Below are 49,145 nucleotides of genomic sequence, written 5' to 3'. Positions count from 1 at the left end.
CCGGCGGGTTCGCGGGGGTCGGGGGGGTCGGGGGTCCAGGGGCCGTGGGCCGCCCAGCCGGTGCCGGCGGCGGGGGGTTCGGGCGCGTCCCTCGGAGGGGGCGGCGCGCCTGGGCCGCTCGGGGGCCACCAGGGTGGGGGTGTGGTCTCCGCTGGGGCCCCGGCCTCGGTGGGTGTGCCGCCGGCGGGGTGGGGGTCGGGTGCGGGGCGTGGGGGCTGGGCGCGCAGTTCCCCGCGCCCCTGGCCAGGCTGACCCTCGGGCCCTTCGGACAGTGCACCCTCCTCGGGGGGCGCTCCGGACCGTCCCAGGTCCCGTGCCGGGCGTGGGGGCTGGGCGCGCCGTTCCCCGCGCCCCTGGCCAGGCTGGCCGTCAGGCCCGTCGGGCGGGGGGTGGGATTGGGGTTCTCTGCGGGATTGGTGGGGTGGGGTGCCCAGGGTGTCTGCCGCTGAGGCGTAGCGGTCGTCCAGGGAGTCCGGTGCGGGCGCGGGGCCCGTGTCCCCGGTGGACTCGTCGTACAGCTGCCCCCACCAGTCGTCCTGCTGATTGGTCGGCGTCTCCCCCTGCTGGCTCATGCCCGTAATTGTCCACCGCGTGGGCCGGATGAAAACGGTGGATCGGTAAAAACCGGCAGGAAGGCGGGACGGGAGGGACCGCCGGACGGTCCCACCCCCCACGGGAGAACCGCCCGACGGCGTCGGTGTGACCGGCCCGGTCCACGCGTCCGGGCCCGTCCCTCCCCAAGTGTGACGTGCCTGCCTGAGGCCCAGCTGTGACGCACGTCCCGGCGCCACCTTGGCAGAGAGCCGGACCGTACGGCGATGATGTGCCGAGGCGGTTTTACGCCGTGGCCGTTTTCCGCCACGGCCGGTCTTCGGGGAGGGGCGTCGCCGCATGCGGGGAGCGACAGGTCTGGCCGCACTCGGGCTGGACGACACGCACGAGTCGGCGTACCGGGCACTGGTGTCCGTGGGCGCCGTCGACGTGCCCGATCTCGCGCGGCGGCTCACGCTCGGCGAGCACGACACCGAGCGCGCGCTGCGCGGCCTGGAGCGGCACGGGCTCGCCGCCCAGTCGTCGGCCCGGCCCGGCCGCTGGGTCGCCGCGCCGCCCGGTGTCGCCCTCGGCGCGCTCCTGACCCAGCGGCGCCACGAGCTGGACCAGGCGGAGCTGACGGCCGTGCTCCTCGCCGAGGAGTACCGCGCGCAGGCCACCGAACCCGCCGCGCACGATCTCGTCGAGGTGGTGACCGGCGCCGCCGCCGTCGCCCAGCGGTTTCTGCAGCTCCAGCTCGGGGCGAGCAACGAGGTGTGTGCCCTGGTCACCGGCAACCCCGTCGTCGTCTCCGGCACGGACAACGACGCGGAGGAGCAGGCCGCGGGCCGCGGTGTCCGTTACCGCGTGGTCGTCGAACGCTCGGTCCTGCACCTGCCGGGCGGCATAGCCGAACTGTCCGCGGCGCTCGGCCGCGACGAGCGGGTCCGGGTCGTGGACACGGTGCCGACGAAGCTGGTGATCGCCGACCGCTCCCTCGCCATGGTGCCGCTGACCTCGCGGACCCTGGAGCCCGCCGCGCTCGTCGTGCACGCGAGCGGTCTGCTCGAATCGCTGTCGGGGCTGTTCGAGTCGGTGTGGCGGAGCGCCCTGCCGCTGCGCCTCGGCGCGCCCGGAACGGTCGTCGAGGAGGAACCGGACGGGCCGGACGGCACCGACCTGGAGATCCTCTCCCTGCTCCTGGCCGGGCTGACCGACGCGAGCGTGGCCAAACAGCTCGACCTGGGACTGCGGACCGTACAGCGCAGGGTGAAGCGGCTGATGGAGCTGACGGGCGTGACGACCCGGCTCCAGCTCGGCTGGCACACGTACGAGAAGGGCTGGGTGGCCCGGGGCCCGCAGGACTGACCTGCGGTCTCCCCCGTCCTCGGGCACGCTGGGCAGATGCAAGCGTGGGAACTCCTCCTGGTCGGCGTGGTGCTGCTGCTCGGCCTGAGCGGAGTCCTCGTGCCCGGCACGCCGGGGTCGTGGCTCGTGTGGGCCGCGGTCCTGTGGTGGGCGTTCGAGGACCCACGGGCCCTCACCTGGGGTGTGCTGGTAGGCGCGACCGCCACCCTCCTCGTCGCCCGGGTGATCCGCTGGCGGCTGCCGCCCCGCAGACTGCGGGCGAGCGGCGTCACCTCCCGCATGGCGGTGTACGCGGGCGTCGGCGCGCTGCTCGGCTTCTTCCTCGTGCCGGTGCTCGGCGCGATCCCCGGCTTCCTCGGCGGCGCCTACCTCACCGAGCGGCTGCGGCTCGGCGGGCACCGGGAGGCGGTGATCTCGGTACGCACGGTGCTGCGCCGGGGCGGGACGAGCGTCCTGGTGGAGCTGTTCGCCTGCCTGCTGGTCGCGGGAGCGTGGCTGGGAGCCGTGATCTGGGGCTGACCGGTGCGGCGGGACGGAGATCCGTGTTTGGCTGCCGGCATGACCGCATTCAGTGAAGCCGAACGGGCGTACCTCAAGTCCCAGCGGCTCGGCCGCCTCGCCACCGTCGACCAGCACGGCCAGCCGCAGGCGAACCCCGTCGGCTTCTACCCGCAGGACGACGGGACGATCCTCATCGGCGGCTACGCCATGGGAACCACCAAGAAGTGGCGCAACCTCCAGAAGAACCCGAAGGTCGCCCTCGTGATCGACGACATCGTCAGCGTCCAGCCCTGGCAGGTGCGCGGCGTGGACATCCGAGGGGACGCCGAACTCCTCACCGGTCCGCACGAGTTGGGCCCGCACTTCAGTGAGGAGCTGATCCGCGTCCATCCCCGGCGGATCCACAGCTGGGGCCTGGAGGAGTAGGCCGGCGAGGCGGCTCCCTCACCGGCCTGCGCGAGTTCGGCCTTCGAGGGGTCGGCCTTCGAGGGCTCGGCCCTCAAGGGTGAGGAGCTGGACCTTGCGTTCCAGTCCGCCCGCGTATCCGGTGAGGGACCCGTCGGCGCCGATCACGCGATGGCACGGGCGGACGATCAGCAGCGGATTGGCGCCGATCGCTCCGCCCACGGCCCGCACGGCGATGCGCGAGGCGCCGATCCGCGCGGCGATCTCGCCGTACGTGGTGGTGGTGCCGTACGGGACGGCGTCGAGGGCGTCCCACACCTTCTCCCGGAACTCGGTGCCGCTCGGCCGCAGTTCCAAGTGGAACTCCTTGAGTTCATGGGCGAAGTAGGCGGCGAGCTGCCGCTCCGCCTCCTCGAAGAGGTCCGGTGCCCGCCGCCAGTCGGGGCCGACCGTGCGGCCGCCCTTCTGGCCGGGCACGGACAGGGAGGTCAGCACCCCGGACTCGTCGGCGGTGAGCAGGAGTTCACCTACGGGGCTGTCGAAGGAGGTGTAGTACGTGGTCATGTGTTCTCGCCTTCCGGCTGGGTCGTTTCGAGGTGTCGCACGGCGTAGGAACGCCACGGACGCCAGGTGTCGGGGACGGGCGCGCCGGGCGGGCCCACATCGGGGTCGCCGAGCGCTCGGGTGCGGATGACGGCCACGACGTGTGCGTCCAGGCCGGGGAGCGCGAGCAGTGCGGCCCGCGCCGCCTCCCGGTCGGCTCCCGGGTCGAGCCGCAGAGCGCCGTCCGCGAGGGCGCCGGCGAGGGCGACGGTGGCGGCGTCGACGGGGGCGCCCGGTGTGCCGCCGGAGTCCGCGAGAGCGGCCGGCTCGGGGAAGACGTGCGTGAGCGTCCCGGAGGGCGGGTCCAGCCGTTTCCCGTACGCCCGCACGAGCCGCCCGGCCTCGTGCCGTCCGACGAGCGCGCGGACGGCCAGCTCTTCCGGGTCGGCGGCCCCGGGCGACCGCAGACCGGGCCTGGCCGCCACCAGCGGAGCCAGCCGCGGGTCCGCGCCCAGCCGTTCGTCCACCGCATACGGGTCGGCGTCGAGGTCGAGGAGGCGGCGCAGCCGCTGTACGGCGGTGGTGAGGTCCCGCAGGTCGGTGAGGTGGAGCAGCGCGTCGAGCCAGCCGCCGCGATGGGCGGACGCGTCCGCCGGCCGCTCCCCGACGCCGACGATCCCCGTTCCGTACGGCAGCCGCAGGGTCCGGCGGTAGGTGCGGGAGCCGCGGTCGCCCGTCATCTCCTCGATGCCCGGGACCGCCTCGGCGCTCAGCAGGTCGAAGACGGCGGCGGCCTGGTACGGGCCGCGGTGGGCCAGCCGCAGCGGGATTCCCGCGGCGGGCGAGGCGGTGGGGCGGGGACCACCGCGGTGCGCGGCGGCGCGCAGTCCGGTCGGGGTGGACGCGTACACGGTCCGGATCGTGTCGTTGAACTGCCGGACGCTCGCGAATCCGGCCGCGAACGCGATCTCGGTGACCGGCAGTCGTGTGGTCTGCAGCAGCACCCGTGCGGTGTGGGCCCGCTGGGCCCGTGCGAGGGCCACCGGGCCCGCGCCCAGTTCGGCGGTGAGCTGCCGCTGCACCTGGCGGGCGCTGTAGCCGAGCCGGACGGCGAGCCCGGCGACGCCCTCGCGGTCGACGACGCCGTCGCCGATCATCCGCATCGCGCGGCCCACGACGTCGGCGCGTACGTTCCACTCGGCGGACCCCGGCGCGGCGTCGGGGCGGCATCTGCGGCAGGCGCGGAACCCCGATCCCTGCGCGGCCGCCGCGGTGGCGTAGTACCGCACGTTCTCCCGTCTGGGGGTCACCGCGGGGCAGCTCGGCCGGCAGTAGATCCCCGTGGTCCGCACAGCGAAGAAGAACGCCCCGTCGAACCGGGCGTCCCGGCTGCGTACGGCTCCGTATCCGGTCTCTTCGTCGATCACCCCTTCAGTCTGCGCCGCCGCCCGCCCGCGGGCTGGCGGATTTCGGACGGGGCGTTGCCAGCCCCTCTTCGCTGCCGCGTGGGCGCCGCCTCCCGCCGGGGGTGGGCGGGACCGGCCGGTCCCGCCCACCCCCGGCGGAGCCTCACTGCCAGGCCCGCTTCCCGCGCTTGGCCTCCATCGCGGCCCGTCCCTCGGCGCCCCGGCGCTTCCACTCCCGCCGCAGTTCGTTGCGGACGCGTACGTCGGTCTTGGCCACGATCCGCTGGTTCTCGCGCAGGAGCTTGCGGTAGCTCTCCAGCCGCCGTTCGGGGAGCACGCCGGAGTCCAGCGCGGCCAGCACCGCGCACCCCGGTTCGGCGACGTGCGCGCAGTCCTGGAACCGGCAGCCCTGGGCGAGTTCCTCGATCTCGGCGAACACCTGCCCGACGCCGCTGCCGGCGTCGAAGAGGCCGACGCCGCGCAGGCCGGGGGTGTCGATCAGCACGCCGCCGCCCGGAAGGACGAGCAGGTTCCGGGTCGTCGTCGTGTGCCGGCCCTTGCCGTCGACGTCGCGGGCCGCCTGGACGGCCAGCACGTCGTCCCCGAGCAGCGCGTTCGCGAGCGTCGACTTGCCCGCTCCCGACTGCCCGAGCAGCACGGACGTGCCGCCGGACACGACGGCCCCGAGCACGTCGAGACCGTCCCCGTCGGTGGAGCTGACCGGCAGCACCTGTACGCCGGGCGCCGCGGTCTCCACGTCCTGCACGAGATACGCCAGACCCACCGGGTCCGGTACGAGGTCGGCCTTGGTCAGCACGACCAGCGGCTGGGCCCCGGACTCCCAGGCCAGGGCCAGGAACCGTTCGATCCGCCCGAGGTCGAGCTCCACCGCCAGGGACACCGCGATGATCGCGAAGTCCACGTTGGCGGCGAGGATCTGCCCTTCCGACCTCTTGGACGAGGTCGACCGCACGAAGGCGGTACGGCGCGGCAGGTAGGACCGGACATAGCGGGGGTCCCCGCCTGCGTCGACGACGGCCCAGTCGCCGGTGCAGATGACCCGGAGCGGGTCGTGCGGGGTGACGAACTCGGTGTCGACCCGCACGAGCCCGTCGGAGGTGACGACATCGCACTGTCCGCGGTCGACGCGCACGACCCGTCCGGGCACGAGCCCGCGCTCCAGGTGGGGGGCGAATTCAGCGGCCCACGCGTCGTCCCAGCCGTAGGGCGCGAGCGGATGAGCCGGAGTGGGGAAAGCGGAGGAGGAAGACAAGGGGTGACCCTTCGAAGGGTGGCCCCGGCCACGCGCACTCGGGCGCGGAGAAGAAGGTTGTCAGCCGGCGACCACAGAGGTGGATTCGATGAACTTCCGGATGCGGGCAGCGCCCATCGCCGTCACAGCCATCGTTCACACCTCCTTGATCACGTCGGTACGTCGCCGGTACCGCTTCGGCACGGCATCGGCGGCGGAGTGCTCCCGCCGCTCGATCACCGCTCGACCGACTCGACCCTAGCCGGACCCTCCGGCCGGGCCAACCGGTTTTTCACGCCCCGACCGGCCCGACCCGGCGCAGGTCAGGTCAGGTCGGTCTCTTGCGCCTCAGCCCGAGTGCGTGCAGGTCCGGCCGTTCAGGGTGAAGTCGACCGGGGTGGAGTTCTCCTCGCGCCACGAGGCGAGGAAGCCCACGTCGAGCGAGCCGCCCGCTTCGACGGTCCTGTTGTAGTCGGCCGCGGTCGCCGTCACGTGCGAGCCGTCCTGGTCGAAGCTGCCGTCCCACATCTGGGTCACCTTCTGCCCGTCGAGGAAGGTCCAGCCGACGCGCCAGGTGTCGAGGGCGTAGTCGGACCTGACGGTGACGGTGGCCTGGAAGCCGTCCGGCCACTCGTTGCTCACCTCGTACCGGGCGTGGCAGACGGCGGGCTCGCTGGGGTTGGGGTCGGCGCCGCTCTGCTCGGCGGAGGACGAGGAGTTGCCCTGGGCCTCCTTCTCCGAGCCGGGATCCGTGCTCTCACCGGACTTCGGTGTCTCCGGGGACGAGGTGGACGAGATCGACTCGCCCACCGAACCGGACCCGGATCCCGACGGCAGGCCGTCGAACGAGGGCACCTGCTCCCCCACGGGCTGCCGCCCCGCCGACTCCGCCGCGACGCCGGAGTCGCCGTCCGAGCCGAACGGCACCAGCGTGACGACGAGTGCGAGGAGCGAGACCCCGGCGGCCACGGCCAGCAGCCCGGCGCGCCCGATCCGGGCCCTGTCGCCGCTCTCCTTCGACCAGAGGGCCGGTCCGTCCGCGTCGTCGGCGGCGCTGCGGCTGAGCCCGGACTCGACGGCTCTGCGCCGCCGTTCCAGGTAGGCGAGCCCGCCCCAGCCGATCACCCCGCCCGCGAGCGCGGCGGGCAGTCCGCCGCCGGAGTGCTTCAGACAGGCGGCGGCCTCCGCGCACTGGACACAGCGCGCCAGGTGCTGCGACAGGTCGTCGGGCACGTCGGCGGCGGGTGACCGCGTGACCGCGTCGAGCAGCCGCGCATAGCTGCGGCACTCCTCGGAGAGCGGGGTGTCGAGGTGATTGCGATGACAGCGGTCACGGAACACTCCGCGCACCTGCTGGAGTTCGTCGACGACACCGGCCGGATCGAGGCCGAGCCGGCGGGCCACCGCGGCCGTCGGGATGGCCTCGACCTCGGCCAGCCAGAGCAGCGCGGCGTCGGGTTCCTGCATGTCCCGCAGCCCGCGCAGGGCCAGCGGCCGGCTGAGGGGCGGCCCCGAGAAGCGTTCGGCCTTCTCGGAGTTGAGCCACAGCCGGAGGTCGGGGTCGAGGCGATCGCCCTGGCCCTGGGCTTCCCAGGCGGCGGTCGTCTGACGTACGGCGGTCAGGAGGAGCGGTATTCGGGGCAGCAGGGGCGAACGCGCCCGGCGCCCGAAACCGCGGCCGCGAGTCTCGGCGGCCTCCGCGGCACGCGCTTCGCGGATGCCACGGGAGAAGGCCTCGGCGGCCAGCGGTCGTGCGTCGGCGGAGCCGCCGGTGCAGAGATCGGCATAGGAAAGAACCGCGTCCCAGCACTCCGAGAACAGTGTTGCCTCGGCGGCGTCCTGAGGGGTCGGCAGGTCTGGCATGGGTGGGGGCTTCACCTGCATCCACAAGGGGGGTCAACTCACCCGTTTAATACGGTAGTTGAGGGGGACGTCTCGCGAAGGGCCGAGTTTTTCACGGTTCCTGCACAACTGACAAGCGGCACCGCCGAATCCGGTTACCGTCGGCCGAGCGCCCCACCGGCCCCAGTGGCCTCAGACGTACGTCCCCCCAGCATCCCCCCAGCGCTCCCTCAGCCCACCGGCACCTCGTCCGGGATCGGCTCGTCCGCCGGGAGGCTGTCCATGAACGAACTGACCGAGAACACCGCGTTCCCCGGTCCGGGCGGGCCGTACCCGGGCGGCGAGGACAGCCCGAAGTCCTCCATCGTCGACCGATAGGCCTCGAGCAGCCGGATGTGGTACTCCAGCGGCGCGCCGTGCGGGTTGGCCTTGCCCAGCGGGGTCGTCGGCTCCGGGCACCAGGTGGTGAAGCGGGGCGTGATGCCCTGCGACATGAAGAACCGCAGCCCCTCCGTCGTGGACGCGATCGCCTCGTCGACCGTCGTGAACCCGAAGGGCTCGGCCATCTCCACCCCCGCGACGAAGTTCGGGATGACATTGCGCGCGCCGAAGACCTCCGCGGAGTCGAGGATGCGCTTGTGCCACTCGGCGCGGCCTACGTAGCGCTCCTTGCCGGGGCAGTACAGCTCGAAGAGCCTGCGGTCCCACACCTCGTAGTTGGGGTGGTAGATCTGCACGCCGTAGTCCTTGAAGCGCTGCACGTCGTCGCGGGGCAGCGCCTGTGCCACGACCTTCCCGATCCACCGTCCCGGGAAGTGCTCCTCGATGGCCTTGGCGTACATGCCGTAGAAGTCGGCCTCGTCGCGGCCCTGGAGCTTGGTGGTGATCGCGCCGCCGGTCAGCGTGTAGGCGGTGGACACCTTCGCGGTGTCGTACTTGTTGATGATCTCCAGCGCTTCGAGGACCTCGTCGACGTCCTTCACACCGGTGTACGGGCGGCCCGCCGCCTTCTGCTGGCGCCAGTTGTGGTTGATGTCGCAGTACTGGCACTCCTCCTTGGCGCCGAAGTACTGGCAGACGCGGAAGACCGTGAGGTAGACGAGATAGCCCCACTGGATGGTCGGGGCCACCTCCATGACGGACTTCCCGTTGGAGAGCTTGTGCCGGTAGTACTCCGGCATCGGCGGCACCCCGACGTCCGAGATCCGCTTCCCGTCGAGGTACAGCCCCAGCAGGCCGTCCTCACCGGCGGCGACCCGGTACGGCGAGGACGGATTGACGCGTACGGACACGACGGTGCGCCGCAGGTCGTACGGGCCGCCGGTGAGGATGATCTCCTCGGGCGGCCTGCGCAGCGCGGCCTCGCCGAGCTCGGGCAGGGTGCCGTGGTCGAAGGAGAAGATGAAGTAGGACTTCGGCTTGACGTCACCCTTCTCGTTGTCGCTGAGTGCCGTGTCGTCGAAGGCCACCCCTCCACGGAGGAGGTCCTCCTTGAAGACGGCCTCTCGCGGTACGTGCGGGAACCTTTCCATCAGGTCCTCGACCAGCGCGGTTCGGCTGCCCATCCCGTCCTCCTCGCTCCCGGCGGCTGTGCTCGACTCCTCACGGTATGCCACCCCTGTGGCCGGTCCGTGGCGGGTCCCCTCCCGAGGGAGCCGGCGGGTCCCCGGCGGCACTCCGCCGCCGGACCTGGCGAGGTAGGTTCCAGCAGTGGCCGTGTTCCCGGTCACGGACACCTGGTGGCAGCGGGAAGGACGACGGATGGCTGAGGCCCTGACGAACTGGGCGGGGAACATCACGTACTCCGCCGAGGAGCTGCAGCGACCGCGCTCGCTCGACGCGCTCCGCTCGCTCGTCGCGCGCAGCGGCCGGGTGCGGGTGCTCGGCAGCGGGCACTCGTTCAACCTGATCGCCGAGCCGGGCAGCGGGGGCGTGCTGCTCTCACTGACCGGCCTGCCGCCGTCCGTCGAGGTGGACACGGAGGCCCGTACGGTCCGGGTGGCGGGCGGGGTGCGGTACGCGGAGCTGGCGCGGGCGGTGCACGAGCACGGGTTCGCGCTGCCCAACATGGCCTCCTTGCCGCACATCTCGGTGGCGGGTTCGGTGGCGACCGGCACGCACGGTTCGGGGAACACGAACGGCTCGCTGGCGTCGCCCGTACGGGAGGTCGAACTGGTCCTCGCCGACGGGTCGGACCTGGCCGTCGGCCGCGACGACGCCCGCTTCGACGGGGCCGTGACCTCGCTGGGCGCGCTCGGTGTCGTCACCGCGCTCACCCTGGACCTGGTGCCGGACTTCGAGGTCGCCCAGCACGTGTTCCGCGAGTTCCCGCTCGCCGGGCTGGACTTCGAGACGGTGTCGGCCTCGGCGTACAGCGTGAGCCTGTTCACCGACTGGCGGCGGTCCGGGTTCGTGCAGGCGTGGGTGAAGCGGCGTACCGACGTGCCGTGGGACGGCTTTCCGTGGGCCGAGCCGTCCGCCGAGGCGATGCACCCGGTGCCGGGGATGCCCGCCGTCAACTGCACCCAGCAGTTCGGGGTGCCGGGGCCCTGGCACGAGCGACTGCCGCACTTCCGGCCCGAGTTCACCCCGAGCAGCGGCTCCGAGCTCCAGTCGGAGTACCTGCTCCCGCGCTCGCACGCCGTCGACGCGCTGCACGCCCTCGACGCGATCCGCGAGACGGTCGCGCCGGTGCTGCAGATCTGCGAGGTGCGCACGGTCGCCGCCGACAGCCAGTGGCTGAGCCCGGCGTACGGGCGGGACACGGTGGCGTTCCACTTCACCTGGGTCGAGGACACGGCGGCGGTGCTGCCCGTGGTGCGGCGGATGGAGGAGGCGCTCGCGCCGTTCGCCGCGCGGCCGCACTGGGGGAAGGTGTTCGCGGTCGCGGCGCCGGCGCTGCGCGAGCTCTATCCGCGGATGGGTGACTTCAGGGCTCTGGCGGAGTCGCTCGACCCGACGGGGACGTTCCGCAACGCGTTCGTGAGCGACGTGCTCGGCTGAGGCAAGGGGCCGCCCCACATACGTTTCCGGCCAGTCGCCTCGCGATTAAGTCAGTCGATTGACTTAAGCGGGAAGGGCGGTGTCTAGTGCTCGTGTGAACAGCACCCAGCCCCGCACCGGCCGAGGCGCCGACACCCGTGAGGCCATCCTGACGGCGGCCGAGCACCTCTACGCCGAGCACGGGCTGTCGAGCGTCTCCAACCGGCAGATCGGCGAGGCGGCTGGCCAGGGCAACACCACCGCCGTCAGCTACCACTTCGGCAGCAAGGCCACGCTCGTGCGGGCCATCATGAACAGACACAGCACGCGCGTCGACGCGATCCGCACGCGCTACGTGGAGGCGGCCGGCGACAGCACCGACCTGCGGGACTGGGTGGGCTGCCTGCTGCGGCCCGGGGCCGACCACCTCGCCTCCCTCGGCGTCCCCTCCTGGCATGCCCGGTTCGCGGTGCAGGTGATGACCGACCCGCTGATGCGGACCGTGGTGGAGGACGAGTCCCTCACCCGCGACAGCCTGCGCCGCACTCTCCAGGGCCTCGGCCGGTGCCTGTACGACGTCGTGCCTCCCGAGGTCCGTCCCACCCGGGCCGAGATGGCCCGCCACCTGATCACCCACACCTTCGCGGAGCGGGAACGCGCCCTGGCCGAGGCCGCCGCCACCGCCGCGAGCACCGGTACGGCCCTGGCCGCGGCCGAGCCCGCCGCGGCCTGGGCGCGCACGGCCGACACGCTGGAGGACGCGCTGGTGGGACTGCTCGCCGCGGCCACCGCCCACCGCTGAGCCGACCACCGAGAACCGACCCACCCGAACCGACCGAACCGACCGAACCGAATCAGTCCCGACCGACAAGGGAGAACATGAAGATCACCGTGGACGAGGACAAGTGCTGCGGCGCGGGACAGTGCGTACTGATCGCGCCGGAGGTGTTCGACCAGCGTGACGAGGACGGCATCGTCGTGCTGCTCGACGCCACCCCCGCCGCCGACCGGCACGAGGTGGTCCGCGAGTCCGCCGCCATCTGCCCCGGCGCGGCCATCCACCTCCATGAGGACGTGTGAGCGCGCCGTCCAGCGTGCTCGTCGTCGGAGCGGGTGCCGCGGGTCTCGGCGTCGTGGAGAACCTGCGCCGCAAGGGCTACCGCGAGCGGATCACGCTGCTCGGCGAGGAGACCGGCGCACCCTACGACCGGCCGCCCCTGTCCAAGCAGGTGCTGGCCGGCACCTGGCAGGCCGAGCGCACCCACCTGCGCACCCGTGACGTACTGGACGCCCTGGACGCCGAGTTCGTCCTCGACGAGCGCGCGCTGGCCCTCGACACCGCCACGCGGACCGTGCGCACCGCGAGCGGAACGCGGCTGCGGGCGGAGGCCGTCGTGCTGACCACCGGACTGCACGCGCGCAGACTGCCCGCCCTGTCGGGTACGGCGGGCGTGCATGTGCTGCGGACCCTCGGCGACGCCGCCCGGCTGCGCGAGGAACTGCTGGAGGCCGAACGGGTCGTGGTCGTCGGCGACGGGGTGCTCGGTGCCGAGATCGCCGCCACCGCCCGCCTCATGGGTGCCGACGTCACCCTCACCGGGCCCCAGGCGGCGCCCATGCAGGCGCAGTTGGGCCATGACATCGCCCAGCGGCTCGCCGCCCTGCACACCGGGCACGGGGTGCGGCTGCGCCCTGACACCCTGGTGGACGGGCTGGAGACGGCCGACGGACACGTCACCGGCGTCCGCACGGCCGGCGGCGACACCCTCCCCGCCGACCTCGTCGTCTCGGCGGTCGGCTCCACCCCCGCCACCGCCTGGCTGGCCGACAGCGGGCTGCTCCTGGCGGACGGTGTGGTGTGCGACTCCCGCTGCCGCGCCGCCGACGGTGTCTACGCCGCCGGGGACATGGCCCGCTTCCACCACGAGGGCCTGGGCCGGTCGCTGCGGCTGGAGAACCGCACGAACGCCACCGAGCAGGCCATGCTCGTCGCGACGAACCTCCTGGGCGAGGACCGCCCCTACCGTCCCGTCCCCTACTTCTGGACCGACCAGCTCGGCGTCAAGATCCAGGTGTACGGGCTGCCCGCGCCCACCGCCACCGTGCACATCGTCGAAGGCGACCCGGAACAGGGCCGGTTCGTCGCGCGGTACCTCGACGACGAGGGCCGCCCGGTCGCCGTCCTGGGCTGGAACATGCCCAAGCAGACCGGCCGGCACCGTCAGCACCTCCTCGGCCGGTACGCCCCCGAGACCCCCTAGGTCCTGCCGGGCCGGCCCAGCGCCGTCCCGCGCCGACCGAGGCACCGCCAACCGTCCGGCACGCCTCCCACCCCTTCGTACGACCCCTTCGTACGACGGAGGCGGCCCCCCACCGGAGGACACCATGACCAGCACCCCCACCACCCCCGAGGCGAGCACCCTCGACCTCCCCGACTTCCCCGCGCCGCGCTCCGCGCAGTGCCCCTTCGCCCCCTCGCCCGAGATGCGGGCGCTGTCCGGGTACGGGCCGCTCACCCGGGTCCGCTCCTGGGGCGAGAGCACCCCCTGGGCCGTGACCGGGCATGCCGAGCAGAAGACGCTGCTCGCCGACGCGCGGCTGAGCGCCCAGTTCACCCACCCCGGCTTCCCAAGCCCCGTGGACCCGGCGCACGCCCACGCCGGCAGCACCGACATGAGTTTCGTCGCCATGGACGACCCCGAGCACGCCCGGCTGCGCCGCATGGTCAGCGGCGTCTTCACCATCAAACGCGTCGAGGCGATGCGGCCCCGGGTGCAGAAGATGGCCGACGACTTCATCGACGCGATGCTGGCGGGCCCCGACCCCGCCGACCTCGTCCAGGCCCTCGCCCTGCCGATTCCCTCGCTCGTCATATCCGACATGCTCGGAGTCCCCTACGAGGACCACGAGTTCTTCCAGACCAACAGCAAGACCATCGTCTCCACCGTCGCCACCCCCCAGGAACGCCAGGCGGCCCACACCAACCTCGCCACGTACCTCGACGACCTGGTCGGCCGCAAACTGACCGAGCCGGGCGACGACCTCCTCTCCAGCCTCGGCGCGCAGATCAAGAACGGCGAGCTGACCCGCCGCGAGGCCACCGCGATGGGCGTGCTGCTGCTCCTGGGCGGACACGAGACGACCGCGAACATGATCAGCCTGGGCACGCTGCTGCTCCTGCAGCACCCCGAGCAGCTCGCCCTGATCCGCGACACGGACGACCCCGCCGTCGTCCGCGACGCCGTCGAGGAACTCCTGCGCTTCCTCTCCATCGTCCACCTCGGCCGCCGCCGGACCGCCCTGGAGGACATCGAGATCGCCGGTCACACCATCCGCGCCGGTGACGGCGTCATCCTCCTCAGCGAACTCGCCAACCGCGACCCGTCGGTCTTCACCGAGCCCGACCGCCTCGACATCACCCGCGACGCCCGCCACCACCAGGCGTTCGGCTCCGGCACCCACCACTGTGTCGGCCAGCCGCTGGCCCGGATGGAGCTCCAGGTCATCTACCCCACCCTGTTCCGCCGCATCCCCACCCTCCGCACGGTCGACGCCGTCGACGCCGTCCCCTTCAAGTACGACGCCGTCATCTACGGCCTCCACGCGCTGCCCGTCACCTGGTGACGACGGACGCACCCCACGAACTCAGGTCCCCGCGGGCGGTCGCTCGCGGGGACCTGTGGCCGTCACCACCGTCGCCCTCACCTTCGTCAGCGGCCGTGACACCTTCCTGCGGCCCCCGGTCATAGGCCAGGATCAGGAGTCGTGGACCGTGCGGGTCGGGTAGACCGGCATCAGGAGCTGACCTAGGAGAACGATGTCTGTCCGCACCACCCCGCCCGTGCCCGTCCACCCCGTCGAGTACATCGAGGACGTGTCGCCCGGGAGCGGCGCGCTGCCGCCCCGCGCCTGGTACGCGTCCTCCGACGCCGCATCCCTCTCGCTGAACGGCAGATGGCGCTTCCGGCTGTCGGCGACGGCGGACGCCGAGGACGACTCCTTCGCCGAGGAGGGGTACGACTCCGGGGACTGGGCAAAGGTGACGGTCCCCGGGCACTGGGTCCTCCAGGGCGACGGGGACTTCGGTGCGCCCGTCTACACCAACCACCGGTATCCCTTCCCGGTGGACCCGCCCCGGGTGCCCACCGAGAACCCGACCGGTGACCATCTGCGGGTCTTCGACCTGCCGGACGACTGGCCCCCGTCCCAGGGCGCGGGCGCCGTGCTGCGCTTCGACGGGGTCGAGTCCTGTGCCCGGGTCTGGCTGAACGGCACGGACCTCGGCGAGTTCAAGGGGTCCCGGCTGCCCCACGAGTTCGCGGTCGGGCACCTGTTGAAGCCCGCCGGGAACGTCCTCGCGGTGCGGGTCCACCAGTGGTCGGCGGGTTCGTACCTGGAGGACCAGGACCAGTGGTGGCTGCCCGGCATCTTCCGTGACGTCACCCTGCTCCACCGTCCGGCGGGCAGCGCGCTCGACTTCTTCGTGCACTCCCCCTACGACCACCGTGAGGGCACCGGGACCCTGCGCGTCGACTCCGACGTCGACGGCCGGATCGTCGTGCCCGGCCTGGACATCGACGTCGAGACCGGGCAGGCCATCACCGTGCCGGTACGGCCGTGGACCGCCGAGACACCCCACCTGTACGACGCCACGCTGGTCACGGACGGGGAGCGGATCCCGCTGCGCATCGGGTTCCGTACGGTCGCCCTGGAGGACGGCCTGATCAAGGTCAACGGCCGGCCCCTGCTCTTCCGGGGCGTCAACCGGCACGAGTGGCACCCCGAGCACGGCCGCGCCCTGGACCTGGAGACCATGCGCGAGGACGTGCTGCTGATGAAGCGGCACAACCTCAACGCGGTGCGCACCTCGCACTACCCGCCGCACCCGGCCTTCCTGGACCTGTGCGACGAGTACGGGCTGTGGGTCGTCGACGAGTGCGACCTGGAGACCCACGGTTTCACCGAGCAGGCCTGGCGCGACAACCCGGTGGACGACGACCGCTGGACCCCGGCGCTCCTGGACCGGGCGGCCCGCATGGTCGAGCGCGACAAGAACCACCCCTCGGTCGTCATCTGGTCGCTGGGCAACGAGGCGGGCACCGGGCGCGGCCTGACCGCCATGGCCGAGTGGATCCGCGGCCGGGACGGATCGCGGCTCATCCACTACGAGGGCGACGGGAACTGCCGTGACACGGACGTGTACTCGCGGATGTACGCGGACCACGCCGAGGTCGAGCGGATCGGCCGGGGCCTGGACGGCGGCCCGGCCGGGCGGCGCCGGCTCCCCTTCATCCAGTGCGAGTACGGGCACGCCATGGGCAACGGACCCGGTGGACTCGCCGACTACCAGCGGATCTTCGAGGCGCACGAGCGGATCCAGGGCGGTTTCGTCTGGGAGTGGATCGACCACGGCGTCAAGGACGAGCGGTACGGCTTCGCGTACGGCGGTGACTTCGGCGAGGAGCTGCACGACGGGAACTTCGTCTGCGACGGGCTCCTCTTCCCGGACCGCACGCCCTCGCCCGGCCTCCTGGAGTACAAGAAGGTCGTCGAGCCGGTCCGCATCGAGGGCGAGGGCACAGGCGGGGGCGGCCCCACCGGCGGCACGGTCCGGGTGACCAACAGGTTCGACTTCGCGGACCTCTCCGCGCTGGCCTTCACCTGGTCGTACGACGTCGACGGCGAGGCGGTCGAGACGGGTCCCCTGAGCGTGCCCGCGCTCGCGCCGGGCGAGTTCGCCGACGTGAAGCTGCCGGAGCCCGCGTCCGACCCGTACCCGCGGGGCGCGGAGACCAGGTGGACCGTCCGGGCGGCGCTCGCCGAGGACACGCCCTGGGCGCCGAAGGGACACCTGGTGGCATGGGCCCAACTGCCGCTCACGGAACGCCCGTCGGCGCGGGTGGTAGCCGGTGGGCGGCCCGTCCCGGACGGGCGGGGAGGTGTCACGCTCGGGCCCGCCGTCTTCTCGGCCAGGACCGGTGAGCTGACGTCCCTGGGCGGGATCGACGTGGTCGGCCCGAAGCTGGATGTGTGGCGGGCCCCGACCGACAACGACGACGGCGCGTCCTGGCAGCCGGACATCCGCTACGGCCCGCTGTGGCGCAGGCTCGGCCTGCACCGGATGCAGCACCGGCTTGACGCGGTCGAGTGGGGCGAGGACGCGCTGACGGTACGGGCCCGGGTGGCGCCCGCCGCGTCGGACGTGGGCCTGCGCACGGTCCACCGCTGGACGTCCGACGGGACCCGGCTGAGGCTGACCGTCTCCGTGGCACCCGAGGGCGACTGGAGAGTACCGCTGCCACGGCTCGGCATCCGCCTCGGGCTGGTCGCCGCCGCCGACCGGGTGAACCGGGTGAAGTGGCACGGCGGCGGCCCCGGCGAGGGGTACCCGGACACCGACTCGGCCTCGATGCTGGGGCGTTGGGAGTCCACGGTGAACGATCTGCAGACGCCGTACGTCCGCCCGCAGGAGAACGGCGCCCGCGCGGACGTCCGCTGGGCGGAGCTCGGCGCGGGGCCCGGTCTGCCCGCCCTGCGGGTCGAGGGCGAGCCGGAGTTCTGGTTCACGGCACGTCGCTGGACGAGCGAGCAGCTGGACGCGGCGGACCACCTGACGGACCTGACACCGGGCGACACGGTGTGGGTCAACCTCGACCACGGTCAGCAGGGCATCGGGTCGCAGTCCTGCGGCCCCGGCGCGTTGCCGCAGTACCAACTCCTGGTTCGGCCCGCCGAGTTCTCCTTCGTGTTCGCGGAGGTCGACGGCTGATCGTCCGGCGGACGCGCACCGTGACCCGGGTTGCCGTCGATCGGGAGTGATGTTGACTCCGGTCGGCGGCAGTCCTGTCTGACATCCCCCTCGCTTCTGTTGCGGAGCAAGGGAGTTGCGGGCCGGGGCGCCGAGCGCGGCCCGCGGTCCGTCCCTCCGGGCCGGGGCGCGTGCGCTCGCCCGAAGGGGCGCACGAGTGCCCCGGAAACATCGATCGGCGTGCCATCACCCGTCAGGTGACTCTTCTCCTCCGCACGGATGACGAGCCCTTGTCGAGCGGTCCGCGGACATGGGTTTCTTGTGTCCTGCCACACGCCGGGGCCGCGCTTTCGCCCCGCGTTCCGCCGCGGCGCGAGAGGACGCGTGCATGGGAGTCATCCAGGACCGGGCCACGGCCCGGCTCGCCGACCCGGTGCAGCTCGGTGCGCTGCTCAGGCCGCGGGCCAGGTTCCTCGTCGAGCGGACCCACGAGCTGGAGTACGAGCGGATCGACTCGGTGTCCGACCTGCGGGTGCGCAGCGCCGTACCCCAGTGGCCGCTCTTCCCGCTCGACTCCCGCAGCGGCAACTGGAACGGGGTCGTGCCCACCCTCACCCGGTCCGACTTCCGCTGGGAGGGCGAGAGCACCGAGCCCGTGTGGATCGACCTGCTCGCCGAACTGGAGGTCGACCTGGTCGTCGACACCGACCCCGGCGGCCTCGACTCACTCGTCGTCAAGGCCGTCGACGAGTACGCCACCCTGGACGAGTTCCGCGCCCAGTTCCGCTTTCTCGACCTGGACGGCTTCATGCGCAGCCACGGCCTCGTCACGGTGGAGGACCTGCGCGACTGCGGCGAATACCTGCGCACCGAGGTGAGGTTGCGCAGGCCGCCCGCCTTCGACCCGGCCAGCCCCGCCAACCGGCGCACCGTCGCGGTGGACGCCGCCGTCGTCGTCGGCGCCCCCGACGACGTGGCCGGGGCGATACGGGCGGCCCGCCTCGTCGCCGCCGCGGCGGGCGCCCGCCCGCCGGCACCCGGGCCCTTCGGGGTGCGCGTCGCGCCGTACGCACTGGCCGTCGCGTTCCCCGCCCCCGTACCGCAGCCGCCCGCGCCGCCGCCCGCCGGACCGGGGCTCGGCCAGGCGCAGATCGAGAGCCTGCTGGCGGGCGCGGGCATCGCCGCGCTGTTCCTGCCGGACGCCTGACAGCCCCTGCCCAGCCGCTCCCGCCCGTCGTCCCAGGTTCCCTCCCTGCCGGAAGGAAGCAGGTCCCATGCCCGACACGCCCGTCCGCTACGTCCGCGTCAAGACCGAGGGTGTCCCCTTCGCGCCCGCCGTCCGCTCCTACGGCAACGTCGCCGTCGTCGGTGTGGCGAACCCGCCCGACGTCGTGCCGCCGGACTTCCTCAGACCCAACACCCCCTACCTCTTCACCGATGTCGCCGAGGCCCGCAGGATCGCCGCCGGGCCCCTCGGCGAGGCCGTGGCGACCGCGCTCGTCCAGGAGCCGGGCCCCGGCCAGGTCTGGGGCGTACGACTGGCCCAGCCCAACGCCCACGACGACGCGTTCGCCAAGGTGGCCACGCTCGACGTGCAGTTGGTCGTCGTCGCCGGCACCGAACTGGCCGCGGCCGGCACCCCGCCGGTCTCGACCCCCGCGATCGTGAAGCTGGCCGAACACGTCTCCGCGCCCGCGGCCGACGGCATGGAGCGCATGGGGGTCGCCATGCTCGCCAAGGGCAGGTCCGACCCCTCCGTGGTGACCGGCACGCTCGCCTCCGAACGCATGGTGTACGTGGCGCACAAGAGCGACGAGGACGTCGCCGCCGCCGTGGCCGGCACCATCGCCGGGTACGAACCCCATGTCTCCCTGCTCCTCAAGCAGGTCAAGGTCAGCTCCGGGGCCTTCACCGCGCAGGAGCTGATCGCGCTGAACGGCAGCGAGGGCGAGAGCAGCGGCGGCCCGGCCGGCAAGGGCGTCAACTGGCTGGTCGACCCGCCGCTCATCCCCGGCTCCGGGGTGTACCTGGGCGAGGGCTACACCGGAAGTCCCGGCACCAAGAAGTACATCGACATCGTCCGCGCCGTCGACGACATCACCTTCCGGCTCAAGGCCCGGCTCATCGGCACCATCGGCAACCTCCGGATCAGCCGCTCCGGACTGCGCGGCCTGGTCGCCGAGCTGGAGACCGTCCTCGAACCGCTGCGCCGGGCCGAGGTCATCGAGGAGTACGAGGTCGTCGTCCCGATCCTCGCCCTGCTCGACAAGCCGCAGCGGACCCCCGCCGAGGACGCCCTCATCCAGGCCGCCCAGACCGAGCGCGCCGCCGAGGCCATGGTCAGGGTCGACTACGCCGGGGCGGTCCACCGCATCAACGTCACCCTGAAGTTCGACTGAGGAGCCGTCTTCATGTCCGATTGGAACACCCGGCTGGAAGTCAAGCTCGGTGGCCGGACCGTCTCGCCGATCACCAACTTCTCCCCGTCGTTCAACGTCCCGCACACGGTGATCCACAGCCTGGAGGCGGACGGCGTCGGCTATGTCCGCCAGCCCTTCACCTTCACCTTCACGCTCACCATCCCCGCCGTCGCGACCGCCGTCGCCGATCTCACCGAACTCGCCGTCACCGGAGGGGAGTTCGCAATCGCCGTGGTCGAGAAGAAGGGGAACGACTGGGCGTTCTCCGCGCTCAAGTTCAGCCGCTGCATGGTCAGCGCCGCCCAGCCGAGCAACGTCACCGTGGACGGCGTCCCGCAGGCCACCTTCACCTGCATGGCCCTCAACGTCGGTGTGGAGGACTGACGATGCCCCCCGAGGACGGGTTCCCCGCCGCGCCGGCCGGCTCCCACGAGGCCGGCGACCGGGTCGAGCGCACCGGCATCGCCCTCGTCCACGAGGGCGAGTACATCGTGCCCGCCCCCGGGAGCGCGGCCGCCGTGTCCCACCGGAGCGACGCGGGCCAGGTCGTCCACTACCACTTCCCGGTGGAGGTGGAGGTGGTCGGCACGCTCCAGGAGCACCACGTCCGGCGGATCGCCGCGCACGTCTTCGAGGAGCTCGACCGTGAACTCGGCAGCCGGGGATAGCCGGTGGCCGGGGCGGAGAAGGTACTCGTCGGCGCGATCCCCCTGCTGTACGTGCAGAGCATCACCATGACCGAGGGGTACCGGGTCGAGCGGATCCTGAACAGCAGGTTCTCCCAGGCCACCCAGCCCTCCACGAAGACCCTCGCCATCGAGGCGGTGCTGCTCGGTCCCGACCGGTTCGCGACGAAGAAGGCCCTGGAGATCCTGGCGCTCACCTCGCGGGCGCTGCTCTCCGCCGCGGGCCCGGCCCTCGCGGCCACCGGTGTCCCGGTCGTCTGCGGGCTCACGCTCAGCCTCGACATGCAGATCACCGACCTGCGGTTCGCCCAGAGCGTGCAGAAGCGGGATGCCTTCGACCTGTCCATGACCCTTCAGCACGTGCCCCGTTCCAGCCTGAGCGCGCTGGCCGGCGAGGCCGCCGACCTGGCGCTCGCCGCGGGGAGCGCCGCCGTCCCCGCCGTGCCCGCTCCCGGCGCCGTACCCCGCTCCCTGGGCCCGCCCCTCGGCTGAGCCCGGCCGGGGCCACCCCGTCCCACCTCACTCCCCCACCGTCCTGTTCCGAGAGGAGGTCCCGATGCAGGCGAGTCTGCCCGTCGACGCCGACGAAGGCTTTCCGCAGTCCTTCCGGCTGCGCCTCGGCGAGCACGTCCACCGGGTCGAGCTGTACGTCAACGCCGCCGAGGAGACGGTGGCCGCGGGCGGCGTCCTCGACCTGCTGGGCGGCGGCCCGTTCCTGGTGGTCGCCGTGGCCCGCGAGGAGCCGGGCGGACTCGTCCCGCTCGTCCGCCGCAGGGCCGTACGCGGCCTGCCCTGCCCGGTCGGCGCGTTCCGGCTCGTCTTCCGGGAGGCCCGGGTGGACGTGCGCAACCTCAACGGCACCGGCGGCTACGGCTCGACGGTCCTCGCGGAGGTGTCCACCCGGTGAGCTTCGCCATCCGCTACAGCCTCACCCTCGACGAGGCACCCGCCGACGGGCCCGCCGCGCTCCTCGGCACGGTCACCGCGGGCGCCGTCTCCGCCGGGGCGGGCACGGGCGCCTTCGCGGGCCCGGCCGCGCTCCCGCTGACCGTCTCCAACGACGTCTTCGGCGGCTCCCTGGTCCTCGACGCCGACCTCACCGTCACCATGGCCGAGGGCGCCGTCGCGAGCACCTTCGAGGCGGTCCTGGTCAACCTGCCCGCCCAGACCGTCACGATGCTCCGCGCCACCCTCGCCCGCAGGCCGCTCACCGCCACCGTCCGGCTCGGCTACTTCGACGACACCGGCGTCGGCCGCCGCCCCGTCATGGCGGGCCGGGTCGTCAAGATCGCCTCCTGGGTCGCCGAGGACGGCCTCAGCAGGGTCAGGATCACCGGTCAGGACGCCGGCGGCTACGCCCTGCGCATGACCTCGGCGGGTGTCCACCGCGCCCGGTCCGCCGACGCGCTGGAGTTCGCCGGGCGGGTCGTCGAGGCGGCGGGGCTCACCCTCGCCCCGGGGTCCGCGCTCCGCACCGAACTCAGCGACCACACCGTGCGCAACCCCACCGCGCTCGCCGCGCTGCGCGCGCTCGCCGAGACCGCCCGCGCGCCCGTCGTGATCCGTGACGGGCTTGTCCTCATCGGTCCGGCGGTCGGCTCCGACGACCCGGCGCCGGTCGTCTTCGACCCGGAGCTCAACCTCGTCTCGTACGGCGACGCGCAGGGCGAGGAGACCCTCGTGGTCGCACCCGGCGAGGACCGCCCGCCGGTCCGCACCTCGCTGAACCCGGTCGTGCTCGGCCACCCCGACCTGCGGGTCGGCCAGGTCGTCACCCTCCGCGGCGTCGAGGACGCCCCGGCCGGGCCGCTGCGCGTCAACCGGCTCGTGCACCGCTTCGGCGCGCGCACCGGCTACGTGTGCGAGGTCCAGCTCGTCGCGGCGGCGGCCGGGCAGTTCGTGGAGGCCGTCGACGGGGTCCGGGCCGTCGCCGACCGCATGGACACCGGCGCCGAGCGGGCCCTGCTCGCCCGCCCCGCCGTCGACGTCGGCGAGGTCAGCTCGTACCGGCCCACGGGCCATCAGGTGTCCCTCGCCTACGGACAGTCCCCGCCGCCCTCCCTGGGCACGCCCAGTGTCAGCGGCCCGGTCGGCGACGACGTCCTGCTCGACAAGCCCGTCGCCGCGCCCTTCGCCTTCGGCCCCTGTGGTCTGATGACCCCGGTCTACCCCGGGATGCGCGCCCTGCTGGCCCACAACCGCAACCTCGTCAACGACGCCGTCGTCGTCGGCTACCTCTGGCCGCGCACCCCGGGCGCCCGGAGTCCCGTACCCGAACCAGGCGACCACTGGCTAGCCCTGCCCACCGGCACCGGTTCCGACGGGCAGCCCGCGGGCCCCGGCGTCAACGACCTCACCGACGCCGCGGGCGGCCGGGTCATCCAGGCCCGTGGCCTGCACATCCTCGTCGGGACGCGGAAACTCCCGCAGGTCGGCACCCGTCCCACGCCGCCCGCCGACGACTCCGTCTCCATCGAGCACCACACCGGCACCACCATCGAGATCGACCCCGCCGGTGCCGTCACCGTCCGCACCAAGGGAAGCGGGATCATGCTGACCAACGGGACCGTGAGCCTGTCCCTCGACGGCCCCTCGGTGCGGGTGACGTGATGGCCGAAGTCCTCACCACCGCCGCCGTCCTGAAGTGCGCCCACGGCGGCACCGTCGCGGCCGTCGCCTCGCAGAGCGTGCTGACCGTCGGCGGCGCCCCCGCGCTGCTGGTCACCGACCTGCTCACCGCGACCGTCCCCGACTGCCCCAACGTCGACGCCACCAAGGGCCAGGCGCCCTGCGTACGGATCACGGCGCTCAGCGCCGGAACCAGCAGGCTCCTCACGGTCGGCGGCACGCCCGTCGCCCTGGCCACCGCGAAGGGCACCACCCAGGCCGTCCCCGTGCTCCCCGTCGCCTGGCAGGTCACGGACCCGGGCCAGACCCTGCTGAACACGGACTGAGGAGCCGACCACCCATGCACATCCCGGCCCCCCTGGAACCCCCGGCCCCCCCGGGTCCCCCGGAACTCCTGGACCCCTTCGGCCACGGCCTCCTCCTCGACGACGGCGATCTCGTCGTCCGCGGCGGCGGCCTCGCCGAGGTGCGCGGCCCCGCCAACCTCGTCCAGGCCCTGACCCTGCGCCTGCTCACCCCGTACGGCACCGACCGCTGCAACCACCGGTACGGGCTCAGCGCAGGCGAGGCGTTCACCCACCCCGGCGGCCCCCGCGTCCTCAAGGACCTGCTGCGCCTGGAGATCGTCCGCACCCTCGGCGCCGACCCACGGGTGCGGGAGGTCCTCGACGTCGCCTTCACCGAGGACCGGGCCGCCCGGCTCCTCACCGTCCGGGTCCTCCTCGAAGCCCTCGACGGCCGGACCACCGCACTGTCCGCCGCCCTGTCCGCCGCCCTGGAGGTGTGAACCATGACGTACGGCGTGACCCGTGACGGCTTCGTCCTCAAGGGCCTCGACGTGATCCTCGCCGAGAGCAAGGCCCGTACCCGCGCCGCCCTCGGCGCCGATGTCGACCTGTCGTCCACCAGCCCCCTCGGCAAGATCCTGGAGGTGGTCGCCCAGGAGGACGCCGAGCTGTGGAAGCGGATGGAGGCCCTGTACTACGGGCAGTTCACCGCCACCGCCGACGGCGCCTCCCTCGACCTGCTCGGCGACGACGCGGGCCTCACCCGGCACACCGGCCGCCGCGCCGGGACCGTGGCGCTCACACTGACCGGCGGCGTCCCCGGCCGCACCTACGTGGTGCCCGCGGCGACCGTCCTGCTCGGCGACGGCGAACCCGCGCGGGCCTTCGCCACCACCGCCCCCGTCGAACTGACCGCCGCCGCGCCGGCCCGTACCGTACGGGTCCTGGCCGTGGACCCCTCCGAGGCGCCCGTCGCCGCCGGGAGCGTCGACAACGTGCATCCGGCCCACCGCGCCCAGTACCTCGCCGACTGGCCGCCCGCCGCCCTCGTCGTCACCAACCCGGCGCCCTTCGACGAGCTGATCCCCGAGGACGACGACGCCTACCGCGCCCGGATCATCGCCCTGCCGCGCGCCCTGTGGACCCTCGACAGCGTCCAGCAGGCCGCGTTGGGCGTGCCCGACGTGATCGACGCGCGGGTCACCGACCCGCTCGGCGGGATCGACGTCTCCCAGGCGTACTTCGGCGGCTTCGACTTCGGCGGCCGTACCTTCAGCGACGAACGCCGCGTCGGCGAGCCCTACTTCGCCGAGGTCGCCGTCGCCCACCGGGGCCTGCGCCCCTGGCGCACCCTCCCGGCCCCCGGTTCGGTGACCGGCCTGTACGAGCTGGTGGAGAGAGCCGTCGACCGGGTACGGCCCGTCGGCATCCACCTGAACATCGTCGAGGCCGACCACATCGACGTCGCCGTGCGCGCCGAGATCGTCCTCGCCCCCGGCTTCGACGGCCCCGCCGTCATCGGCGGTGTCCGGGACCGGCTCGCCGCCGACATCGGCCGGCTCCGCCTCGGCGACGACGTCCTCTACGCCCGGGTGATGTGCGCCGTCGCCGGGCGGCCCGGGGTCGACGACGTGCGCCGGCTCCATCTGCGGCGCTGCCCGCCCGCCTTCGGCCGCTTCGGCTTCGGCGGTGTCCCCTACCAGCTCGGCACCGTGGAGGCCCCCGTCGGGGAGTCCCTCGCCATGGGCCCCACCGAGATGGCCGTCTTCGCCGCCGACGCCGCGCTCAGCAGCATCGAGGTGGTCACCCGATGACCTCTCCCGGCGTCCTGCCCCTCGCACCCGGCCTGCCCCGCCTCGCCGCCGCCGACATGGCCGCCCGGCTCACCGCGCCCTTCGGCCGGGGCGCCGACCGGCTGCGGCTCGTGGTGCGGGGCACGGCCGTCGAGCCGTACGACTTCGGGCTGCACACCGCCCGGTACGGGGTGGTGCCGCAGCCGCTCTACATCCTCCAGGCCCGCCGGGACATCCCGGCCGGGACCACCGTCACCCTCGCCGTCCAGGGCGGCGCCACCCTCCCGGTGCCCCTGGCCGAGGGGCTCACCGCGGGCACCTCCGTGCCGCTGCCCGCCGGCACCGGGCTCCTCACCGGTATCCGGTCCGGCCTGGCCGGCGACCAGGAGGAGTGGTGGCAGCTCACCGCTCTCCTCGGCACCATGGGCCGGCTGCTGTGGGCGACGGGCTGGGAGCGCGACCACCTGCGCCGGCAGCTCGCCCGGACCGTCGCCCAGCGTTCCCTCGCCCAGGCGCACGGCGTCCACCTCGACCGCAACGGCGCGGGCCACGGTGTGGTCCGCGCGCCCGGTGAGAGCGACGACGCCTACCGCCGCCGCCTCACCGTCGCCCGCCGCTGGACACTGCCCACCCCCGCCGGGCTCACCGCCGCCCTCAACGACGCCGTCGGCCCGATCGACGGTGTCCCCGACCCGCTCGTCCTGGACGACACCGACGCCGAACTGCGCCGCGGCATCCTGCCGTTGCGTGTCGTGCCCGCCACGCTCCTGGCCGGCCGCAGCATCGACACCGCCGGAACCGTCGCCGCCGGACTGCGGCTCCCACCGGCCGAGGACCCCTTCCACCCGGCCTTCCTCACCACGCTCGACCCCGCCCTCGTCGACGCGGCCACCCCGCCCCGTGCCCAGCCGGCCGTCGCCGCCGCCGTCGCCCGGCTCGCCCCGCTGCTCACCGGACGGGTCCGCGTCCACGCCGCCTACGACCCCTCGGCCGGCGACGCCCGCGCCACCGGCCGCGCCCTGCGCCTGAGCCACCCCGCCACCGGCCCCGCACGGCTCGCCGCCCTCGCCCACCGGGCCGGCTTCGACCTGGTCACCCACCGCCGGGACGGCACCGTGCACGCCGAGTGCGCCCCCGGTGAACTCCTCGGCATGGACACCGCAGGCGGTCGGCTCCCCGTGGACGGGCAGCTCACCCTCACCGTCCGGCCCTCCCCGCCGCCCGGCTCCCTCGTCCGCTGGTACGTCGTCCACTGCGGCGCGGGCCGCGGTGAACTCGTCACACCCGCCGAAGGCGCCTCCGTCGCCCTCCGGGGCCGGGCCGCGGGCCGGGTCGTCGTCATCGCCGAACTGCGCCTCGCCGGTCTCACGCTCACCGCCACCCGCGAGATCGTCGTGCACCCCGTCACCGTCGCCGACGGCACCGCGATCGGCGCCGACGGCACCCTGAACCCCGCGCCGCCGCCTCCCACCCTCCCCGGCGAGGCCCTCCACCCCGTCTTCCTCGTGACGCACGACGACCCGGTGCACGCCGAGTACGGCACCGAGGCGGACAACCGTCGGATGCGGCGCGAGGTCGCCGAACACCTCGACGGCCTCATCGCCCTGCTGCCCCCGTCCACCACCGGCAGGCTGGCTGTACGCCGCGACCTCACCGCCACCGCGAGCGCCCTCGCCGGGGAGGGCCGCGAACTGCGCCTGAGCCACCCCGGTCTCACCCTCGGCCCGCTCGGCGCGCTCGCCCACCGGGCCGGCTTCAGCCACGTACACGTCGGCGCGGGCGCCGTGACCGTCGCCCAGGAGGAGCAGGACCCCGTACGGGTCCTCGCGCCCGGCCTCCCCGACGGGGTGCTGGAGACCGGCGCCACCGCGAAGCTCGTCGTCACACCTGGGGCGGCGGAGGTCGGCGCCGTCGGTGTGCTCGTCTGGTCCACCGGCGACGGCGCCGCACAGCTCGTGACCACGGCGCCGGGCGAGATGTCCGTACGGGGCCTGCGTCCGGGGCCCGCCTGGGTGCAGGGCGCCTACCGCGTCGGGGACAGGCCGGGCGCGTACCGGTTCACGGTGCGGCTGCGCCCCGAACTCGCCGGCCACGCCCTGGCGCCAGGCACCCGCGACCTGATCGTCAACCTCCTCGCCGGCCTGCGCCCGTTGGGCGTCGAGGTCGTCACCCGTCCCCTGACCGGAGGGAATCCGTGACCGACATCAGCTTCAGCCCCACCTTCAGACATGTGGCGTGGGTGGACAACCGCGACCGCGTGGCGGCGAGCGGGCAGAACGGCTTCAACGTGCGCTTCGACGCGCTCCAGAAGGACCTGGAGAGCCTGTCGACGGTGGTGGGGGCGATCGACGCGGGCCTGAAGTCGGTGGGGCAACGCCCGGTGGTGGAGCGGCTGCTGACGCTGGCGCCCGCCTTCTCACCGGTGGACGGCGAGAAGCCGTGGTCCCTCGACACCTACGGGGTGGCCATCAGGAAGAACCCGGACGACCAGTCCATCAGGGGGATCGCGCCCATCACGCCGCCCGACGGCGTCACCCTGCGCCGGCTCCGCGCCACCGGCCAGAACAGCGGCGCGGGCACCTTGGTCGTCAGCCTGTACCGCGTGCCGCTCGCCGATGCCGGCAACCGCGAGGCGGTCGCCCAGGTGCGGTGCTCCGGGGGCCCGTTCGGCGACCCCCAGGAGGTCCAGCCCGACAAGAACCGGGTCGACATGGGCACGTACCGCTACTTCGTCGACGCGTACGTCGACGGCGCCCCCGCCGGAAACGTCATCTACATCACCAGCGTCCAGCTCTCCTACCTCGGCAACTGACCGGCACCTGCACGGCAGTCGAGAACGCCCATCGAACGGAGGCCTCATGGCCGACAGGCTCGTCATCCCCATCGACGGCACGGACAACGGCTCACGGCCGTGGCCCGACACCAACACGACCAAGACATGGGACAACAACAGCCTCTGGCTGCGCACCTTCACCGACCCGCAGCACCCCCATGACCCCAACTACCCCGTCGACAGCAACACGACCCGCGTGGGCGAGGAGACCACGGTCATGGTCCGCGTCAGGAACAAGGGTTCCGACCCCGCGCTCGGTGTCAAGATCCAGGCCTGGCTGTTCCCGCCGGGCTTCGGTGAAATGAAGACGTCGTCCGCGTACATGGGCTTCGACCTCACCCCCGCGCGGGACATCCCGGCCGGGACCACGCTCGACATCCGCGTGCCACCCATCTGGAAACCCTCGGAGCCCGAGTACCAGAGGACGAGCGGCGGCCACTTCTGCATCGCCGCCAACTGCTACCAGTCCGACACGGTCGCCAACCCGGAGGGCAAGCTCCTCGGCGTCAACGACACGGTCCGGCCCAGCACCGACCAGCACCACGCCCAGCGCAACATCGTCCTGCTGCCCGCCCCGCAGGGCTCCGGCACGTCCTCGAAGGTCCCCACGACGACCTACCCGCCGCCGGGCGGCAGCCAGCAGTACCTCGTCAGCGCCGAGCACGTGACGACGAAGCCCAGCGCCGGCCAGCTCGCCATGCTCGTGCACCACCCCGGCATCGTGGCGACCGAGGCCGACCTCGCCCGCGGGGAGATCTCCCTGAACACCTCCCGCGGGCCCGTGCCCGTCACGGTCGGCACCGAGCCGCCCGGCTTCACTCTGCGGTCCGACCACATCCCCGGGCTCGACACCCTCTTCGGCTTCGCCGCGGACCGGCCCGACCGGGTCGACACCGACATCGTCGTCGAACGGCCCAAGGACGCCCCGGTCGGCAGCCTGCACACCTTCGACCTCGCCCTGTGGAGCGAACGGGGCGACATGATCGGCTCGGCGCTGCGCGTGATGCTCCTGGTCACCGAGTAGCCCGGCCCGGACCGATGGAGATCCATGTCCGCGTGCCGGTGCGGATCACCCTCACCGGCGAGCCCGGCGCCGACGAACTGGCCGCGCTCACCGGGCGGCTGACCGCGCTCGTCGCCGGGCGGCTCGCACAGGCCGAGCGGCAGCTCGGACGCCACCGCCGGACAGCGCCGTGGGCAGCCGGCGGCGAAGGGGTACAGGAGGCGCACGACCCCGGCCGGGACGTGGCCGGCGGCTACGCCCTGCCCTCGTACGCCGACGCCGGCCGCCGTACCGGGGTCCCGGTGCGGGGCCGGGAGCCCTGGACCGTGGTCGGCACCGCGCGGGCCCGGATCGAGGTCGGGCGGTTCCTCGGGTACGTGGCGGAGGTGCTGCGGCAGCCGTTCCCGCAGGCCGCGCTGTACGCCTCGCTGGCGGGCACGGTCCGCCCGGTGGACGTCTGGATCGTGCGCCTCGACAAGCGGTACGTGCCGGAGGAGTTGGGGACGGAGCTGGTCGCCAGAAGCACCCCGGCCGAGAGGGGCGACAAGGAGAGCAGGAGGGCCGGCGAGAAGGAGGGGAGGACCGAGCCGGCCTGGGCGCTCGCCGCGTCGGCCGCCGCGCTGCACCGGCTCACCGAGGCCGACGAGAGCGGGACGCTCGCCACCCGGATGCCCCGGCTCCCGCCGCGGCACGTCGTCTTCGCCTCCATGCGCCTGCCGCGCGTCGACCTCACCGACGTCGTCGTGCTCGGCTCCGCCCGCCCGGTCCCCATGACCGTGCGCGGGGCCGGGTTCTGCGTCGACCGGACCGTCTTCGAGCGGGCCACCGGCATCCCGTGGAGCCGGTACGCCGAGGAGTACGCGAGCGAACTCACCACGGTCTGGACCCAGCCGGCCGTCCTGCGCCCTGACTCGAACCCGCTGCGCACCCCGGCCGGCATCGAGCGCGAGGCCCTCTTCCTGCTGCTCGACCGGCACGCGGGGGACGGCCCCCCGCACCGCGTACCGGCCGCCGCCCTCTTCGTCGCCGAGGGGGAGGTCTTCCCCGGGCTGCCCGAGTCCGTGCGGCGGCGGACCGAATGGCCCGCCGAGGCGGGCGAGCGGGTGCTCTACTGCCGGGCCTGGTTCGACCTCTCCCCCGAGACCGTCGGCGCCGCGTTCTTCCGGCCGAGGGCCCGGGAGCTGGTGGCCGCCCTCCTCCCGCTGCTCGGCGGCGACCGCTTCGGCGACGCCCTGGACACCCTCCTCACCGAGTCCACCCCGCACGAGCGGGGCCGCTTCGGCAGCCGCTTCGCCCATGTACTGGCCGAGCTCGAACAGCTGGGGAAACTGGGCGAGTTCTTCGACCGCGCCGACGCCACCCGCCGGTTCGCCCTGCGGCTGCGCCTGCTCCAGCGGTGCGAGACCACCCCGTACGCGCACCACGAGCGGGTACGGGCCCTGCGCGCCGCCCTCTCCCAGGAGCGCGCGGCCACCACCGCCCACGCCTACACCCCAGGCGGCCCCGGCCAGGGGGCGATCCAGCTCGACCGGCGGCCGTCGGGGACGGTACGCGCCGGTCAGCTCCTGGGCGACGCCGACATCCTCTACCGCAAGAGCCTGGGCGCACAGCGTCCCAAGCCGGGCAGGGCCGAGGCCCTGCGCGCCGAACTCCTCGCCCAGCGGGCCCGGCTGGTCGAGGACGTCCTCACCGGACGCGACCGACAGGCCTACAGCGAGGCCGAGTTCGCCGCGCTGGCCGTCGAGCGGGCCGCGCGGGCGGCGAGGATCACCGCGGACGACTTCGAGGAGGTCGAGGTCGAGTACGGCATCCGGCTCCTGGAGGTGCTCGCCACCCAGCAGCAGGGGCTGCCCTCCTACGACGTGCGGTTCGAGATCGTCTCGCGGGTCGTGGGCGGCGGCGACACCTGGAGGTGCGCCGCGGGGCCGTCGACCGAACCCGTCGGGGAGTTCGAGGCCCGGCTCGTCCAGTGGCGGCTGGGCCGTGCCGGGGATCTCTACCGGATCGCGGGATTCGCCGTGGTCGCCGTCGGCGGCCTCGCCCTCGCCTGGGAGGCGGGCGTCGTCGCCTCCCTCGTCCGACTGGGCGGCGGAGGCACGGCGGTGCGTGTCGGTGTCGGGCTCTCGGTGGACGCCTACCTGCTCAGGACCCTCCTCGCCGACGAGGAGGTCACGGTCGGCGGCTTCGCCGAGGCGGCCGTCGACGGCTACCTCGGCACGATCGGCTTCCGGATCGGCGGCGGGCTCGGCGGCTGGGCCGGGAGCCGGATCGGCACCGCCACCCTGCGCGCCCGGATCACCTCCTGGATCACGGCCAAGCTCCTCACCGGCACGGTCGGCGGGGGCACCACGGGGGCTCTGGCGGTCTTCGCCCACGACGTCGTCACCGTCGCCTTCCAGGACGGACAGTGGTCGGGCATCGACACGTACGTGCGCCGGATGGAGTTCGACGCGGTCGTCGGCATCGTCGGCGTCTTCGTCGCGGAGCCCGTCCTGCGCGCACTGCTCACCCGGGCCGGGCCGACCCTGGTCAAGGCCGCTTTGCTCACCCGGCTCCTGAGGGACGAAGGGGTCACGGCCGAGCGGTGGGCCGAGGCCATGGCCCTGACCCGGCGGCGGATGGAGCAGACCATGGGCCAGGGCCTCTCGGCGGCGGAGGCACGGGCCTGGACGCGGGCGCTCTCCGAGCGGGTCGACGAGGCGGCGGAGGGACTCGCCCACGGCCGGACGCCTTTGGGCACGCGACCCCCGGCGGCCGAGCCGGTGGCCGAGCCACCGGGCACGCGGGCTGCGAGCGGAAGGCCGCCGGGTGCGCGGCCTCCCGGTGCCTCGGTGCGACCGGCCGCCCCCGCCACCCGGTGGCCGAGCTGGCAGGAGCTCAAGAAGGCCTCGCTCGTCGACCGGGAGGCCGCCCTGGACCGCGCGTGGTACGAGAGGGCGCGGCCCGAGGAGTTGGCGGCCCGCGAGGCCGGCGACCCGGTCGCCAAGGAGTACCTGGACGAGGCCTGGGGCGGCCGGCACCGCCCGTACCGGCCCGAGCGGCCCACCGACCCCGCCGTACAGGAGCGGCTGCGCGAGGACCTGCGCGCGGCCCGCGCCCTCGTCGAGGCCGAGCGGCGGCGGCTGGAGGCGGCCGGGCTGCGCAAGCCCGCCACTCCTGAGCGCGCCGGATTCGAGGAACGGTCCACCGTGGGCGGGAAGCAGGAGGTGCCCGCGACCGCGAAGACGGCCGCCGGGTACGAGGGCACGGTCGCCGTCGCCCGCTCCGACATCCCCGCCCTCGCCGGAGAGTCCTTCGCCGGCGGATCACCGCGCGCCCTCGGCTCGTACGACCCCGCCCACGGCATCCGGCCTCCGGAGAACGTGGTCGTGCCGCAGGCCCACGGGCACGCCGAGCAGGATCTCGGCCAGCGGCTCGATGCCCGCCTCAACCGCCTGACCGGGGAGGAACGGGCCGCCGCGCGCGGCCGGACCGTGTACATCCGGGTCGACCAGGAGGTCTGTTCCGTCTGCGCCGCCGCGCTGGGCGGCGGGCCGCGCGCCGGGGTGCTCGCCCGGCTCAGCGCCCGGCATCCCGACATCGTCTTCGAGGTCACCGCCGACGACGTCAGCACCGTCTACCGGATCGTCGGCGGGAGGAGGGTGCCGTGAACGGGGCCGTGACGAGTGAGGGGGGAGAACAGGGCGGCCGACGGCGGTACTACCACCTGCCCGAGGGCATCGCCCGGCCCGAGGGGCTCGCCCCCGAGACCGCGCGGCTCCTGGAGGTCGCCGTCCGCCGGTCCCTCGTCGACGCCGTACGGGCGGCCGGCGGCCGAACCGCCGTACCCGCAGCGGCGGCTGCGGAACCCGGCGGGGCCCGCGAGCAGACGAACCCGGCGGCATCCGGTGCCGGGGACGAGGGCAGGGACGGCTACCGGGTGCCGAGTTACGACGACGGAGGCCGGCCGGTCGCCCTGCCACTGCTGCGCGGTCCTGGCGCGGACGCCGCCGGGGCCGTCGGCCGGCCCGCCGGCGGACTCGGCACCGGGGCCGGCACCGGGGCGGGGCTCGGCACCGGGTCCGGTGGGCGCGACCTGGGTGGCGGGGCGCACCCCTCGGCCGCGCACCGGGGCACCCCGGTGCCGCCGCCCGTGCGTGAGCGGGACTGGACCCCGGTGCGGCTCGCGGCCCTGCGGAGCCGCATGGGCCACGAGTACCGGAACGCGCTGCTCGGCCGGATCTCCGCCGACAGCCTCGTGGTCGGCTCGACGGACGTCCGGCTCGTGCCCGCGCTGGGCGGCCCCGACCGGGAGCGGACGGTCGCCGCCCGGCTGGGCGCCGGGGCCTTCTACCTGGACCCGATCGCCCGCGAACGGCTCGGCCTGGTCGCCGCGGCCGTGCCCGGCGCGGGCTACGCCGTGCACCGCGTCACCGACGACGGGCGCCGCCACGACACCGGGCTGCGGGTCGTCACCCGGGACACCGTGACCGTGCCGGCCGGCGTGCTCGCGTACACCGGCGATCTCACCACCCTCCGTGAGACGACGATCGTCGGCCGTGGGCCAGGTGCCTTCCGGGCGGCCGCCGCACGGATCGCCGACGCGCTCGAACACGGTCTGTCGGGCGCGCCGGGCTCGGTCGTCGCGGCCACCATGAAGTCCCACCTCCGGGGGCTCGACGCCGACGAACTCATGTCGGTCTTCGAGGAGTTGCGCAGGCGGGGGAAGCTGGGTGAGGCGCTCGCGCTGGTCCGCGTACGGGAGTTCAGGACCTTCCTGCACGAGCGGCAGGTGCCCTGGACGTACGTCCTCGCCAACTGGGAGCCCAACGTGGCCGACGGGGCCCAGGTGTTCAGCGGAGTCCTGTGGGGTGCGGGCGAGAACCTCTACCAAGTCGTCGAGGTCATCGGCATGTTGGCGGGGTCGGTGTTCTCCGAACAGCTCGCCCGGGAGCGGCACCGGTTCTGGACGGCGATCGTCACCTGTGTCGGGCATCCGCTGGTCACCGCCGAACAGGGTCTGCGGCAGCTGCGGGACACCTTCCTGGAGAAGCTGGAGCAGCTGGAGTTCTTCGACGCGGGGCGGGTCCTCGGGCAGCTGGTGATGACCCTGCTCACGCTGCCCGAGGCCGTCAGGGCTCTGCCGAAGCTGGCCGGGGGCGCCGTCCGCGCGGTGGTCTCCGTCAACCGCGTCGGCGTGGCGGCGCTCGACTCGATCGGGCTGCGGCTGATGGACGTGGTCCGTTTCCTGCTCACCGAGCGGCCGTCGACGGTCACCGCGGAAGGGGTCCTGCTCACCGTGGGCGGAGGCGACGACATCCTCGCCGCCGGGGCGAAGTCCAAGGGCACTTCGGTGCTTTCCCGTGCCGAGGTCGGCAAGGGGATGCTGGAGGACGGTGAGCGGCTGTTCACCCCGGCCGAGATCGACGAGCTGGTGCGGACGCTCGGCGAGGCGGAGCGGAAGGCTCCTCTTCAGGCGCCCGCGAAGACCCCGGCCGGGCCGGGCGGCGGGGGCGCGGGCACGGTGCTGACCGTGGAGGCGCTGGAGGACCTGGTCGCCCAGGCGATCGCCGAGGTCGGCGGTGCCGCGCTCACGCCCGCGACGCGCGGTACGAAGCTGCACCTCGCCTTCGCCCGTCTGGTCGAGGCGCGCTTCGCCGGCAGCGGACTGACCGTCGTCCCCGAGACGTCGCTGCGTGCCTTCTCCAGGCTGCCCGCCGAGATCCTGGACCTGCCGATCGAGACGTATGTGCGGCGCACCCCGGGCGTGGCCGAGCTGGAACAGCAGCTCAGACCGCTGTTCACCAACGACGGCGGGCCCCGGCTCGTCGGCGACCTGACGCCCGACCTCGTCGTCAGGGCCCCCGGCCGGCTCGTCGTCCTCGACCTGACCAGCGTCGAGCGCGTCCCGCACATGGCGAAGAACATGCTGTACACCGTCCTGCTCCACGAGTCGGGCGAGGCCGCCCTCGTGGGCGAGACGTACTGGCGTCACTTCGGGGCGACCGCCGCCGAGTTGGAGGCCCTGTATTCCAGGGAGTTCCGGCGGGCCAGGATCCAGCAGGCGGCAGGCAGGATCAAGAAGGTCCAGCGATCCGGGCAGACCCCGTAGCGCCCGAAGCGCCCGAAGACCCGGTGGAGGGCACCGCCGGGGCATCAGCGGAAGGCACCGCCGGGGGTCCGCGGGCCGGGACGGCTAGAAGTCGTCCACCCACACCACGATGCCCGTCCAGCCCGAGAGCACCGCGGCCGCGCCCGCCCGGATCGCCGCCGCGCAGCGGGCCGCGGTGAACGACGCGGGGTCGTAGGCCGAGGACATGCCCAGTCCCTCGCCGCGGAACGACGCCCCCGACCAGTCGACCGAGGTCACGTTGTGGGTGGGTTCGGCCAGCTCCGCCCCCACCACCAGGAACTGCTGGGAGAGATGGTTCGGGGTGACCGTGGCCAGCGCGTCGATCAGGTCGTCGCCCGCGCTGACGACGAGGTCCGGCCGCATGCCGATCACCCTGTCGACGGCGGGGACCATGTCGGCGGCGTCGGTCACGGTCTCGGTGCGCAGGTCGACGTCCTCGCGCTCGGCCCAGTCCCGTACCGCGGTCACCAGTGCCTTCGTCGGCCGGTCGTCGCCCGCGGTCAGCAGGGCCACCCGGTAGCCCTCGGAGGGCCGTACCCCGGACCAGGAACCGGGCCGCGGGGTGACGGTCGCCTCCGGCGCGGGTGAGGCGGACGGGTCGACGAATCCCGGGCGCAGCTCACCGACGGCGGAGGGCCGCGGACGTGACTGCGACCAGTCGTCGCCATCGCCGTCACCGCATCCGGTGACGAGGGCGGCGGTCGCGGCCAGGGCGGCGGCGGCCAGAAGCGGGCGGCGCAAGACGATCGTCCTCCAGGGCGAGGGCGGAACGGGGGCAAGGCTGAGGCAGAGGCCGCGCGTACGGGTACGGGTGCGGGTGCGGGTGTTGTGCGGCCACCATCCTGCGCTGCCGCTTTCGGACATCTCCACCCACACAGCCCTGATCGAGCAGTTGTTCTCATACGGTTCGTCGAACGGCCAGCGTGAATTCACACCGGACCAGCACGGTGCACGGGCAACCTCAAGGAGCCCCATGTCACACCCTGTCCGCCGCCCCCTGGTCGTTCTCGCCGCGGCGGTGTTCTTCCTCATCCTGCTCGGCCTCGGCCGGCCCGCCGCCGCCCACGGCTTCACCTCGACCGTGTACGTACACGTCATCGACGCCGGTGACGCCGGAACCGACGCCGCCGCGGGCGCCGACCGGCTGCGGACCGAGCTCAAGCTGGAGTACGACCTCCTGGTGGTGTCCGCCGCCGACGCCGGGCACGACGACCCGCTCTTCCGCACCGGAACGGACGCGTTCGAGGCCGGGGACACCGACGCCCAGGCCGCGGCGCTCGACGCCCACCGTGCGACGGCCGTCGACTACGTCACCCGGCGCTTCACGGTCACCGCCGACGGGACGGCCTGCCGCGCCGACCAGGCCGGCGGTTTCCGGATGGGCCGCGAGGAGGGCGTGCCCTACGCCCTGCTCACCCTCGACTGGACCTGTGCGGGAGGACACGGCGAGGTCGGCGGCGGCCACGAGATCCGCAGCGGCCTCTTCCCGGACGCCGAGGAGTACGTCAAGGGCACCAAGACGATCGCCACCTACGCGGTCGGCGGCGACAGCGGCAGCGCCGCGCTCGACGCGGCCCACCCGTCCTTCTCCCTCGCGCAGTCGTGGACCGAGCGCTTCTGGGAGTTCTTCCGGCTGGGCGCCGAACACCTGCTGACCGGTGTCGACCACATCCTGTTCCTGCTCGCGCTCATCGCCGGGTCACGGCGACCGCGCGAGATCGTCCTCGCGGCGACCAGTTTCACGCTGGCCCACTCGGTGACGTTCCTGCTGGCCGCCCTCGGGCTGGTGGACGTGCCGGCGGGCCTCGTCGAACCGGTGATCGCGCTGTCCATCGCCGTGGTCGCCGGCTGGCACCTGTGGCGCATCCGCAGCCGTGGCGTCCATGTCACCGATCTGCCGGTGCCGGGCGGCGGCGGCCACTTCGCGCTGGACCGTGCCGGATGGACACGCCTGGGTGTGGTGTTCTGCTTCGGCCTGGTCCACGGCCTCGGCTTCGCCGGCGCGCTCGGTATCGACGCGGCGTGGTCGTGGACCCTGCTGTGGTCGCTGCTGGTCTTCAACGTCGGGATCGAAGCGGTGCAGTTGGCCGTCATCGCCGTAGTGTTTCCGCTGCTGCTGCTCCTGCGGCGGCGTTCCCGGCGGGCGGGCCTGTGGGCGACCGGCACGATCTCCGCGGGGGTCGCGGGCATGGGGCTGATCTGGTTCGTACAGCGCACGTTCGGACTGTCCTGAGCGGGACCGAAGGGGACTGAGCGGGATGTTCAGCAGATACCGGGTCCGCATTTATGCGGGGTTTACCTGGTACCGAAAGTTTGACGATCTCCCTTGCGTGCACACCGCATGCGCACAGAAGAACAGAAGAAACGACACGTCATGAGAACAAAGCTCTTCGCGGGGGCCCACGGGCCCCTGCGACGCCGCGTGGCAGGCACCGCCGTCGCGGCATCCGTGGGTCTGATCCTGACCCTCGGCGGCGGCGGACTCACTTCCCCCGCTGCCGCCGCCGACTCCGCCACCCTCACCGGCATAGTCCTGGGGGTCGGCGCCGACGAGACCCAGCGCACCGTCAGCTGGTACTCCTCCGCCGACACCACCCAGAAGATCCAGGTCGCGCCCACCGCCCAGCTGGCCGCCGGCGAGTTCCCCGCCGACGCCGCCACGTTCGACGCCCTGGGCGGCGCCAACATCTCCACCAGCGGCGGCTACAACCGCCACGCCACCATCACCGGCCTCAAGGAGAACACCGCGTACTCCTACCGCGTCGGCGGCGAGGGCAACTGGTCGGGCGCCTACGCGTTCAGGACGCAGGACTTCGAGGGCGAGTACGACTTCCTCTTCCTGGGCGACCCGCAGATCGGCTCCTCCGGGAACACCGCGAAGGACCAGGCGGGCTGGCAGGACACCCTCGACGTGGCCACCAAGGCCAACAAGGACGCCGAACTCCTCGTATCCGGCGGCGACCAGGTCGAGAGCGCCAACAACGAGTCGCAGTGGGACGCGTTCCTCGCCCCCGACCAGCTGCGGCAGTACCCGTTCGCCGCGACCATCGGCAACCACGACGTCGGCGGCAAGGCCTACGAGCAGCACTTCTCGACGCCGAACACGGACCGTTCGGGGGCGTACTACTCGAACGGCAACCCGGCGTCCAACACCTCGGGCGGTGACTACTGGTACATCTACAAGGATGTGCTGTTCATCGACCTCAACAGCAACAGCTACGCCACCTCGCAGGGTGGCGGCGGCGACGAGGCGCACACCAAGTACGTCACGGACGTCATCAACCAGCACGGCTCCGAGGCCAAGTGGAAGGTGCTCGTCTACCACCACTCGATCTACTCCCCGGCCTCGCACGCCAAGGACGGCGACAACAAGGCGCGCCGTGTGGACTTCCCGACCACCTTCTCCAAGCTGGGTGTGGACATCGTCCTCCAGGGACACGACCACAGCTATTCCCGCAGCTACCTCGTCAAGAACGGTGAGAAGGCCGACAAGGACGAGCAGCCCGGCGCCTCGAACGTGTACCCGGGTCCCGGCGGCGTCCTGTACGTCACCGCCAACTCCGCGTCGGGTTCGAAGTACTACGACATCACCAAGCCCGACAGCAGCGGAACCAGCGGTGCCGGCAACGGCGCGGACCCGCTGAACCCGGACAGCTACTGGTACAACTCGGTCCAGAACCAGGAGCACGTCCGCAGCTACGTCAAGGTGCAGGTCCGTGACGAGAAGCTCGTCGTGGAGAACATCCGCAGCGGCACCTGCGCGGCCCCCAACTCCCAGGTGGAGAACGGCGACTGGTGCACCAACACCACCGCGGACCAGCCCGTCGGCTCGGTCGTCGACAAGGTGAGCGTCCACCCGTACAACGGTGACGGCCAGTCCCTCCAGGTCAACGTGCCCGAGGTGGCGCCGGGCGAGTTCGGCTGGACCATCGACGGCTACAACGGTCTGGTGGACCTCGGTACCGCCAAGGAGCAGGACGGCGACCACTTCACCGCCGCCGGCAAGATCAACCCGATCCTCGTGACCGACTCCCGTCGCACGCTGTCGCCCTGGTCGGTGTCGGCGAACGTGAGCGACTTCAGGGACGCCGGCAAGACGTTCTCGGGTTCCTACCTCGGCTGGAGTCCGTATATCCTCGACCAGGGTGCCGGTGCCGTGGCCGGTACTTCTGTGGCCTCGGGCTACGACGACCAGGGCAAGGGCCTGTCCGTCTCGCGCGGTCTCAGCTCCGCCGAGCAGGGCCACGCCCGTGGCAAGGCCAGGCTGGGCGCCGACCTGGACCTGAAGCTCCCGGACTCGGTCCAGAAGGGCGGCTACCGCGCCACCCTGACGATCACCGCGCTGAGCAGCTGAACAGCGCAGCGGCAACCGAGTAGTCGATCCACCCCGCTCCACCCGCGGGGCAGGCGGGAAGCCACCCGGCCGACCGTCTGCCCCGCCCCTTCCGCAGACCCAGCCGACTGAGCCGTACCAGCTGGGCCGGCACAACCCGGAGAGCCCCGCGATGCGCATATCCCCATCACGCAGCCGTACGGCCCGCGCCGTCCTGCGTCACGCCGCCCTGACACTGCTGGCCGCCCTGGTGTTCGCCGGTACGTCGACGGGGCCCGCCCAGGCCGCCGACGGTGCCGGTGCCGGTGCCGCCGACGGTGACGTGACCTGGACGGTCCGCACGGCCGCGAACGGGTACGGGGACGACCGGTCCAGCTTCAGCTACGGCGTCAACCCCGGCGGCCAGGTCAAGGACGCCATGGTCGTCGCCAACCACGGCAAGACGCCGCTCGGCCTGGCGCTCTACGCCTCCGACGGCTACACCACCGAGAAGGGCCAACTCGACCTCCTCACACAGGAGAAGAAGTCCCTCGGCATCGGCGCCTGGGTCCGCGCGACCGGCGACGGCACGGTGCGGATCGCGCCCGGGAAGACGGCCGAGATCCCGTTCACCGTCAAGGTCCCGCGCAACGCCACCCCCGGCGACTACGTGGGCGGCATCCTCACCTCGCTCAAGCAGTCCGACGACACCGAGGGCATCGCCGTCGACCGGCGCCTGGGCATCCGGATCAAGCTGCGGGTCAGCGGCGCCCTGAAGCCCACGCTCGCCGTGGAGGACCTGCGCGTCGACTACCACGGCACGGCGAACCCCTTCGGCCAGGGCGACGCCGATGTCACGTACACGCTCCACAACACCGGCAACGCCCTGCTCTCCGGCGCCCAGAAGGTCACCCTCACGGGCCCGTTCGGAACCCTGGAGACCCACGCGGGCCGGATCGCCGCTCCCCCGGAGCTGCTCCCCGGCGAACGCTGGAAGGTCACGGTCCCGGTCCACGACGTCACCCCGGCCCTCCGCCTCACCGCGAAGGCGACGGTCACGCCCGCCATCACCGACGCGGCCGGTTCGACCACGTCCCTCAAGCCCGTCGGGGCCACCACCACCGGCTGGGCCGTGCCCTGGACCCTGGTCCTGCTGACAGCACTCCTGCTCGCCGCAGCCGTGACGGCGTACCTCCTGCACCGCCGCACCCGTTCCCAGCGCAAGCAACGCGAGGACGCCCGGGTCCGCGACGCGGTCGAAGAGGCTCTGCGGGACCGGACGAAGCAGGAGGCCTGAGACCGCATCGGCGGGCCGGAGAGCAGCCGCAGGACCGGGCCGGTGGGGACAGGGCCGCCCCCCGTTCTTCGGCCCCGTCCCCACCGGCCCGCAGGCCGCACGACGTCAGCGGCAGGGGAACCGGCTCAGCACTCACCTCGCCAGACGACCCGCGTGATGGTCAGCCCCGCCTCGGCGTTGGCCTTGTACCTGCCAGGGCCGGGGTTGTAGTGGAAGCAGTCCGTCGACGGCTGGCCGCCCACGAACGACGTCACGTCGACGTGGTCCGCGCCCGGGAACACCACGCCGTTGTTGAAGATGGAGCCGACGGCCACACTGCCGGACCAGTTGCCGGCGACCTTGAGGACGAGCTGTCCGCTCTGGTTCGCACCGCTGTAGGCGCAGAAGTACCCCTTCCCGCAGCCGGCGGGGTTGGCCTCCGCCGAGGCGGTCGGGGCGACGCCCACGACACCGAGCAGGGCGGCGGCGACGGTGGAGACGCCGAGTGTGGCGAGTCGCTTTCCGGTCAGCATGATCAGAACCCTTCCGTGGTCGTCGACCGAGTCGTCATTCGCGTCAGTGCTGGTGTCGGCATGTGTGTCGACGCACATGCCGATACGTGTGCCGATACGTGTGTCAGCACTCGCCGCGCCAGACGACCTTGACGATGCGGACGCCCTCGGCCGCGTTCACCTTGTAGGCGCCGGGGCCCGGGTTGTAGTGCAGACAGCCCGTCTCCCCGCCGCCACCGGGGGACGTGTACGTCACGTCGACGTGGTCGGCGCCGGGAAAGGCGACCCCGTTGTTGAACACCGAACGGACAGCGACGCTCCCGGTCCAGTTCCCCTTGGTCTTGAGGACGAGTTGACCGGTCTGGTTCTCCCCGCTGTAGCCGCAGAAGTATTCCTTCTCGCACCCGGGCGGATTGGCTTCGGCAGAGGCACTGGGCGCGGTGGCCAGCACGGCGGTGAAAGCCGCGGCGGCAACCGCCCCGATGGCAGCGTTTTTACGCATGGTGATGTTTCCCCCTATGACCGGTGATGCAGCCTGGTCGCGTACACCGATCAGCGTGCCCGGCCCCGACCGTTCCTGCCACATGATTCGGCGCTCGCTGAAATGCGCTGGTCACGGGCGCACTCGACGTCGTGACGCGCGCCGGGCGCCCCCTGCCACGACCGTGTGACCCGCCGCACCCCGGGGAACAGTGACGAGGAGCGGGAAATGCCGAGCAGGAAATGGTGAGGGCGAGTCGAGGCGATGGAGCACCGAGTGAAAGGCGAATGCAAGAAACCGCCGCGCGCCCACACACTGCGGCCAATTGCCGCGGCCACCCGCTGCATCCGATTACTTGAGTCAATCGCCTGACCGACTGTGAGAGTTTTGCCGTGCTCCGAGTGCATTTCACGAGCGAAGACCTGACGAGAACCCGCGTCGCCGCCTCTCCCGACCCGCTGTGGGAGACCGTACTCAGCGCCAATGTCCTGGCGACCCGTCAGGGCCGGACCGTCTTCGACGCGTGGCGCGCGCAGGCGCAGGCCGAGTTGCGCGGGCTGCCCCGTCATCACCTGCGCCTGGTGCGGGCGTTGGCACCGCCCCGCGGCAGCTTTCCCGACTTCCTCAATCCGGCGGAGGCGAGGCTGGGGCTGCCGGAGGGGGTCCAGGCGGTCCTGTCCACCCCTCGCCGACGACTGGCCGAGGAGATGAGCGTGCTCACCACCGCCCCGTCGTGGCTGCGTCCGCTCGCGGACGGCGAGCCCGCGGCACTGGAGCGTCTCGGGCAGGCGCTCCACGGCTACTTCCACGCGGCCCTGGCACCGTACTGGTCCGCGGTGCGGGCCCAGATCGAGGCCGACCGGGCGGTGCGCGCACGGGAGATGCTGTGCGGCGGCGTCGACGCGCTGCTGTCGACTCTGGGCCCGTCGCTGCGCTGGCGCCCGCCCCACCTGGAGGCCGACTACCCGCTCGACCGCGAACTGCGCCTGGACGGCAGGGGGCTGCTCCTGGTGCCGTCCGTCTTCTGCTGGCAGACACCGATCACCCTCACCGACCCGGACCTGCCGCCCGTGCTGGTCTACCCGGTCGCCCGGACCCACCACTGGTGGCTGCCCCGGCAGACGGGTGCCGGGCCCCGCTCACTGGGCAGGCTGATCGGCCCCGGGCGGGCCGCCGTCCTCCAGGCCCTGGAGGACGGGTGCACGACGGGCGAGGTGGCCCGGCGGGCGGGCGTGACCTCCGCGACGGCGAGCGAACATGTCAGGAGTCTGCGGGAAGCGGGCCTGACCGCGTCGATCCGCGACCGGAACACCGTGCTGCACGTCCCCACCCCGCTGGGCACCAGGTTGCTCACGGCCAACCGGCCGGCCTGACCGCGGTGCTGCGCGAAAAAATGGACGTCCTGGCCGACGGCCCGTTCAGCCGCCGCTCGGTGTCCGCCCGGCCCGCATCCGGTCCGTCCGGGGCGGGCCGGAGGGCAGCGGCAGATCGGCGCGTGGCGCGGGCAGGTCGTAGAGGGCGTACACGCGGCGGCGTATCGCCTCCGTCGGGTACTGGTCCCCGTAGACGGCGGTCTTGAAGATGGCACCCTCCAGGACGCTGCGCAGCAGCACCTCCTCCACCGCGGGCTCCTTGGCCCCGCGTTCGGCGAACAGCGCGCGCAGTTCGTCCTCCAGGGCCACCACCCGCTCCTCCTTGCGCGCCTCGGCCGCCGCGAACAGGGGGTGGGTCGCAGGGTTGACGACCAGGCTGAGCGTGATCCGCTGGACCGGGACGGTGGCGGCGGCCATGGCCAGGACCCCGTCGATGATCGCGGCCAGCCGTTCGTCGGGGGTGCCGGTGACCTCCATGAGCGCGGAGACCCCGTCGAGGTACCGGTCGAGGAGTTCGTCCACCAGGTTCTGCTTGCCGGGGAAGTAGTAGGTGAGCAGTCCACGGGAGACGCCGGCCCGCGCGGTGATCTCCGAGATGGTGGCGTCGTGATACCCCTTCTCGGCGAAGACCTCCAGGGCCGCCGCGAGGATCCGCTCCCGCGACTGCGCCCTCAACTCCTCGTTGGCCTCCGCCGACCGTGGCGACACGTGCCACCCCATTCCCGCTCGTCCTCGGTTCCCGCGCCGGGCTGGTCGGGCTCGGCGCGACCATTGTCGCCGCTCCTCTCCGAGGCCCATCCACCGGTCCGGACGGCCGATCGAACTACGCTTGCCAGTGCGGGAGTTGGGGCTTGGCCCGTTGGTTGGCCAGCTGTACAGTCAACGTGCGTTCAGGGCGGTCGGCGAGGGGACGTCGGCCGCGGCAACGCGGTGCCGTACGGGCGTCGGCACCGCGTTGCTGGTTTCTTGAGCGGAGTCAGCGGGCGCAGACGAACGCCCTGCCCGGATCGAACGGGCAGGGCGTACCGATCAGTGAGCGGTTATGGATGCGGGTGCGGATACGAGTGCGGGGGCGGCTGCGGGTGCGGGTGCGGTCAGCACCAGCCTCCGCCGAGGTTGGCGAACGCCTTCCAGGCGGCCCGCGTCTTGGTTCCGGCGTCACCGTCGATGCCGCCGGTGTCGTAGCCGATGTAGACGAGGAAGCGCTGGAGGCCGCGGATGGTGTTGGGGCCGACGTCACCGTCCACGGTTCCGGCATTGAACCCGCGGTCGTTGAGGAAGAGCTGCCAGGCCTTCCAGCTGTTGGTGCCGAGCTGGCCGTCGATCACGCCGGGGTTGTACTTCCCGACCGGCGCGGCGTCACGGACGTAGCACTGGACACTCTTGCCCTCGGCGGTGTTCAGGCCGAGGTTGTTGACCGCCTGGATGGTGACGGTCTGGGCGGGAGCCTGCTGGGCGGGCGCGGCGGTGGCCGCGGTCGCTCCGGCGAGGGTGCCTATGCCGAGCGCTGCCGCGGTGAGGGTTCCGAGCAGTGTTCTTGTGAGCCTGGTCATGGCCATGTGTGGGTCCCCCGATTCATGAGTGAAGGCGAATGAGACGTCCGGCGACGACGTCGGTCACGCGTCGCGGGCGGCCTGCGCTTGAATCTGCTGGTGGAGGGAACGACTCAGAAGTCGCTTTCAGGCCAAAAAGACACTCGCCTGTCGATTCGCACCGCAGAGCCGAAGACTCGCAGTGCGCCCATCCGGCCGTGGCGCCCCACCGACCCCGGGGGCGACGCGGCAAAGGGACTGGCGATGCCGGGAGTTGGACGCGCGGAAGACACGATCCCTTGTGCCACGTGACCCGCCGCCGCGACGCTCACACCGGGGCCGGGACGGGACCGGACGGCAGCGGACGAGACCGGACAAGGTCCGACGGGGCATCAACTCCCCATCAGCGTGGACCTGACTCAACGGTGCGATGAAGGAAGGCGTCGACGAGACGATCGGTGAAACCCCGCCCGATCGGATCGCCTGTCACCAGCACCCGGTAGTAGAGCGGCCCGACGAGCTGATCGACCTCCGCGGGGATGTCGAGCCCGGCGGGCAGTTGCCCCCGCCGCACCGCGCGCTCCAACGGCAGGCGGTCGCGGTGGCGTTGCTCGTCGAGGAACCGGGCCCGGAAGTTCCTGGCGAATTCGGGGTCGAGTTGCGCCTGCGCGATCAACGCCCGGAAGACGGCCCCGGCATCGGAGTGCCCCAGAAAGCAGTCCAGTTGACGCAGATAGGCGCGTAGATCCAGGGCGAGGTCACCCAGATCGGGAGGCGACAATTCCTCGGTCGCGTCCTGGAGGAAGGCATCCATGAGGACATCGGTCTTGGTCTTCCACCAGCGGTAGATGGTCTGCTTGGCGACGCCGGCCCGCGCGGCGATGCCCTCGATCGTGACGCCGGCGTACCCCTTCTCGACGAGCAGCCCGTCGGCCGCCTCCAGCACCGCCTGCCGGGCCGCCACGCTGCGCCCGTGCCGATTGCCGTGGTGACGACGCTGTTCCGCCTTCCGGTCGGATGCACTGTCCCCCGCCGCCTGGACCGCCTGCTCCATGTCTGCCTCCCGGCCCAAGACTAGTACCCCTAGACTCGACGCAACGTTGCGTCTACTCTACCGGTCATGGCATTCACTCACACGCTCGCCGACCCCCGGGTCGAAGCGGCTCTCGACAGGATGTTCGCGCAGGCCGCGGACGACGACGCCCACTACGGCCGCATCAGGGCGAACCGGCCCCCCGGTCCCGCGCCGACGTCCGCGCAGGAGCAGGCCGACGCGGCCGCGGAGATCTACATGCCGATCTCCGCGGAGGGCGGCCGACTGCTCTACAACCTCGTACGGGCCGTGCGCCCGGCCGGTGTGGTCGAGTTCGGCATGTCCTTCGGCATCTCCACGCTGCACCTGGCGGCGGCGGTACGGGACAACGGCACCGGGCACGTCTTCACCACGGAGCTGAACGAGCACAAGATCGCCACCGCCGGCCGGACCTTCACCGAGACAGGCCTGGCCGACGTGATCACGGTGCTGGAGGGAGACGCCCTCGCCACGCTCGAAAAGCTGGACGCCCAGGTCGATCTGGTCCTGCTGGACGGCTGGAAGGACCTCTGCCTCCCCGTACTGCACCTGCTCGAACCCCGCCTCAAGCCGGGCACCCTGGTCATCGCCGACGACGTGGACCAGGAGAGCATGCGGCCCTACCTCGACCACGTACGCGACCCGGCGAACGGCTACCAGAGCGTGACGTTCCCCGTCGAGGACGGCATGGAGATCAGCTGCCGCCTCTGACTCCGACACGCCCCCGGCCCCCGCCGCCCGGGGGCACCTCGGACCCGGAGCGCGGCGCCGGGAGCTCCGCCCACACCACCTTGTACGCCCCTCCCGCACACAGCTCGGTCCCCCACCGGTCGGCCAGCGCGGCAACGAGCAGCAGCCCGCGCCCACCCTCCCTCTCACCGTCACCCGGCTCCCGCAGGACAGGCAGCCGCTCGGTCCGCCCGTCGGCCACCTCCACCCGTACGACGCCCTCGCCGGCCCGCATCAGCAGCCGTACGCGGAAGTCGCGCCCCGCGACGCGCCCGTGCTGGACCGCGTTGGCCGCGAGCTCCGCGACGACCAGGGTCACCGACTCGCTCACCTCGCTGTCGTACGCGAACCCCCACACGTCCATCCGGTTCGCGACCAGCCGCCGAGCGAGCCGGGCCCCTCGCGGAGTACAGCTGAAGAGCTGAGTGAACATACGTACGGTGACGGGTACTTGGACCCGGGCTTCTCCTTGCATGGCTCAACGGTCCCGGCGAACAGGCCCGTCGACCAGCCCCGACACCCCTACACCACACTCGTACGAGTTCACTCCCTGGACAGTCACAGTCACCTTCAGTAACGCTATTCGGCATGACCAACAGCACGACGCCCGACCCCGAACCCTCGGACAGCCTCAAGACGTTCGGCCTGGTCCACAAGGCGTTCCGCAAGCGAGCGGGGCTCACCCAGGAGGAGTTCGCACCACTGGTGAGCTACCAACCATGCACGGTGGCATCGATCGAGCAGGGACGACGGTTGCCTCCGGCGGTTTACGTGGAGCGGGCGGAGGAGGTACTGGACGCGTTCGGGGTACTGCGGGCGGCGGCCAAGTACGCCACGCGCGACCCGGGTCTGGCTTCCTGGTTCCGCCAGTGGGCCGAACTCGAAGAGCAGGCCATCAGCCTGTACACGTTCGAGAACCGGCTGGTGCCGGGGCTTCTCCAGACGGAGGCGTACTCGCGCACGCTCTTCAACGAGCGGCTGCCCGTGTTGACCGACGCCCAGATCGAGGCGCAGCTCACCGCTCGTGCGGACCGTCAGCGACTGCTCACCGAGCTGCCCAACACGGCGTTCAGCTTCATCGTCGAGGAGCACGTCATCCAGCGTGGAACTGGCGGCCCGGATGTCACTCGTGCGCTGATCGATCACCTACTGGCGGTCACGGAACTGCGCAACGTAGAACTGCAGTTGATGCCGTTGGCACGCCACGTGCATCCGGGACTTGATGGTCCTGTCCAGCTTCTGGAGACTGCCGACCACGAGTGGCTCGGCTACTGCGAGGGGCAGGAAAGCGGGCAGTTCATCGCCAGCCCACAAACGATCAGTGTCCTGCACCTTCGCTATGCGAAACTTCGTTCACAGGCTCTCACCCCCGAAGATTCTCGGAGCCTGCTGGAGCGGATTCGAGGAGCGTCATGAGGACCACTGAACTGGCCTGGTTCAAGAGCAGTTACAGCAGCGGCAGTTCAGGCGACTGCGTCGAGGTAGCCCTGGAATGGCACAAGTCGTCCTACAGCGGCGACGACTCCGGCGACTGCGTAGAGGTCGCCGCCTGCCCCGCCACCATCCACATCCGCGACTCCAAGAACACCCACGGCCCCCAGCTCACCCTCTCCCCCACCGCCTGGGGCGACTTCGTCACGCTGGTCAGTAGCCCGCGCAACACGGCATAGGGTCCGGCACCTCGAACGGGACGAACACCCCTCCCACCGCCGGCATCAAGGTCAGAACCAACTATCCGTCCTGCCACTGCGGCCGTACGTGTTCCCGCGTCACCACCACCTGCCCCGGCGAGGGCTCGCCGACCGCCCCCAGCAACACGAACCGGCTGATCACGGAGCGAGCCTGTAGCTCCGCGATCGTCACCGTGTCCGTCAGCTCGGTCACCCTCGGGTGGGCCTTGGCCCAAGGCCCGTTCGTGTCCACTGGCATTCGACCTGGTCGATCTCTGCGAGTGCGGCATTGTCCACTGCGGCGTTTGCGCGGTGAGGCTCGCTGCTGACGGGAATACAGAATCCCTCGCTGAGTTCACCGTCGGCTCCCGGCCTGAGACGACCGATGAGGGTCGGTGCGTACATGCGCACGCACTCCCTGCAGGCCGAACAGGATGAGAAGCTCAACCACGCCGCCGTCGGCGCTGCCCAGCCAGTGCGGAAAGGACGTGTCGAACTCGGCCGCCTCACCGGGCGGCAGTGTCAGGTCGCGCTCGCCGGTCACGAGGCGCAGGCGTCCGCTGAGCACGTAGAGCCATTCAAAGCCTTCGTGGGTCTGCGGGGTCGGTTCGAGTGGTTCCGGCTGGGCGGGGATGACCATCTTGAACGCGTGCACACCGCCCGGTCGCCGGGACAGGGGCACGAATGTCATCCCGAACCGCCTGATCGGCTTGAGGTGGACCTGGGGGTCTCCAGTGCGCGGGGCACCGACGAGATCGTCCAACGGAACGTCATAGATACGGGCCAGCGGCAGCAGCAGTTCCAGGCTCGCCCGGCGCTGCCCACTCTCCAGCCGGGACAGGGTGCTC

45 protein-coding genes (1 of these 45 cut by a window edge) are annotated in these 49,145 nt (G+C 72.5%); 31 read left to right on the top strand and 14 right to left on the bottom strand.

Annotated elements, in window-relative coordinates:
• Positions 1-891: 891 nt before the first annotated feature.
• Genes ACLVWQ_RS02435 through ACLVWQ_RS02425 form a run of 3 tightly spaced genes read left to right on the top strand, consistent with a single transcriptional unit; the run spans position 892 to position 2,826 of the window.
• Positions 892-1,899: a winged helix-turn-helix transcriptional regulator gene (locus ACLVWQ_RS02435; RefSeq protein WP_414106403.1), complete on the top strand. Its 1,008-nt coding sequence runs from the start codon at positions 892-894 to the stop codon at positions 1,897-1,899.
• A gap of 36 nt (positions 1,900-1,935) precedes the next feature.
• Positions 1,936-2,418 carry a DUF456 domain-containing protein gene (locus ACLVWQ_RS02430; protein ID WP_414106402.1) on the top strand — a complete coding sequence of 161 codons (483 nt, stop codon included), beginning with the start codon at positions 1,936-1,938 and terminating at the stop codon, positions 2,416-2,418.
• A gap of 39 nt (positions 2,419-2,457) precedes the next feature.
• Positions 2,458-2,826, top strand: coding sequence for a PPOX class F420-dependent oxidoreductase (locus tag ACLVWQ_RS02425; RefSeq protein ID WP_414106401.1), 369 nt, complete (start codon positions 2,458-2,460; stop codon positions 2,824-2,826).
• Between the two features lie 18 nt (positions 2,827-2,844).
• Here ACLVWQ_RS02425 and ACLVWQ_RS02420 read toward each other — a convergent pair whose 3' ends face one another.
• The 5 genes from ACLVWQ_RS02420 to ACLVWQ_RS02400 form a co-directional block, all read right to left on the bottom strand.
• Positions 2,845-3,369, bottom strand: coding sequence for a methylated-DNA--[protein]-cysteine S-methyltransferase (locus ACLVWQ_RS02420; RefSeq protein WP_414106400.1), 525 nt, complete (start codon positions 3,367-3,369; stop codon positions 2,845-2,847).
• Positions 3,366-4,772, bottom strand: coding sequence for a bifunctional transcriptional activator/DNA repair enzyme AdaA (locus tag ACLVWQ_RS02415; protein WP_414106416.1), 1,407 nt, complete (start codon positions 4,770-4,772; stop codon positions 3,366-3,368). The genes ACLVWQ_RS02420 and ACLVWQ_RS02415 overlap by 4 nt, the downstream gene beginning before the upstream one ends.
• 145 nt (positions 4,773-4,917) lie before the next feature.
• Entirely contained in the window at positions 4,918-6,027 is a 1,110-nt protein-coding gene (gene rsgA, locus ACLVWQ_RS02410) for a ribosome small subunit-dependent GTPase A (RefSeq protein ID WP_414106399.1), read from the bottom strand.
• 327 nt (positions 6,028-6,354) lie between these two features.
• Positions 6,355-7,869, bottom strand: coding sequence for a cellulose binding domain-containing protein (locus tag ACLVWQ_RS02405; RefSeq protein WP_414106398.1), 1,515 nt, complete (start codon positions 7,867-7,869; stop codon positions 6,355-6,357).
• Between the two features lie 209 nt (positions 7,870-8,078).
• Entirely contained in the window at positions 8,079-9,413 is a 1,335-nt protein-coding gene (locus ACLVWQ_RS02400; protein WP_414106397.1) for a radical SAM protein, read from the bottom strand.
• Between the two features lie 196 nt (positions 9,414-9,609).
• On the opposite strand from ACLVWQ_RS02400, the gene ACLVWQ_RS02395 reads away from it, so the two are divergent.
• The 21 genes from ACLVWQ_RS02395 (at position 9,610) to ACLVWQ_RS02295 (ending at position 35,319) form a co-directional block, all read left to right on the top strand.
• A complete protein-coding gene (locus tag ACLVWQ_RS02395; protein ID WP_414106396.1) occupies positions 9,610-10,851 on the top strand; it encodes a D-arabinono-1,4-lactone oxidase in 1,242 nt (413 codons plus the stop codon).
• Positions 10,852-10,945: 94 nt separating this feature from the next.
• Positions 10,946-11,632, top strand: a complete 687-nt coding sequence (locus tag ACLVWQ_RS02390; RefSeq protein WP_414106395.1) for a TetR/AcrR family transcriptional regulator — start codon at positions 10,946-10,948, stop codon at positions 11,630-11,632.
• Positions 11,633-11,709: 77 nt separating this feature from the next.
• Positions 11,710-11,910 (top strand): ferredoxin, encoded by a 201-nt coding sequence (locus tag ACLVWQ_RS02385; RefSeq protein WP_414106394.1) that lies wholly within the window; start codon positions 11,710-11,712, stop codon positions 11,908-11,910.
• Positions 11,907-13,091, top strand: a complete 1,185-nt coding sequence (locus ACLVWQ_RS02380; RefSeq protein WP_414106393.1) for an NAD(P)/FAD-dependent oxidoreductase — start codon at positions 11,907-11,909, stop codon at positions 13,089-13,091. The genes ACLVWQ_RS02385 and ACLVWQ_RS02380 overlap by 4 nt, the downstream gene beginning before the upstream one ends.
• Before the next feature lie 124 nt (positions 13,092-13,215).
• Positions 13,216-14,454 (top strand): cytochrome P450, encoded by a 1,239-nt coding sequence (locus tag ACLVWQ_RS02375; protein ID WP_414106392.1) that lies wholly within the window; start codon positions 13,216-13,218, stop codon positions 14,452-14,454.
• Between the two features lie 193 nt (positions 14,455-14,647).
• Positions 14,648-17,599, top strand: coding sequence for a glycoside hydrolase family 2 TIM barrel-domain containing protein (locus tag ACLVWQ_RS02370; protein WP_414106391.1), 2,952 nt, complete (start codon positions 14,648-14,650; stop codon positions 17,597-17,599).
• A 367-nt stretch (positions 17,600-17,966) separates the two neighbouring features.
• Positions 17,967-18,785: a hypothetical protein gene (locus ACLVWQ_RS02365; RefSeq protein ID WP_414106390.1), complete on the top strand. Its 819-nt coding sequence runs from the start codon at positions 17,967-17,969 to the stop codon at positions 18,783-18,785.
• A 67-nt stretch (positions 18,786-18,852) separates the two neighbouring features.
• On the top strand, positions 18,853-19,977 hold the full coding sequence (locus ACLVWQ_RS02360) for a hypothetical protein (RefSeq protein ID WP_414106389.1): 1,125 nt from the start codon (positions 18,853-18,855) through the stop codon (positions 19,975-19,977).
• Positions 19,978-19,989: 12 nt separating this feature from the next.
• A complete protein-coding gene (locus ACLVWQ_RS02355; RefSeq protein ID WP_414106388.1) occupies positions 19,990-20,382 on the top strand; it encodes a hypothetical protein in 393 nt (130 codons plus the stop codon).
• Positions 20,383-20,384: 2 nt separating this feature from the next.
• Positions 20,385-20,666, top strand: a complete 282-nt coding sequence (locus tag ACLVWQ_RS02350; RefSeq protein WP_414106387.1) for a hypothetical protein — start codon at positions 20,385-20,387, stop codon at positions 20,664-20,666.
• Positions 20,667-20,669: 3 nt separating this feature from the next.
• A complete protein-coding gene (locus ACLVWQ_RS02345) occupies positions 20,670-21,176 on the top strand; it encodes a hypothetical protein (protein ID WP_414106386.1) in 507 nt (168 codons plus the stop codon).
• A 64-nt stretch (positions 21,177-21,240) separates the two neighbouring features.
• On the top strand, positions 21,241-21,591 hold the full coding sequence (locus tag ACLVWQ_RS02340) for a hypothetical protein (protein WP_414106385.1): 351 nt from the start codon (positions 21,241-21,243) through the stop codon (positions 21,589-21,591).
• The gene (locus ACLVWQ_RS02335) at positions 21,588-23,294 is read left to right on the top strand and encodes a hypothetical protein (RefSeq protein ID WP_414106384.1); all 1,707 of its coding nucleotides are present in this window, start codon (positions 21,588-21,590) and stop codon (positions 23,292-23,294) included. Before ACLVWQ_RS02340 ends, ACLVWQ_RS02335 begins: the two co-directional genes overlap by 4 nt.
• Positions 23,294-23,638, top strand: a complete 345-nt coding sequence (locus ACLVWQ_RS02330) for a hypothetical protein (protein WP_414106383.1) — start codon at positions 23,294-23,296, stop codon at positions 23,636-23,638. The genes ACLVWQ_RS02335 and ACLVWQ_RS02330 overlap by 1 nt, the downstream gene beginning before the upstream one ends.
• A gap of 14 nt (positions 23,639-23,652) precedes the next feature.
• Positions 23,653-24,099: a hypothetical protein gene (locus tag ACLVWQ_RS02325; RefSeq protein WP_414106382.1), complete on the top strand. Its 447-nt coding sequence runs from the start codon at positions 23,653-23,655 to the stop codon at positions 24,097-24,099.
• Positions 24,100-24,102: 3 nt separating this feature from the next.
• Positions 24,103-25,413 carry a baseplate J/gp47 family protein gene (locus ACLVWQ_RS02320; protein WP_414106381.1) on the top strand — a complete coding sequence of 437 codons (1,311 nt, stop codon included), beginning with the start codon at positions 24,103-24,105 and terminating at the stop codon, positions 25,411-25,413.
• Positions 25,410-27,590, top strand: a complete 2,181-nt coding sequence (locus ACLVWQ_RS02315) for a hypothetical protein (protein WP_414106380.1) — start codon at positions 25,410-25,412, stop codon at positions 27,588-27,590. Before ACLVWQ_RS02320 ends, ACLVWQ_RS02315 begins: the two co-directional genes overlap by 4 nt.
• Positions 27,587-28,204 (top strand): hypothetical protein, encoded by a 618-nt coding sequence (locus ACLVWQ_RS02310; protein WP_414106379.1) that lies wholly within the window; start codon positions 27,587-27,589, stop codon positions 28,202-28,204. Before ACLVWQ_RS02315 ends, ACLVWQ_RS02310 begins: the two co-directional genes overlap by 4 nt.
• A gap of 46 nt (positions 28,205-28,250) precedes the next feature.
• A complete protein-coding gene (locus ACLVWQ_RS02305; protein ID WP_414106378.1) occupies positions 28,251-29,249 on the top strand; it encodes a hypothetical protein in 999 nt (332 codons plus the stop codon).
• Positions 29,250-29,263: 14 nt separating this feature from the next.
• The gene (locus ACLVWQ_RS02300) at positions 29,264-32,878 is read left to right on the top strand and encodes a hypothetical protein (RefSeq protein ID WP_414106377.1); all 3,615 of its coding nucleotides are present in this window, start codon (positions 29,264-29,266) and stop codon (positions 32,876-32,878) included.
• Entirely contained in the window at positions 32,875-35,319 is a 2,445-nt protein-coding gene (locus ACLVWQ_RS02295; RefSeq protein ID WP_414106376.1) for a hypothetical protein, read from the top strand. The genes ACLVWQ_RS02300 and ACLVWQ_RS02295 overlap by 4 nt, the downstream gene beginning before the upstream one ends.
• Before the next feature lie 84 nt (positions 35,320-35,403).
• Here ACLVWQ_RS02295 and ACLVWQ_RS02290 read toward each other — a convergent pair whose 3' ends face one another.
• Entirely contained in the window at positions 35,404-36,081 is a 678-nt protein-coding gene (locus ACLVWQ_RS02290) for a hypothetical protein (RefSeq protein ID WP_414106375.1), read from the bottom strand.
• 232 nt (positions 36,082-36,313) lie between these two features.
• Here ACLVWQ_RS02290 and ACLVWQ_RS02285 point away from each other — a divergent pair, with 232 nt between their 5' ends.
• The 3 genes from ACLVWQ_RS02285 (at position 36,314) to ACLVWQ_RS02275 (ending at position 40,949) form a co-directional block, all read left to right on the top strand.
• Positions 36,314-37,573 carry a HupE/UreJ family protein gene (locus ACLVWQ_RS02285; RefSeq protein WP_414106374.1) on the top strand — a complete coding sequence of 420 codons (1,260 nt, stop codon included), beginning with the start codon at positions 36,314-36,316 and terminating at the stop codon, positions 37,571-37,573.
• Between the two features lie 141 nt (positions 37,574-37,714).
• Entirely contained in the window at positions 37,715-39,694 is a 1,980-nt protein-coding gene (locus ACLVWQ_RS02280; protein WP_414106373.1) for a fibronectin type III domain-containing protein, read from the top strand.
• A gap of 151 nt (positions 39,695-39,845) precedes the next feature.
• Positions 39,846-40,949 carry a WxL protein peptidoglycan domain-containing protein gene (locus tag ACLVWQ_RS02275; protein ID WP_414106372.1) on the top strand — a complete coding sequence of 368 codons (1,104 nt, stop codon included), beginning with the start codon at positions 39,846-39,848 and terminating at the stop codon, positions 40,947-40,949.
• Between the two features lie 125 nt (positions 40,950-41,074).
• On the opposite strand, the gene ACLVWQ_RS02270 is transcribed toward ACLVWQ_RS02275, so the two are convergent.
• Both ACLVWQ_RS02270 and ACLVWQ_RS02265 read right to left on the bottom strand, forming a co-directional pair.
• The gene (locus ACLVWQ_RS02270; RefSeq protein ID WP_414106371.1) at positions 41,075-41,461 is read right to left on the bottom strand and encodes a peptidase inhibitor family I36 protein; all 387 of its coding nucleotides are present in this window, start codon (positions 41,459-41,461) and stop codon (positions 41,075-41,077) included.
• A 103-nt stretch (positions 41,462-41,564) separates the two neighbouring features.
• Positions 41,565-41,942 (bottom strand): peptidase inhibitor family I36 protein, encoded by a 378-nt coding sequence (locus ACLVWQ_RS02265; RefSeq protein ID WP_414106370.1) that lies wholly within the window; start codon positions 41,940-41,942, stop codon positions 41,565-41,567.
• A gap of 371 nt (positions 41,943-42,313) precedes the next feature.
• On the opposite strand from ACLVWQ_RS02265, the gene ACLVWQ_RS02260 reads away from it, so the two are divergent.
• A complete protein-coding gene (locus tag ACLVWQ_RS02260; protein ID WP_414106369.1) occupies positions 42,314-43,294 on the top strand; it encodes a winged helix-turn-helix domain-containing protein in 981 nt (326 codons plus the stop codon).
• A gap of 45 nt (positions 43,295-43,339) precedes the next feature.
• Here the strand turns inward: ACLVWQ_RS02260 and ACLVWQ_RS02255 are convergent, their stop codons facing one another.
• The 3 genes from ACLVWQ_RS02255 to ACLVWQ_RS02245 form a co-directional block, all read right to left on the bottom strand.
• Positions 43,340-44,014 (bottom strand): TetR/AcrR family transcriptional regulator, encoded by a 675-nt coding sequence (locus ACLVWQ_RS02255; protein WP_414106368.1) that lies wholly within the window; start codon positions 44,012-44,014, stop codon positions 43,340-43,342.
• Positions 44,015-44,388: 374 nt separating this feature from the next.
• Entirely contained in the window at positions 44,389-44,853 is a 465-nt protein-coding gene (locus ACLVWQ_RS02250) for a peptidoglycan-binding domain-containing protein (protein WP_414106367.1), read from the bottom strand.
• A gap of 376 nt (positions 44,854-45,229) precedes the next feature.
• Positions 45,230-45,880, bottom strand: a complete 651-nt coding sequence (locus ACLVWQ_RS02245; RefSeq protein WP_414106366.1) for a TetR/AcrR family transcriptional regulator — start codon at positions 45,878-45,880, stop codon at positions 45,230-45,232.
• A gap of 66 nt (positions 45,881-45,946) precedes the next feature.
• On the opposite strand from ACLVWQ_RS02245, the gene ACLVWQ_RS02240 reads away from it, so the two are divergent.
• On the top strand, positions 45,947-46,609 hold the full coding sequence (locus tag ACLVWQ_RS02240; protein WP_414106365.1) for an O-methyltransferase: 663 nt from the start codon (positions 45,947-45,949) through the stop codon (positions 46,607-46,609).
• Here the strand turns inward: ACLVWQ_RS02240 and ACLVWQ_RS02235 are convergent.
• Positions 46,593-47,102, bottom strand: coding sequence for an ATP-binding protein (locus ACLVWQ_RS02235; protein ID WP_414106364.1), 510 nt, complete (start codon positions 47,100-47,102; stop codon positions 46,593-46,595). The genes ACLVWQ_RS02240 and ACLVWQ_RS02235 overlap by 17 nt on opposite strands.
• 113 nt (positions 47,103-47,215) lie before the next feature.
• Here ACLVWQ_RS02235 and ACLVWQ_RS02230 point away from each other — a divergent pair, with 113 nt between their 5' ends.
• The gene (locus ACLVWQ_RS02230) at positions 47,216-48,043 is read left to right on the top strand and encodes a helix-turn-helix domain-containing protein (protein ID WP_414106363.1); all 828 of its coding nucleotides are present in this window, start codon (positions 47,216-47,218) and stop codon (positions 48,041-48,043) included.
• Positions 48,040-48,297, top strand: a complete 258-nt coding sequence (locus ACLVWQ_RS02225) for a DUF397 domain-containing protein (RefSeq protein ID WP_414106362.1) — start codon at positions 48,040-48,042, stop codon at positions 48,295-48,297. Before ACLVWQ_RS02230 ends, ACLVWQ_RS02225 begins: the two co-directional genes overlap by 4 nt.
• A 61-nt stretch (positions 48,298-48,358) precedes the next feature.
• On the opposite strand, the gene ACLVWQ_RS02220 is transcribed toward ACLVWQ_RS02225, so the two are convergent.
• Positions 48,359-48,511, bottom strand: coding sequence for a hypothetical protein (locus ACLVWQ_RS02220; protein ID WP_414106361.1), 153 nt, complete (start codon positions 48,509-48,511; stop codon positions 48,359-48,361).
• Positions 48,512-48,652: 141 nt separating this feature from the next.
• Positions 48,653-49,145: the 3' portion of a helix-turn-helix domain-containing protein gene (locus ACLVWQ_RS02215; RefSeq protein WP_414106360.1), read on the bottom strand. Its footprint extends 125 nt past the window's final position; 493 of the gene's 618 nt are visible here — the last part of the coding sequence; its start codon lies off the right edge, out of view; it ends in the stop codon at positions 48,653-48,655.

Source organism: Streptomyces sp. CWNU-52B (assembly GCF_047444975.1).
Lineage (GTDB): Bacteria > Actinomycetota > Actinomycetes > Streptomycetales > Streptomycetaceae > Streptomyces.
Note: the sequence above shows the minus strand (reverse complement) of the source record. Positions and strands in the feature narration are given on the sequence as shown.

Excerpts from the sequence above, each read along its gene's own strand:
- ACLVWQ_RS02230 (WP_414106363.1), top strand. The coding sequence starts at position 47,216 with ATGACCAACAGCACGACGCCCGACCCCGAACCCTCGGACAGCCTCAAG.
- ACLVWQ_RS02240 (WP_414106365.1), top strand. The coding sequence starts at position 45,947 with ATGGCATTCACTCACACGCTCGCCGACCCCCGGGTCGAAGCGGCTCTC.
- ACLVWQ_RS02435 (WP_414106403.1), top strand. The coding sequence starts at position 892 with ATGCGGGGAGCGACAGGTCTGGCCGCACTCGGGCTGGACGACACGCAC.
- ACLVWQ_RS02300 (WP_414106377.1), top strand. The coding sequence starts at position 29,264 with ATGGAGATCCATGTCCGCGTGCCGGTGCGGATCACCCTCACCGGCGAG.
- ACLVWQ_RS02255 (WP_414106368.1), bottom strand. The coding sequence starts at position 44,014 with ATGGGGTGGCACGTGTCGCCACGGTCGGCGGAGGCCAACGAGGAGTTG.
- ACLVWQ_RS02430 (WP_414106402.1), top strand. The coding sequence starts at position 1,936 with ATGCAAGCGTGGGAACTCCTCCTGGTCGGCGTGGTGCTGCTGCTCGGC.
- ACLVWQ_RS02330 (WP_414106383.1), top strand. The coding sequence starts at position 23,294 with ATGGCCGAAGTCCTCACCACCGCCGCCGTCCTGAAGTGCGCCCACGGC.
- ACLVWQ_RS02250 (WP_414106367.1), bottom strand. The coding sequence starts at position 44,853 with ATGGCCATGACCAGGCTCACAAGAACACTGCTCGGAACCCTCACCGCG.
- ACLVWQ_RS02245 (WP_414106366.1), bottom strand. The coding sequence starts at position 45,880 with ATGGAGCAGGCGGTCCAGGCGGCGGGGGACAGTGCATCCGACCGGAAG.
- ACLVWQ_RS02355 (WP_414106388.1), top strand. The coding sequence starts at position 19,990 with ATGTCCGATTGGAACACCCGGCTGGAAGTCAAGCTCGGTGGCCGGACC.
- ACLVWQ_RS02235 (WP_414106364.1), bottom strand. The coding sequence starts at position 47,102 with ATGCAAGGAGAAGCCCGGGTCCAAGTACCCGTCACCGTACGTATGTTC.
- ACLVWQ_RS02340 (WP_414106385.1), top strand. The coding sequence starts at position 21,241 with ATGCAGGCGAGTCTGCCCGTCGACGCCGACGAAGGCTTTCCGCAGTCC.
- ACLVWQ_RS02285 (WP_414106374.1), top strand. The coding sequence starts at position 36,314 with ATGTCACACCCTGTCCGCCGCCCCCTGGTCGTTCTCGCCGCGGCGGTG.
- ACLVWQ_RS02370 (WP_414106391.1), top strand. The coding sequence starts at position 14,648 with ATGTCTGTCCGCACCACCCCGCCCGTGCCCGTCCACCCCGTCGAGTAC.
- ACLVWQ_RS02305 (WP_414106378.1), top strand. The coding sequence starts at position 28,251 with ATGGCCGACAGGCTCGTCATCCCCATCGACGGCACGGACAACGGCTCA.
- ACLVWQ_RS02395 (WP_414106396.1), top strand. The coding sequence starts at position 9,610 with ATGGCTGAGGCCCTGACGAACTGGGCGGGGAACATCACGTACTCCGCC.
- ACLVWQ_RS02275 (WP_414106372.1), top strand. The coding sequence starts at position 39,846 with ATGCGCATATCCCCATCACGCAGCCGTACGGCCCGCGCCGTCCTGCGT.
- ACLVWQ_RS02270 (WP_414106371.1), bottom strand. The coding sequence starts at position 41,461 with ATGCTGACCGGAAAGCGACTCGCCACACTCGGCGTCTCCACCGTCGCC.
- ACLVWQ_RS02320 (WP_414106381.1), top strand. The coding sequence starts at position 24,103 with ATGACGTACGGCGTGACCCGTGACGGCTTCGTCCTCAAGGGCCTCGAC.
- ACLVWQ_RS02385 (WP_414106394.1), top strand. The coding sequence starts at position 11,710 with ATGAAGATCACCGTGGACGAGGACAAGTGCTGCGGCGCGGGACAGTGC.
- ACLVWQ_RS02420 (WP_414106400.1), bottom strand. The coding sequence starts at position 3,369 with ATGACCACGTACTACACCTCCTTCGACAGCCCCGTAGGTGAACTCCTG.
- ACLVWQ_RS02280 (WP_414106373.1), top strand. The coding sequence starts at position 37,715 with ATGAGAACAAAGCTCTTCGCGGGGGCCCACGGGCCCCTGCGACGCCGC.
- ACLVWQ_RS02405 (WP_414106398.1), bottom strand. The coding sequence starts at position 7,869 with ATGCCAGACCTGCCGACCCCTCAGGACGCCGCCGAGGCAACACTGTTC.
- ACLVWQ_RS02375 (WP_414106392.1), top strand. The coding sequence starts at position 13,216 with ATGACCAGCACCCCCACCACCCCCGAGGCGAGCACCCTCGACCTCCCC.
- ACLVWQ_RS02350 (WP_414106387.1), top strand. The coding sequence starts at position 20,385 with ATGCCCCCCGAGGACGGGTTCCCCGCCGCGCCGGCCGGCTCCCACGAG.
- ACLVWQ_RS02265 (WP_414106370.1), bottom strand. The coding sequence starts at position 41,942 with ATGCGTAAAAACGCTGCCATCGGGGCGGTTGCCGCCGCGGCTTTCACC.
- ACLVWQ_RS02425 (WP_414106401.1), top strand. The coding sequence starts at position 2,458 with ATGACCGCATTCAGTGAAGCCGAACGGGCGTACCTCAAGTCCCAGCGG.
- ACLVWQ_RS02400 (WP_414106397.1), bottom strand. The coding sequence starts at position 9,413 with ATGGGCAGCCGAACCGCGCTGGTCGAGGACCTGATGGAAAGGTTCCCG.
- ACLVWQ_RS02365 (WP_414106390.1), top strand. The coding sequence starts at position 17,967 with ATGGGAGTCATCCAGGACCGGGCCACGGCCCGGCTCGCCGACCCGGTG.
- ACLVWQ_RS02225 (WP_414106362.1), top strand. The coding sequence starts at position 48,040 with ATGAGGACCACTGAACTGGCCTGGTTCAAGAGCAGTTACAGCAGCGGC.
- ACLVWQ_RS02325 (WP_414106382.1), top strand. The coding sequence starts at position 23,653 with ATGCACATCCCGGCCCCCCTGGAACCCCCGGCCCCCCCGGGTCCCCCG.
- ACLVWQ_RS02360 (WP_414106389.1), top strand. The coding sequence starts at position 18,853 with ATGCCCGACACGCCCGTCCGCTACGTCCGCGTCAAGACCGAGGGTGTC.
- ACLVWQ_RS02315 (WP_414106380.1), top strand. The coding sequence starts at position 25,410 with ATGACCTCTCCCGGCGTCCTGCCCCTCGCACCCGGCCTGCCCCGCCTC.